At 60.4% G+C, this 42,162-nt stretch carries 49 protein-coding genes; 20 read left to right on the top strand and 29 right to left on the bottom strand.

Going from position 1 to position 42,162, the window contains the following annotated elements; translation table 11 throughout:
• Positions 1-124: 124 nt before the first annotated feature.
• The 5 genes from HX786_RS23005 to HX786_RS22985 form a co-directional block, all read right to left on the bottom strand.
• Positions 125-736 (bottom strand): LysE family transporter, encoded by a 612-nt coding sequence (locus tag HX786_RS23005; protein WP_003212608.1) that lies wholly within the window; start codon positions 734-736, stop codon positions 125-127.
• 74 nt (positions 737-810) lie between these two features.
• Complete coding sequence (locus HX786_RS23000) at positions 811-1,602, bottom strand: AraC family transcriptional regulator (protein ID WP_177035512.1); 792 nt, start codon at positions 1,600-1,602, stop codon at positions 811-813.
• Positions 1,603-1,682: 80 nt separating this feature from the next.
• Positions 1,683-2,153 carry an arsenate reductase ArsC gene (locus tag HX786_RS22995; RefSeq protein WP_087693911.1) on the bottom strand — a complete coding sequence of 157 codons (471 nt, stop codon included), beginning with the start codon at positions 2,151-2,153 and terminating at the stop codon, positions 1,683-1,685.
• Between the two features lie 13 nt (positions 2,154-2,166).
• Positions 2,167-3,450: an arsenic transporter gene (locus HX786_RS22990; RefSeq protein ID WP_178912632.1), complete on the bottom strand. Its 1,284-nt coding sequence runs from the start codon at positions 3,448-3,450 to the stop codon at positions 2,167-2,169.
• 18 nt (positions 3,451-3,468) lie between these two features.
• Positions 3,469-3,825 (bottom strand): metalloregulator ArsR/SmtB family transcription factor, encoded by a 357-nt coding sequence (locus HX786_RS22985; protein WP_003212604.1) that lies wholly within the window; start codon positions 3,823-3,825, stop codon positions 3,469-3,471.
• 177 nt (positions 3,826-4,002) lie between these two features.
• Here HX786_RS22985 and HX786_RS22980 point away from each other — a divergent pair, with 177 nt between their 5' ends.
• The 3 genes from HX786_RS22980 (at position 4,003) to HX786_RS22970 (ending at position 5,294) form a co-directional block, all read left to right on the top strand.
• Complete coding sequence (locus HX786_RS22980; protein ID WP_003212603.1) at positions 4,003-4,218, top strand: hypothetical protein; 216 nt, start codon at positions 4,003-4,005, stop codon at positions 4,216-4,218.
• A gap of 72 nt (positions 4,219-4,290) precedes the next feature.
• The gene (locus tag HX786_RS22975; protein ID WP_087693909.1) at positions 4,291-4,986 is read left to right on the top strand and encodes an AzlC family ABC transporter permease; all 696 of its coding nucleotides are present in this window, start codon (positions 4,291-4,293) and stop codon (positions 4,984-4,986) included.
• On the top strand, positions 4,983-5,294 hold the full coding sequence (locus HX786_RS22970) for an AzlD domain-containing protein (RefSeq protein ID WP_008432487.1): 312 nt from the start codon (positions 4,983-4,985) through the stop codon (positions 5,292-5,294). The genes HX786_RS22975 and HX786_RS22970 overlap by 4 nt, the downstream gene beginning before the upstream one ends.
• A gap of 152 nt (positions 5,295-5,446) precedes the next feature.
• On the opposite strand, the gene HX786_RS22965 is transcribed toward HX786_RS22970, so the two are convergent.
• Positions 5,447-5,707, bottom strand: coding sequence for a hypothetical protein (locus HX786_RS22965; RefSeq protein ID WP_003212600.1), 261 nt, complete (start codon positions 5,705-5,707; stop codon positions 5,447-5,449).
• Between the two features lie 109 nt (positions 5,708-5,816).
• Between HX786_RS22965 and HX786_RS22960 the strand changes: the two genes are divergently transcribed.
• Positions 5,817-6,170 carry a hypothetical protein gene (locus tag HX786_RS22960; RefSeq protein WP_087693907.1) on the top strand — a complete coding sequence of 118 codons (354 nt, stop codon included), beginning with the start codon at positions 5,817-5,819 and terminating at the stop codon, positions 6,168-6,170.
• A gap of 141 nt (positions 6,171-6,311) precedes the next feature.
• Here HX786_RS22960 and HX786_RS22955 read toward each other — a convergent pair whose 3' ends face one another.
• The 7 genes from HX786_RS22955 to HX786_RS22925 form a co-directional block, all read right to left on the bottom strand.
• Positions 6,312-7,016 (bottom strand): YoaK family protein, encoded by a 705-nt coding sequence (locus HX786_RS22955; protein ID WP_003212598.1) that lies wholly within the window; start codon positions 7,014-7,016, stop codon positions 6,312-6,314.
• 77 nt (positions 7,017-7,093) lie between these two features.
• Positions 7,094-8,122 carry a DNA topoisomerase IB gene (locus HX786_RS22950; protein ID WP_003212597.1) on the bottom strand — a complete coding sequence of 343 codons (1,029 nt, stop codon included), beginning with the start codon at positions 8,120-8,122 and terminating at the stop codon, positions 7,094-7,096.
• Positions 8,123-8,213: 91 nt separating this feature from the next.
• Complete coding sequence (gene modC, locus HX786_RS22945) at positions 8,214-9,299, bottom strand: molybdenum ABC transporter ATP-binding protein (RefSeq protein ID WP_178912631.1); 1,086 nt, start codon at positions 9,297-9,299, stop codon at positions 8,214-8,216.
• Positions 9,299-9,979 carry a molybdate ABC transporter permease subunit gene (gene modB, locus HX786_RS22940; protein WP_003212595.1) on the bottom strand — a complete coding sequence of 227 codons (681 nt, stop codon included), beginning with the start codon at positions 9,977-9,979 and terminating at the stop codon, positions 9,299-9,301. The genes modC and modB overlap by 1 nt, the downstream gene beginning before the upstream one ends.
• Positions 9,980-10,747, bottom strand: a complete 768-nt coding sequence (gene modA / locus HX786_RS22935; RefSeq protein WP_256344303.1) for a molybdate ABC transporter substrate-binding protein — start codon at positions 10,745-10,747, stop codon at positions 9,980-9,982. It abuts the gene before it with no gap.
• Positions 10,748-10,866: 119 nt separating this feature from the next.
• Entirely contained in the window at positions 10,867-11,931 is a 1,065-nt protein-coding gene (locus HX786_RS22930) for a nitronate monooxygenase family protein (RefSeq protein WP_177067372.1), read from the bottom strand.
• A gap of 110 nt (positions 11,932-12,041) precedes the next feature.
• Positions 12,042-12,920, bottom strand: a complete 879-nt coding sequence (locus HX786_RS22925) for an alpha/beta fold hydrolase (RefSeq protein WP_008432499.1) — start codon at positions 12,918-12,920, stop codon at positions 12,042-12,044.
• Positions 12,921-13,096: 176 nt separating this feature from the next.
• On the opposite strand from HX786_RS22925, the gene HX786_RS22920 reads away from it, so the two are divergent.
• Entirely contained in the window at positions 13,097-13,681 is a 585-nt protein-coding gene (locus HX786_RS22920; protein WP_178912630.1) for an ABATE domain-containing protein, read from the top strand.
• Between the two features lie 6 nt (positions 13,682-13,687).
• Here the strand turns inward: HX786_RS22920 and ada are convergent, their stop codons facing one another.
• From ada to HX786_RS22895, 5 genes are all read right to left on the bottom strand, one after another.
• Positions 13,688-14,752: a bifunctional DNA-binding transcriptional regulator/O6-methylguanine-DNA methyltransferase Ada gene (gene ada, locus HX786_RS22915; RefSeq protein WP_178912629.1), complete on the bottom strand. Its 1,065-nt coding sequence runs from the start codon at positions 14,750-14,752 to the stop codon at positions 13,688-13,690.
• Between the two features lie 76 nt (positions 14,753-14,828).
• Positions 14,829-15,509, bottom strand: a complete 681-nt coding sequence (gene alkB, locus HX786_RS22910) for a DNA oxidative demethylase AlkB (RefSeq protein WP_177039942.1) — start codon at positions 15,507-15,509, stop codon at positions 14,829-14,831.
• Positions 15,499-16,215 carry a 2OG-Fe(II) oxygenase gene (locus tag HX786_RS22905; protein ID WP_008432503.1) on the bottom strand — a complete coding sequence of 239 codons (717 nt, stop codon included), beginning with the start codon at positions 16,213-16,215 and terminating at the stop codon, positions 15,499-15,501. Before HX786_RS22905 ends, alkB begins: the two co-directional genes overlap by 11 nt.
• Before the next feature lie 82 nt (positions 16,216-16,297).
• Complete coding sequence (locus tag HX786_RS22900) at positions 16,298-16,459, bottom strand: hypothetical protein (protein ID WP_178912619.1); 162 nt, start codon at positions 16,457-16,459, stop codon at positions 16,298-16,300.
• A gap of 11 nt (positions 16,460-16,470) precedes the next feature.
• Positions 16,471-16,773 carry a DUF1883 domain-containing protein gene (locus HX786_RS22895; RefSeq protein ID WP_003212586.1) on the bottom strand — a complete coding sequence of 101 codons (303 nt, stop codon included), beginning with the start codon at positions 16,771-16,773 and terminating at the stop codon, positions 16,471-16,473.
• 212 nt (positions 16,774-16,985) lie between these two features.
• Between HX786_RS22895 and HX786_RS22890 the strand changes: the two genes are divergently transcribed.
• The 4 genes from HX786_RS22890 to HX786_RS22875 all read left to right on the top strand — a co-directional run bounded on the left by HX786_RS22890 (position 16,986) and on the right by HX786_RS22875 (position 19,396).
• On the top strand, positions 16,986-17,336 hold the full coding sequence (locus HX786_RS22890) for a hypothetical protein (RefSeq protein WP_003212585.1): 351 nt from the start codon (positions 16,986-16,988) through the stop codon (positions 17,334-17,336).
• 195 nt (positions 17,337-17,531) lie between these two features.
• The gene (locus HX786_RS22885) at positions 17,532-18,182 is read left to right on the top strand and encodes a c-type cytochrome (protein WP_134326569.1); all 651 of its coding nucleotides are present in this window, start codon (positions 17,532-17,534) and stop codon (positions 18,180-18,182) included.
• A complete protein-coding gene (locus HX786_RS22880; RefSeq protein ID WP_178912628.1) occupies positions 18,179-19,102 on the top strand; it encodes a c-type cytochrome in 924 nt (307 codons plus the stop codon). Before HX786_RS22885 ends, HX786_RS22880 begins: the two co-directional genes overlap by 4 nt.
• A 63-nt stretch (positions 19,103-19,165) precedes the next feature.
• Entirely contained in the window at positions 19,166-19,396 is a 231-nt protein-coding gene (locus HX786_RS22875; protein ID WP_003212582.1) for a hypothetical protein, read from the top strand.
• Here the strand turns inward: HX786_RS22875 and HX786_RS22870 are convergent, their stop codons facing one another.
• Together HX786_RS22870 and HX786_RS22865 are read right to left on the bottom strand one after the other, a co-directional pair.
• Positions 19,397-19,681, bottom strand: a complete 285-nt coding sequence (locus HX786_RS22870) for a hypothetical protein (RefSeq protein WP_003212581.1) — start codon at positions 19,679-19,681, stop codon at positions 19,397-19,399.
• 144 nt (positions 19,682-19,825) lie between these two features.
• Positions 19,826-20,011, bottom strand: coding sequence for a hypothetical protein (locus HX786_RS22865; RefSeq protein ID WP_003212580.1), 186 nt, complete (start codon positions 20,009-20,011; stop codon positions 19,826-19,828).
• A gap of 307 nt (positions 20,012-20,318) precedes the next feature.
• Between HX786_RS22865 and galU the strand changes: the two genes are divergently transcribed.
• Positions 20,319-21,158 carry a UTP--glucose-1-phosphate uridylyltransferase GalU gene (gene galU / locus HX786_RS22860; RefSeq protein ID WP_003212579.1) on the top strand — a complete coding sequence of 280 codons (840 nt, stop codon included), beginning with the start codon at positions 20,319-20,321 and terminating at the stop codon, positions 21,156-21,158.
• Positions 21,159-21,213: 55 nt separating this feature from the next.
• Here the strand turns inward: galU and HX786_RS22855 are convergent, their stop codons facing one another.
• Positions 21,214-21,981, bottom strand: coding sequence for a helix-turn-helix domain-containing protein (locus tag HX786_RS22855; protein WP_177068955.1), 768 nt, complete (start codon positions 21,979-21,981; stop codon positions 21,214-21,216).
• A 133-nt stretch (positions 21,982-22,114) separates the two neighbouring features.
• On the opposite strand from HX786_RS22855, the gene HX786_RS22850 reads away from it, so the two are divergent.
• Positions 22,115-24,253: a TonB-dependent siderophore receptor gene (locus HX786_RS22850; protein WP_178912627.1), complete on the top strand. Its 2,139-nt coding sequence runs from the start codon at positions 22,115-22,117 to the stop codon at positions 24,251-24,253.
• 56 nt (positions 24,254-24,309) lie between these two features.
• On the top strand, positions 24,310-25,668 hold the full coding sequence (gene gorA, locus HX786_RS22845; protein ID WP_102369015.1) for a glutathione-disulfide reductase: 1,359 nt from the start codon (positions 24,310-24,312) through the stop codon (positions 25,666-25,668).
• Here gorA and HX786_RS22840 read toward each other — a convergent pair whose 3' ends face one another.
• On the bottom strand, positions 25,669-26,676 hold the full coding sequence (locus tag HX786_RS22840; RefSeq protein ID WP_178912626.1) for a DNA-binding protein: 1,008 nt from the start codon (positions 26,674-26,676) through the stop codon (positions 25,669-25,671). It lies immediately after the preceding gene.
• Positions 26,677-26,837: 161 nt separating this feature from the next.
• On the opposite strand from HX786_RS22840, the gene HX786_RS22835 reads away from it, so the two are divergent.
• From HX786_RS22835 to ahpF, 3 genes are all read left to right on the top strand, one after another.
• Entirely contained in the window at positions 26,838-27,764 is a 927-nt protein-coding gene (locus HX786_RS22835) for a site-specific integrase (protein WP_177067367.1), read from the top strand.
• Between the two features lie 149 nt (positions 27,765-27,913).
• Positions 27,914-28,477 (top strand): alkyl hydroperoxide reductase subunit C, encoded by a 564-nt coding sequence (gene ahpC / locus HX786_RS22830; RefSeq protein ID WP_003173835.1) that lies wholly within the window; start codon positions 27,914-27,916, stop codon positions 28,475-28,477.
• A 127-nt stretch (positions 28,478-28,604) separates the two neighbouring features.
• Positions 28,605-30,170 (top strand): alkyl hydroperoxide reductase subunit F, encoded by a 1,566-nt coding sequence (ahpF, locus tag HX786_RS22825; protein WP_178912625.1) that lies wholly within the window; start codon positions 28,605-28,607, stop codon positions 30,168-30,170.
• Between the two features lie 63 nt (positions 30,171-30,233).
• Here ahpF and gloA read toward each other — a convergent pair whose 3' ends face one another.
• Entirely contained in the window at positions 30,234-30,755 is a 522-nt protein-coding gene (gene gloA / locus HX786_RS22820; RefSeq protein WP_003212572.1) for a lactoylglutathione lyase, read from the bottom strand.
• A gap of 193 nt (positions 30,756-30,948) precedes the next feature.
• On the opposite strand from gloA, the gene HX786_RS22815 reads away from it, so the two are divergent.
• Positions 30,949-31,485 carry a DUF4946 domain-containing protein gene (locus HX786_RS22815; RefSeq protein ID WP_178912624.1) on the top strand — a complete coding sequence of 179 codons (537 nt, stop codon included), beginning with the start codon at positions 30,949-30,951 and terminating at the stop codon, positions 31,483-31,485.
• Positions 31,486-31,655: 170 nt separating this feature from the next.
• On the opposite strand, the gene HX786_RS22810 is transcribed toward HX786_RS22815, so the two are convergent.
• From HX786_RS22810 to HX786_RS22800, 3 genes are all read right to left on the bottom strand, one after another.
• Positions 31,656-32,021 (bottom strand): histone-like nucleoid-structuring protein, MvaT/MvaU family, encoded by a 366-nt coding sequence (locus HX786_RS22810; RefSeq protein WP_003212570.1) that lies wholly within the window; start codon positions 32,019-32,021, stop codon positions 31,656-31,658.
• Positions 32,022-32,217: 196 nt separating this feature from the next.
• Positions 32,218-33,762, bottom strand: a complete 1,545-nt coding sequence (locus tag HX786_RS22805) for an EAL domain-containing protein (RefSeq protein WP_178912623.1) — start codon at positions 33,760-33,762, stop codon at positions 32,218-32,220.
• A 124-nt stretch (positions 33,763-33,886) separates the two neighbouring features.
• A complete protein-coding gene (locus tag HX786_RS22800; protein WP_178912622.1) occupies positions 33,887-34,759 on the bottom strand; it encodes a LysR family transcriptional regulator in 873 nt (290 codons plus the stop codon).
• 77 nt (positions 34,760-34,836) lie between these two features.
• Here HX786_RS22800 and HX786_RS22795 point away from each other — a divergent pair, with 77 nt between their 5' ends.
• From HX786_RS22795 to HX786_RS22785, 3 genes are all read left to right on the top strand, one after another.
• Positions 34,837-35,760 carry a DMT family transporter gene (locus tag HX786_RS22795; RefSeq protein ID WP_178912621.1) on the top strand — a complete coding sequence of 308 codons (924 nt, stop codon included), beginning with the start codon at positions 34,837-34,839 and terminating at the stop codon, positions 35,758-35,760.
• A gap of 248 nt (positions 35,761-36,008) precedes the next feature.
• The gene (gene hppD, locus HX786_RS22790) at positions 36,009-37,085 is read left to right on the top strand and encodes a 4-hydroxyphenylpyruvate dioxygenase (RefSeq protein ID WP_003212566.1); all 1,077 of its coding nucleotides are present in this window, start codon (positions 36,009-36,011) and stop codon (positions 37,083-37,085) included.
• 158 nt (positions 37,086-37,243) lie between these two features.
• The gene (locus HX786_RS22785) at positions 37,244-38,476 is read left to right on the top strand and encodes a dermonecrotic toxin domain-containing protein (RefSeq protein ID WP_256735317.1); all 1,233 of its coding nucleotides are present in this window, start codon (positions 37,244-37,246) and stop codon (positions 38,474-38,476) included.
• On the opposite strand, the gene rarD is transcribed toward HX786_RS22785, so the two are convergent.
• From rarD to HX786_RS22770, 3 genes are all read right to left on the bottom strand, one after another.
• The gene (rarD, locus tag HX786_RS22780) at positions 38,445-39,326 is read right to left on the bottom strand and encodes an EamA family transporter RarD (RefSeq protein WP_023658818.1); all 882 of its coding nucleotides are present in this window, start codon (positions 39,324-39,326) and stop codon (positions 38,445-38,447) included. The two genes, HX786_RS22785 and rarD, sit on opposite strands and share 32 nt — an antisense overlap.
• A gap of 137 nt (positions 39,327-39,463) precedes the next feature.
• The gene (locus tag HX786_RS22775; RefSeq protein WP_008432538.1) at positions 39,464-40,474 is read right to left on the bottom strand and encodes an aldo/keto reductase; all 1,011 of its coding nucleotides are present in this window, start codon (positions 40,472-40,474) and stop codon (positions 39,464-39,466) included.
• A gap of 76 nt (positions 40,475-40,550) precedes the next feature.
• Positions 40,551-41,453: a LysR family transcriptional regulator gene (locus HX786_RS22770; RefSeq protein WP_008432540.1), complete on the bottom strand. Its 903-nt coding sequence runs from the start codon at positions 41,451-41,453 to the stop codon at positions 40,551-40,553.
• Between the two features lie 100 nt (positions 41,454-41,553).
• Here HX786_RS22770 and HX786_RS22765 point away from each other — a divergent pair.
• The coding region (locus HX786_RS22765; protein ID WP_178912620.1) for an SDR family oxidoreductase at positions 41,554-42,162 on the top strand (609 nt) is incomplete at its 3' end.

The following is a 42,162-nucleotide window of genomic DNA, read 5'->3' as shown; positions in this document are numbered from 1 at the left end:
GAACGCAGGTATTGCGGAGCCCTTTGCCCACTTTGGGCTGGGCCGGCATTCCGGCTTTTCCAAAGTGAGCCGCTGTAAGAGCGGAACCATAGGCCGCCGTTACCCAAATAACGGATATGCCCCCTCAAATCCCCCGCAACGCCAAAATCGCCAAATACAGCAGCACCACCCCACAAGCCCCATAGCTAACCCTCTGCCACATGGGCGAAGCATTCCGCCGCAGCAAATTGACCAACCCCGCAATCAAAAAGCACGACAACACCGAAGCCAGCATAAACCCCGCAAAAAACATCAACGTCTGCCCATGGCTAGGCGCCGCCCCGACTATCCCCGATAACGCACTCCCCAGCGCCCCCCAATAGACAATGTTCTTCGGATTGGCCAGGGAAATCGCCGCCCCCACCACCAGCGCATTCTGCCCGGACCTGGCCGGCGCACTCCCGGCCTCTGGCAAGCGCCAGGCATCCATCAGGCTGCGAATCCCGAGCCAGGCCAGATACAGCCCACAAACGGCCGTCAGCGGCACCCGCACCGACTCATGCTGGATCAACAACGCCATGCCCGTAAGCCCGATCACCGCCCACACGGCATCGCCCACCAGCGAACCGATCTGCACCAACAGCGCAGGGGTAAACCCATGCAGCAGCCCACGGCGCAGCGTCTCCGCCAGCACCGCCCCCGGCGACAGGCAAAACACAAACCCAAACACCAGCGCCGAAAAAAAGATCGTCAACATGCCTGCCTTCCTTCAAGTGATGGCCGGCATTTTAGGGAAGGGTGTGTAAGTCGTCTTGAACCAGATTGCGCTTTTCAGCCCTTGAGCACGCGTTGATAGCGCCCCGGTGTGATCCCGTAGGCCGCCCGGAAATGCCGATTCAGATGGCTCTGGTCAGCAAACCCCAAGGCATGGGCAACCTGCGACGCCGCAACGCCTGAGCGCAACAGCCCCTTGGCGCGCCGGGTACGCAGTTGCATCGCCCACTGGCGTGGACTCAGCCCGGTTTCTTTCTGAAAAGCCCGCAGCAGATGGAATTTCGACAGGCCCAACTCGTCACCAAGGGTCTCGAGTGCCACCGCCTGGTGCAGGTTTTCAGCCAGCAATTCCTGGGCCTTGATCACCAACCCGCGTCCCACCGCAGTGCTGCCAGGCAAGCGGACGCCGCTGCAACCGACGACTTCGCCGAGCAGCACCACCAGGGCTTCCTCACTCAGCTCCCGGGCCAGCGGATCGACACTCAACGCACCTTCAATCGCCCCGGCGAGTTTCATCGCCAACGCCGGCTGGAAGCACAGCGAACGGTCGAACTCCAGGTGCGCCAGACCCAGATCAGCCGCCAATTGCTCGGCAGTCGCATACAAGCTGACAAACCGCCACGGCTGCCCTTCGGCCGCGCCGCCGCCTTGAATCTGCCCCGGGTTGTACAGGGTGATGCTGCCGGGGCCGGCCTCGAAGGTGCGACGATCCAGCCACACCTGTTCCTCGCCGAGCAGGTTGACGCCGATCACGCATTCATCATGGCTGTGGCGGGCAAATGTCAGGCCGGTGCAGGTGGTGCTGCTGACTTCGTAGTTGCCCAGCCAGGCGTGCTGCATGGAACTCATTGAGGGGGCTCGCTGTGACCGTTGCCCGCGAGCATACGCCGGAAAAGGGCTTCAGATCGACTACTCGCCCGGCTCTTCGGTTACGGCGTGGCGATGCGATCAAGCTCGGCCTTGATTTCGATGGGACTGAGGCTGGCGAACGGAATCTCGAAAAAAGCCCGGCAGCGCCGTTCAATGATTTCCAGGGTGGCGCGGAACGCGGCGTCGACCTGGGCTTCATCGCCTTGAACATCCGACGGGTCCTCCAACCCCCAATGTGCCTTCATGGCCGGGCCGAAATACACCGGGCAAGCTTCTCCAGCAGCCTTGTCGCACACGGTGACGACGATGTCTGGCGGGCTGCCTTCAAAGGCGTCGTTGCCCTTGCTGTACAAGCCTTCGGTGCTGATGCCGGCGGCTTTCAGCGTGGTCAGGCTGCGTGGCAGCACCTGGCCCTTGGGGAAACTCCCGGAGCTGATGGCCTGGAAACCGTCCGGCGCCAGATGGTTGAACAAGGCTTCCGAAAGAATGCTGCGGCAGCTGTTGGCGGTGCACATGAACAGGACTTTCATCAAGCGAACTCCGTCAGAAACTCAGGCGCAAGGCCAGGGCGGCGAGGGTGATCAACAGTACCGGCAGGGTCAGCACGATCCCGACCTTGAAGTAGTAACCCCAGGTGATGGTGATGCCTTTGCGTGCCAGGATGTGCAGCCAGAGCAAGGTCGCCAGGCTGCCGATAGGGGTGATTTTGGGGCCTAGGTCGCTGCCGATCACGTTGGCGTAGATCATCGCGTCCTTGACCACGCCCACGGCGTGGCTGGCCTCGATGGAGAGCGCGCCGATCAGCACGGTTGGCAGGTTGTTCATCGCCGAAGACAGCAGCGCGGTGAGTACACCGGTGCCCAAGGCCGCGCCCCATACGCCATAGCTTGCGAAGGTGTCGAGCCAGGTCGCGAGGTAGTCGGTCAGCCCGGCGTTACGCAGGCCGTAGACCACCAGGTACATGCCCAGGGAGAAAATCACGATCTGCCAGGGCGCTTCCTTCAGCACCTTGCGGGTGGAGATTTTGTGGCCCTTGGCGGCGATCACCAGCAGTAATATGGCGCAGGCGGCAGAAATTGCGCTGATGGGAATGCCCAGCGGTTCCAGGGCAAAGCAGCCCACCAGCAGGATGCCCAGCACCCACCAGCCGGCGCGGAAGGTGCCGCGGTCGTGGATCGCGCTGGCAGGGTCGTCGAGGTCGGCCGGGTCGTAGGTTTGCGGAATGTCCCGGCGGAAAAACCACAGCAATACGGCGAGGGTCGCGGCGACGCTCACCAGGTTCACCGGCACCATCACTGCGGCGTATTCGTTGAAGCCGATCTTGAAGTAGTCGGCCGAGACGATGTTCACCAGGTTGGAGACTACCAGCGGCAGGCTCGCGGTGTCGGCGATAAACCCGGCGCCCATGACGAACGCCAGCGTGGCTGCCGGGGAAAAGCGCAACGCCAACAGCATCGACATCACGATGGGCGTGAGGATCAGCGCCGCGCCGTCGTTGGCGAACAAAGCCGATACCAGCGCGCCCAGCAGCACCATGTACGCGAACAGTCGCCGACCGCGCCCACGGCCCCAGCGCGCCACATGCAAGGCAGCCCAGGCGAAGAAGCCCGCCTCATCCAGCAGCAGGCTGATGACGATCAGCGCGACGAAGGTCCCGGTGGCGTTCCAGATGATGTGCCACACCACCGGGATGTCGGCCAGGCTGATAACCCCACAGGCCAGGGCCAGGATCGCGCCCATCGTGGCGCTCCAGCCCACGCCCAGGCCCTTGGGCTGCCAGATGACCAAAATGATGGTGAACAGAAAGATAGCAACGGCTACAAGCATGAAAAGCTCTCCGCAGGATCAGCAGCAGGCGCTGGCCCGTTGTGGTCGGTCACCCATGGTTTCCAGACGCTGGGCGTCTGTTTTTAACCAGGCTTGGTTGGCTTGCAGGGTGGTGTCGAGCACTGCCGTCACCCACTCCGGCAAGGCCGGGTTGAGGCGGTAATAAATCCACTGGCCCTGGCGACGGTCCAGCAGCAACCCGCAACTGCGCAGTTGCGCCAGGTGGCGGGAGATTTTCGGCTGGCTGTCGTCCAGAGCATGGATCAATTCGCACACGCAAAGTTCGCCTTCACGCAGGATCAACAACGTCAGCCTGGCGCGGGTGGCGTCGGCCAGGCATTTGAAGACGTTGGGCGGGGAGAAAAGATCTGACATGGTCAGTGCCTTGATACATATGGAAATACGAATATACGGATTTCCATATGTATTGGTCAAACCTTGTTTCGATTGACCTGCGTCAAGTGCCCGACAATCGATGACAAGTGGTTGAAATTAAACTGAAACACAAATGTCCTAAAGTGCCTGCCCATTGGTGATGAAGGAAGAAAACGTGTGACCCGTGCCACTCGCAACCTGCGCAAGACCCTGGATTCCGTCGCGGACAATAACGAAACCGCGGCCTTTGACCTGATGCGCGCCGTCGAAAAGCTCAGCGATGAAGTGCTGCGCCAGCGCCTGCTCAATACCATCCACCGGCTCAACCAGGACGCCCACGAACTGCGCGAAGCCCGGGACGCGGTGGAGCGGGTGTCGGTCAAACTGGCTTGAGCACGATCGTTCAAGACAATCCCTGATACCGCTGGCATGCTTGTCGACTGACTGTCGATGAGCTTGTTGTGTATGCCTAACGCTCTGCCTCTGAACGCCTTTTCCCGTGGCGCGATTGCGATCATTCCATTGTCCCTGGCGTGTGCGCCGTGGGGATTGCTGGCCGGTTCGACTGCAATTGATGCCCAATTTACCCCGCTGGAAGCCCAGGGACTGTCGACCATCGTGTTTGCCGGTGCCGCACAATTGGTGGCCATCGGCATGGTCAAGAGCGGCGCCAGCCTGATTTCGATCCTGCTGACCACCTTGCTGCTGACCTCCCAGCATTTGCTCTACGGCATGCACATGCGTCCCACGCTGTCGCCGCTCAAGCCAAGGTGGCGCATGAGCCTGGGCTTTTTGCTGACCGACGAATTCTTCGCCCTGGTCAGCCAGTACGACCGCCAGACCTTCAATCGCTGGTACGCCCTGGGCGTCGGCCTGACGTTCTATATCATCTGGAACGTCTTTACCTTCGCCGGCATCGTGCTCGGCAAAAGCATTCCCGGGCTGGATCAACTGGGCCTGGAATTCTCGATTGCCGCGACCTTTATCGCCCTGATCACCCCGGTAGTGCGCGACGTGCCGACCATTGTCTGCGTAGCCGTGTCGTTGCTGTGCTCGGTTTGGCTGAGCTACCTGCACTGGGAATCGGCGGTGGTGGTGTCCGGTGTGTTGGGGATGAGCGCAGGGTATGCCTGCAAGCGGCTGGGAGTAGGGCAACAATGATCTTCGTGATGATTTTTGGCATGGGCCTGATCGTGTTTCTCAACCGCTACCTGTTTCTCGAGCCGCGCCTGCCGGTGCGCCTCAATCGCGGGGCGCGGGAGTTTCTCGGGTTTGCCGTACCGGGGATGCTCACCGCCATCTGCGGCCCGATCATTTTCCTGGCTGATCACAAGCTCAACCTGAGTGTGGGCAACCCCTACCTGCTGGCCGGAATCAGCGCCGTGGCGTTGATGTTCTGGACCCGTAGCGTGCTGATCACCGTGTTGCTGAGCATGGCGCTGTTCTATCTGTTCCGCTGGCTGCTCTGACCAACAAATTCCTGCTACGGGGGGAGCAAAACCAAGGCAAAAAAAAGCCTGCGGGAGGGCAGGCTGGAAGGGAGACTTCTTAAAAATGAGCCTGCCGACTATAGGCGGCGAGGTCTTCCTTCACAGTGAAACAAAGTTCATGAATCTGTCAGCTATTCGATAACCGGGGCGGCGGCTTTCTTGTTGGCTTTCGCCTCGGCCGCCAGGCATTCCAGGGCAAACTGCTCGGTGTAGGTCATCTGGATCGGGGTGCTTTCGCCCTTCACGGTGCGCTCGCCGTCAAGGATGTAGCGGATGCGCTTGTCGGTCACGCCGATGCGTTTGGCGATCCACGAAGGCGTCTGGCCGATGCGGCTGATCAGCTTGTCGGCGTAGTCGGTGGAGGGGTTGTAGCGCTCGGCATTGGGTGTCATGGGGTTTCCGGGTAAAAGCGGGTTCGTAAGTAGGCGGCAGGGTGACGCAATAATCCTTCGGTGTCGCCTGCTAATGGTACAGTCGCGTTTTTTCCAAGGAAGCTTCGGTATGCGGATGGTGGTAATTGGCGCTTTGGTCCTGGCATCGCTGGCCGGTTGCGCGGGCTCGAAGATGAAAGAGGCGCGTACCGGCGCGCCCTACAAAACCCTGGCCTCGGACAAGGCTCCGCTGGTGGTTGCCCAGTGCATCCAGTTCGGCTGGCAGGATGAAGCGGTGTTCGGGGTGGATGCCGGTGGTTTCATGGAGCCTGCACAGGCTGGTGGCTTCACCATCTACACCACGGCAGGTGACTATTTTGTCGACGTGCGCAGTGCCGGCGCCGGCGCCTCCGTCAACTATTACGCGGCCCAGGATGACTATCCGGCCAAGCGCCGCCTGGCGGCGCTGGCGACCTGCCTGTAATCCATTCCGTTAGAAAAGTTCAGAAATGCCCTGCGGACAGTCCCGCAGGCATTGTTTTAGTATTTTCCCGCTCACCCGGCGTGACGGCTCTTTACCGGTACAGGGATGTCGAGGCCGGAGCGTCGGGAGGGCAACTGTTTTCTAGCGGGGCATGTACCCCAGGTGCCAGCGCCGCGGAATCTTCAGCGACACCAGCCCCAACAGCGCCGACAGCACCCCGCTGACCAGCAGCGCACGAATCCCCATGTGGTGCTCCAGCAACGCACCGATCACCGCACCCACAAACATCCCGGCCCACGGGATCAGTTGCACGCGCCAGCCGTTGCGGCGTTCACCGAGCATCCAGCGGCCCAGTCCGCGACCAAAGCGTGACAGCGCCCCGGTGACATAGGTAAGCCCCACGGGCAACCCGTTCACTTCTTCGACGGCGGCATTCAGCATGCCCATGGCGATGATCGCTGCCAGCAACGCCGGCAATTGATCGGCAAACGGCCAGGCCGCAGCCCCGCACAGCAGGGTGGCGATGCACAGCAACAAGGGCAGGGCGTGGCGCCGGCTGACGCGGCTGACCATCACGCCCAGCGCATTCCCGGCGATAAACGTCGCCACCAGCAACGTCAGGCGCCCGGTAAGGCCCAGGTCGCCTTCGCTGATCGCCACGGCGAGGCGCGTGGTGTTGCCGCTCATGAACGACACAAAATCCCCGCTGGCCATGAAACCAATCGCATCGGTCATGCCCGCCAGCACGGAAAGGCTCGCCACCAGCAGCAACCCGACACGCCCGCGCCATTTGTGGCGATGCAGCAAGGCGGCGTTGGTGTAGGGCTTCAGGGATGAAGGCAACATGGGGCCGGGTTCCTCGGTGAGATTATCCGGCCACTACCGTAGGGCGCTTCGTGCTCCGCTGCAATGACTTGGCGCACTTACAGGCGTTCGGCCAGTTGCTCCAGAAACATCGCCAGCCCGACTTCCTCGGCCTTCAAGCCTTTGCGCACTCGGGGCTTGGGCAGTTTCGCCAGTTCGCCCAGGCTGAAATGCTCCAGCACCGCCGGGTGGATGTAGCACTTGCGGCACACCGCCGGGGTGTTGCCCAGTTGCTTGGCAACGTTCTTGACCATCTCCACCACATGTTTCTTGGCGTCGGATTCCGGCTGCCACTCAAGCTCGCGCAGCACTGCCAGCGCCAGGGCGCTGCCGGCCCAGGTGCGGTAGTCCTTGGCGGTAAAATCCGCGCCGGTCAGGGTGTGCAGGTAGGCATTCACATCGGTGGAACTGACGGTATGGCGCTCGCCGTTCTCGTCCAGGTACTGGAACAGGTTCTGCCCCGGCAACTCCAGGCAACGCTTGATCACCGTGGCCAGGCGCCGGTCCTTGACGCTGATCTGGTGCTCGATGCCGCTCTTGCCGCGAAACTGGAACAGGATCTCACTGCCCTTGATATCCACATGGCGGGTGCGCAGGGTGGTCAGGCCGTAGGAGCGGTTGTCGCGGGCATATTGGGTATTGCCGACGCGGATCAGGGTGGCGTCGAGCAGCAGCACCACCGTGGCCAGGACCTTTTCCCGATTGAACCCTGGCGCCTCGATCTGTGCTTCCAACTGTTTGCGCAACTTGGGCAGCGCGCTGCCGAACTGTTGCAGCCGGGAGTATTTGTCGGTGTCGCGCACCTCGCGCCAGCGCGGGTGGTAGCGGTACTGCTTGCGCCCCCGGGCATCCCGCCCGGTGGCCTGCAGATGGCCGCGCGGGTCGGCGCAGATCCACACATCGGTATAGGCCGGCGGCACTGCCAGTGCGTTGATGCGTTTGATTTCGTCGGCATCGGTTATGCGCGTGCCGTCGGCCTTGAAGTACTGGAATTTGCCCCGCAGCTTTTTCCGGGACAGGCCGGGTTGGGTATCGTCGACGTAATGCAGGTCGCGGGGCAGGTCGGCAAGCAACGCAGGATCGGGCATGGCGCAAATTCCTTGGCAGGTATTTCTGATTGACCGCAGGGTTTTGCGGTCGTGCCAACAAGTTTGCTCCCCCGTAGCAGCTGTCGGGCAGTCAGGCCAGTACCGCCACCGCCTTGATTTGCGCCCACAGCGTCTGGCCGGGATGCAGCTGCAACTGGTCCCGCGAGTAACGGGTGATGCGCGCCAGCAGCGGCGTGCCGGCGGCGTCCAGGCTTACCAGCACGTGGGCTGCGTTGTCCGCCGGGATTTCCTGGGTCACCGTCACCGGCAGGCGATTGAGGATGCTGCTGTGTTCCTCGGCCTGCAGGCTCAAGCTGACGTCCCGCGCCTGGATCTTGAAACGCAACTGTTTGCCCAGCGCCAATGGTGCATGGGCCACGCGCATCTGCAATTGGCTCGCGGGCAATTGCAGGGTGAGCAACTGGTAGTGCGCGTCGTAGGCGCAGACCGTTCCGTTGATCACCACGCCGGCGTCGTCGCCCAGCGCCATGGGCAGGTCCAGCCGGGCCAGGGTTTCGCCGATGGGACCGCTGGCCAGGGCCTTGCCGTCGCTGAGCAACACGATGTGATCGGCCAGGCGCGCCACTTCGTCCTGGGCATGGCTGACGTACAGCACCGGAATCTCCAGTTCGTCATGCAGGCGTTCGAGATACGGCAGGATCTCGCTTTTGCGTTTGCTGTCCAGCGCGGCCAACGGTTCATCCATCAGCAACAGGCTCGGGCTGGTGAGCAGGGCGCGGGCGATGCCGATGCGCTGGCGCTCACCGCCGGAAAGGTGCTGCGGATGGCGGTCCAGCAGGTGGCCGATGCCCAATAGTTCGGTGGCGTGGCTCATCTCCACCCGGCGTTGCTGGCGCGGGATGCGCTTGAGGCCGAACTCCAGGTTGGCCAGTACCGACAAATGCGGGAACAGGCTGGCTTCTTGAAACACGTAGCCCAGGGCGCGTTTGTGGGGTGGCACGAACAGTCCTTTGCGGCTGTCTTGCCAGACCTCGTCGTTGATCTGCACGAAACCCTCTTCAGCCCGCTCCAGCCCGGCGATGCAACGCAGGCAGGTGGTCTTGCCGGAGCCGGAATGGCCGTACAGCGCCGTCACCCCGCGACCGGGCAGGTGCAGGTCGACGTCCAGGGCAAACCCGGAATACTTCAGTTGCAGGCGTACCTCGATCATCGACATCAGCTCCAGCCCGCCTTGGTTTTACGGCTGGAGTAGAGCGCCAGCAACACCAGGAAAGAAAACACCACCATGGACCCGGCCAGCCAGTGGGCCTGGGCATATTCCATGGCTTCGACGTGGTCGTAGATCTGCACCGAGACGACCCGGGTCTTGTTGGGAATATTGCCGCCGATCATCAGTACCACGCCGAACTCGCCGACGGTGTGGGCAAAACCGAGAATCGACGCGGTGATAAACCCTGGGCGCGCCAGGGGCAGGATCACCGTGAAAAAGGTGTCCCAGGGATTGGCCCGCAAGGTCGCGGCCACTTCCAGCGGGCGAGTGCCAATGGCGGAGAAGGCGTTTTGCAACGGCTGCACCACAAACGGCATCGAATAGATCACCGAGCCAATCACCAGCCCGGCGAAGCTGAAGGTCAGGGTGCCCAGGCCCAGCCATTGGGTGAACTGGCCGAAGTAGCCGTTGGGGCCCATGGTCAGCAGAAGGTAGAAGCCGATCACCGTGGGTGGCAACACCAACGGCAAGGCCACCACCGCGCCAATGGGGCCGCGCCACCACGAGCGGGTGCGCGACAGCCAGAGGGCTATCGGAGTGCCGATGATCAGCAGGATGACCGTGGTCAGCGATGCCAGTTTCAGGGTCAACCAGATCGCGGAAAAATCGGCACTCGACAGCGGCATTTACAGCTCGTAACCGTAGGACTTGATCACCGCGGCGGCTTTCGGACCTTTCAGGTATTCAACCAGGGCCTTGGCGGCGGCGCTGTCCTTGCCCTTGTTGAGGATTACCGCGTCCTGCTTGATCGGGTCATGCATCGACGACGGTACGATCCAGGCCGAACCGCTGGTGACTTTGCCGTCCTTGTAGATCTGCGACAGCGCTACAAAACCCAGTTCGGCGTTGCCGGTGGAGACGAATTGATAGGCCTGGGTGATGTTCTGGCCTTCAACGAGCTTGTCCTTGACCTTCTCGGTCAGGCCTTCCTTCGCCAGCACCTGGGTGGCGGCCAGGCCATAAGGCGCGGCTTTCGGGTTGGCGATGGACAGGTGCTGGAACTGGTTTTTCTTCAGCACTTCGCCCTTGCCATCGACGTAGCCTTCCTTGGCCGACCATAGCGCCAGGGTGCCGACCGCGTAGGTGAAGCGCGAGCCCTTGACGGTGTCGCCTTCGGCTTCGAGCTTCTGCGGGGTGGTGTCGTCGGCGCTGAGGAACACTTCAAACGGCGCGCCGTTCTTGATCTGGGTGTAGAACTGGCCGGTAGCGCCGTAGGCAGCGACCAGTTTATGGCCGGTGTCTTTTTCAAAGTCGGCGGCAATCGCCTGGATCGGTGCGGTGAAGTTGGCAGCCACGGCCACCTGTACTTCATCGGCATTCGCCGAGGAGAAGCCAAACGCGGCGATCAGGGTAGCGAGGGCCGTGGGGGCCAGGCGTGAGGCGCGAATCATCATCAAGAAGCTCCTTGGGGTTTGCGGCTTGTTATAGGCAGAAGGGGGCTACCGCTATGTATGGGAATATATAGCGGTTGGCCACTGCCGGTACAGCGCAAAGTTGTCCCGGGAGTTCAGGTTCAGCGTCGGCCGAGTTTTTCCAGGGTTTGCGCGGCCAGTTGCAGCGTCAGGTCATAGCTGGAGATGTCTTTGCCGAGGCGCAGCGCCTGGCCCGACCACAAGTTGCTGAAGCCGGCTTCGTCCTTGGCCTTGAGCGGCATCAACGCACCGCCGGACAGCGGGAACGCCGGCGCCGTGGGGTTGATCGCGCCCAACTCACGCATTACGCGGTTGATGATGCCCCGCGCCGGGCGCCCGGTGAACAGGTTGGTCAGCGCGGTTTCACTGGCCTGGGCAGTGCGCAAGGCGTGGTGGTGTGACTTCGAGACGGTGGCCTCGGGGGTAAACAGGTACGCGGTGCCAATCTGCACCGCTGACGCGCCAAGGGCGAAGGCCGCGACAATGCCCCTGGCATCCCCGATGCCGCCGGCCGCAATCACCGGCACGCGCACGGCATCGACAACCTGTGGCACCAGCGCCATGGTGCCGATCTGGCTATTCAGGTCGTCGCTGAGGAACATCCCGCGATGGCCACCGGCTTCGTTGCCCATGGCGATGATTGCATCGCAGCCGTGCTGTTCCAGCCAGATGGCTTCTTCGACGGTGGTAGCCGACGACAGCACTTTCGCCCCGGTGGCCTTGACCCGGTCCAGCAGGGATTTTTCCGGCAGGCCGAAGTGAAAGCTCACCACTTCCGGGCGGAATTCTTCCACCACTTCACAGGCGGCGTTGTTGAACGGTGCGCGGTTGGAGACGGGCGTCGGCGCGTCAAAATCGGCGCCCAGCTCGCGGTAGTAGGTTTCCAGCAGGTTCTTCCACTGAAGGTCGCGGTGAGCATCCGGCGTCGGTGGCTGATGGCAGAAGAAATTTACGTTCAGCGGCCGCGAACTGGCCTGGCGAATCGTGGTGAGTGCTTCGCGCAGTTGCTCGATGCTGAGCGCCGCCGCCGGCATCGAACCGAGGGCGCCGGCCTGATTGGCCGCGATCACCATGGCCGTGCTCGTTGCATTGGCCATGGGCGCCTGAATGATCGGTAACTCGATGCCCAGCAGGTCAAGAATTCGGGTGTCTGGCCAGGTGCTCATGGGACGCTTCTCCAACGGTGGAATGCTGTTCCGTCGTTTTAGCAGGGCCAGGCAGCACCAGGCCAGTCTGTATTATTCACTGGACGAATCCAGTGTTTCATGGGCGGTTATCAGTTGATGGCGTCACCCAGTACTGCATGAATCCGTTGGGCAATATGCGCGGCGTGGGTTTCCAGGGCGAAGTGGCCGGTGTCGAGTAATTCCACCACGGCATTGGGGTTGTCGCCTTTGTAGGCATGGGCGCCCGGCGGGATGAAGAAGGGATCGTTCTGGCCCCAGATCACCAGCGCCGGCACTTGGGTGGCCTTGAAAAACGCCTGGAACGCCGGGTACAGCGTCAGGTTGTTGCGGTAGTCGAGGAACAGGTCCAACTGGATCTCGTCATTGCCGGGACGCTGCATCAGGAGCACGTCGAGCATGTAGGACTCCGGCGCCACCAGCTCCGGTTGCGACACGCCATGCAGGTACTGATAACGCGTGCCTTCCAGGCTGATGACCGCGTTGCGGATCACCTCGCGATTGGCCTGGCTCGGCTCGGCCCAGTAGGCCCGGATCGGATCCCAGGCGTCACCCAAACCTTCCAGGTAGGCATTGCCGTTTTGTGATATCAGCGCGCTGACCCGTTCCGGGTGGGCCACGGCGAGGCGCAGGCCCACCGGTGCGCCATAGTCGAACACATAGAGGGCATAGCGACTGAGGTTCAGGGCCTCGACGAAGTGGCCAACGGTGATCGCCAGGTTATCGAAGCTGTAGTGGTAATTGCGTTCGGCGGGGACTTCGGTGAAGCCGAAGCCTGGCAAGTCCGGGGCGATGATCCGGTAGCGGGTGGCAAGCAGCGGGATCAGGTCACGGTACATATGGGACGAACTGGGAAAGCCATGCAGCAGCAGCAACACCGGCGCGGACGGGTCGCCGGCTTCACGGTAGAAAATGCGCACACCATCGGCATCAACGTGCTGATAGCGAACAACCGGGGCTGAAATCGACATGATAGTAGTCCTCTTTGTAACTGGTTAAATTGATTTGTTGGGTTACTGGTTTTGCAGGCTGCGCTTGAAAATGTAACCTGTCAAATTAATTTAATGGGTTACGGATCGGCGAATTTAGTAACTATTCAAAAGCGAAATCAGCGGTTACGATGGCGCGGACTTGAAGAGGATTTGCCATGCCCGCCATCACCCCATCCCCATTGGAACCCTACGTCCTGGCTGATCATCCCGTGCTGGACATGCTCAATACCCGGGCGAATGTCGACGGTGTGCCCTTTGAATTCTGGCAAGGCGATGCCGATGTCGAGCGCTGGCTGGTGCGGCTTGGCTGGGCCGAGGAGGGCGCAGTACCGGTATTTGAGGAGGGGGCACTGCTGGGCGCGGCGCGGGGATTGCGGGAAGTGATCCGCGTGTTACTGGAGCAGCGCAAGGCCGGCCAGCAGGGCGATCCCGGCGCGCTGAATGCGCTCCTGCGCAAGGCGGTCAGTCACCCGCAACTGGCTTGGCCGGCGCCTGGCGAGTTGCGGCTGGAGCGCCAGCGCAAGGTGCAGACTGCCGAGCAGTTCCTGGCGCCGATTGCCGAAGTCGCCGCGACGTTACTGGTGGAAGGGGATTTCGGCCTGGTCCGCACCTGCGAACATCCCGAGTGCGTGCTGTGGTTCTACGACCGCACCAAGGGCCACAGGCGCCGCTGGTGCAGCATGGCGCTGTGTGGCAATCGGCATAAGGTGGCCGAGTTTCGCAAGCGCAAACTGGTGTAGACGTCCTCAGGATTCTGCCGGGCTTTCGCGCTCCAGCAACTGCCGCTTGCGCTCGACACCCCAGCGGTAGCCCGACAGATTGCCGTCGGCGCGCACCACGCGATGGCAGGGAATCGCCACCGCCAGGCTGTTGGCACCACACGCCTGGGCCACGGCGCGATAGGCGGTCGGCGCGCCGATGCGCTGGGCGATCTCGGCGTAGCTGGCGGTGCACCCCACCGGGATTTCCCGCAAGGCTTGCCACACGCGTTCCTGAAACGCAGTGCCGCGCAAGTCCAGGGGCAAGTCCAGGCCCAGGGCCGGCGCTTCGATAAAGCCCACCACCTGGGCGATCAATTGTTCGAAGTCGTGATCGGCACCCAGCAGATTGGCGCGGGGAAACTGGTCCTGCAGGTCGCGCACCAGTTTGTCCGGGTCATCCCCCAGCAGGATCGCGCACACACCGCGATTGCTCTGGGCCACCAGAATGGCGCCCAATGAGCATTGGCCAACGGCAAAGCGAATATCCGTGTTGGTGCCGCCGGCTTTGTAGTCGCGGGGCTTCATGCCGAGCAATTGGTCGGCAGCCTCATAAAAGCGGCTGTTGGAATTGAAGCCGGCGTCGTACAGCGCATTGGTCACCGAGTGCTGGTCCTTGAGGCCGTCCCGTACCTTGCGCGAGCGATGAGCGCTGCCGTAGCGCTTGGGCGTCAGGCCGGTCACCGCCTTGAACACCCGATGAAAATGGAACGGGCTCAAGCCGGCGAGGGCGGCCAGATCTTCAAGGGGCGGCAGGGTTTCGGCCTGTTCGATGTACCGACAGGCCGCTGCCACCAGTTGCGCATGGCGTGCGGCCACCTGGGTCTGGTCCCCCGACGCGCGCTTGTTGGGCCGGTAGCCCGCCGCTTCAGCCTGTTGCGGGGTGTCGAAGAACTCGACGTTCTCCGGGCGCGGCCGCCGCGCGGAACTGCTGGGGCGGCAGTACACACCGGTGGTTTTCACACCATAGACGAAGGTCAAGTCGGCCTTGGCGTCACGGGCGACAATCGCGGCCCAGCGCGGGTCTTGTTCGGTGGCGTGGCGCGCGGTCATGGTGGTGGCTCCTGGTTGAAGAATGCCAGGTTAGTCCCGTGGGGCATTCCCATCACTCCGATGCTTGCGGTCAAATTCATCCGGCCGTGCGAAACGTCAGGTTGATGCGCTGCGGCCCCATGACCGGATGCGTGCCGGGCTTGATCGGCATCACGCCGTGAAAGCGCAGGCGGTCCACGCCGCCCCATACCACTACGTCGCCATGGAACAGCGAGACTTTTTGCGTCTTGTCGCTGCGCTCATGGCCGCCGAACAGGAAGATCGCCGGTAAACCCAATGACACGGAGACCACCGGGGCCGCATAGCGCCGCTCGTTCTTGTCCTGGTGCAGGGACATTTTCGCGCCTGGCACATAGCGGTTGATCAGACAGGCATCCGGCTCGAAATCGTCGAAACCTGCATCTGCTGCGGCCATCATGGCCAGTTCGCGCAATGCGGCCGGCAGGGCTGGCCAGGGTTGTTGGTTATTCGGGTCAATCGGGGAGTAGCGATAACCGGTGGAGTCGGTCGTCCAGCCCAATTCACCGCAACTGCTTAACGCCGCCGACATGGTAAAACCACCGGGCGTGACCATTTGCCGGAAGGGCGACTGAGCCAATACCTGTCGCAGCTCCGGTAGCAAACGCTCGAGCCAGGGCAGGGCATAGCCCCTGAGGACGTAGGATTGTTCACCGATTTGCTCGCGCCCCGGGGGCTGTTGCAGCGCCTCATCGGCGAATAAATCGGCGGTTGATCCGGGAAGGGTCTTACTGCGCATCGTGAAAAATCACTCCCAAGGTATGCCGGGTACCACTGTGCAGAACACTGACCCCATGGCGCAAGGTCACCCGATGAAACCCCCTCACACTCGGCATGGGTCGCTGATTGACCGCGAAGATTACCGCGTCACCCTGGTTGAGAGGGACAACCTGAGCCCGGGATTGCATTCTTGGCCGCTGCTCCGTCAGCACCAACTCCCCGCCACGAAAGTCCTCTCCCGGCTGCGACAACAGGATGGCTACTTGTAGGGGAAACACATGTTCCCCGTACAGATCCTGATGCAGGCAGTTGTAGTCGCCTGGGCCGTATTGCAGCAATAGCGGGGTAGGGCGTTGCTGCCCGGCAGCGTGGCAGCGGGCAATGAAGTCGGCATGGTGCGCCGGATAGGTGATCGGCAGGTTCATCTGTTCGTTCCAGCGATTGGCCTGGGGCGCCAGGAACCCATACAGCTGTTCACGCAGCGCGCAGATCGGCGCTGGCAGCGGGTAGCGGAAATATTTGTATTCGCCCCGGCCAAAGCCGTGCCTGGCCATCATCACATGGGAGCGAAACAGTTCGGGTCGGGGGTAGTGGCCGCTCAGTTCAGCGCATTCCTGCTGATCCAGCAGGGCCGGAATCAGTGCGTTACCCTGTTCATCGAGGGCTTGCTCGATGGCGGCCCAGTCCAGCTTGGCCAGGCGTTCATGCAGTGGAGTGGAAGGCATCGACAAGTTCCTGTGGCAGCGCATTAGGGCTGCCAGTCTAGAAAGTCGTCAGGGTCAGAACACTCCGATGCTTGCGCTCGAATTACAGCGCCTTGCTCACATTGATGTCGGTAATCTCATCGCTGGCATCGTGGATTTTCGCCAGGGCTTCCTTTGCTTCCACCACGCTGCCTGCTTGCAGTTGGGCGAACTCGAAGCGGCGCTCACCGTTGAGTTTGTACTTGATCACATATTTGGTAGTCACGGGCATTCCTGTCAGCTCAGTTTCGAATTGGTGCGGCGCACAATGCGGATCTTGTGGGACAAGGTCGGCTTTTTGGTCACGCTGATGGCGCGGCGGGTCACGACGTCCAGGGTGATGTTCCAGAACCCGGTGCTGGGCGCAGTGATTTTTGCCGGGAACTTGTCGAACGCGCCGCCGTGGTAAGTATGGCGGCCGCCGTTCTTGAAGCTGCGAAAGTTGGCATCGCTCATCAGGCGGATGTTGCAGGTTTGCGAGCATTCAATGACGACAATATCTCCTTCATTGAGGTGCTCACGCTGGTGGATGAATTTCATAAGGTGTCTCCAGAAGGGCTTTTTCTGAAAAATCAGAACGATACGTAGGTTAAGATGGAGTTTATCAGCCCCAGCACGTTTATTATCGGACCGTCGTCGACGACTTCGACAATTTAAAACAGTTATTTACCGAGTTATCAGGGATAAATCCTACGTGGGCGGGAGAAAAATACCTTCTTCGCTGTCGTAGGGTCTTTATCGGAGGTTTTTATATGAAGTGGAGTGTGTTGGTTCTGGCCCTGGCGTTGGGTGGATGTGCTTCGGTGGCGGATATCAAGCAGACCCCACCAACGCTGGCAGTGATCTCCGGGAAAAAACCACAGGAATACGCGGCGTGCGTTGTCCAGAAATTGTCTAAAACCCGCAGGCCTTCGCAGATCGAGCCTCACAAGGATGGTGTTCAAGTTATCGTACCGCAGAAGTTTTCTGCCGACCCGTCGGCCATTTTTGAAATTGAAGAGCGCTCCAGCGGGAGCAGTATCAAGCTCTACGAGAGCATGTCCAATGTGCCTATTCGTCCAGGTGACGTGAAGGCTGCGGGGGAAGCGTGCATTTCCGGCTGAGTCTTTAGCCGCCCACCTCGAATCCGATCAAGAAGCCCGACCCTGCTGCCGCAGCGTCGGGCTTTTTTGTGCGCGAGGTTCAGTACACCGTCCTTTTGCTCGCGGATGAGTGTTGTCGCGACCGGGCCATTGCCCTACCATTTGTAGGCTTATGCCTAATTCGCCTAAGCATATAACTATAAAAATGGAGTCGTGATGATGTCTCTGGAACGAGTTCTGATGGGTAGCGCGTTGTTGCTGATGTTGGGCAATGCCCACGCGCTGGAGGGGAAAAACGTTTATATGCAGGGCGGCTCGCAGCCGGGAGCTGCGCCGTGCGTGGCCTGCCACGGGGCTGATGGCCTGGGGCTGGCAGCCGCGGGTTTTCCGCGTTTGGCCGGTTTATCGGCGGTGTATTTGCGTAAGCAGCTGCAGGATTTTAAAAGTGGCGCCCGTAACAGCCCGGTGATGCAACCGCTGGCCAACGCCCTCACGGAAGAGGAAGTCAGCGCTGTAACCCGGCAGCTGGCGGCAATGCCTGCGCCCGCACCTGTGCCGGTGCACCGCAGCGAGATGCCTACTGACGCTGCGCAAAAGATTGCCCTGCAAGGTGCGTGGGAGCGCCAGATTCCGGCCTGTGTCAGCTGTCATGGCCCGGCCGGCGTGGGCGTCGGCGACGGGTTTCCACCCCTGGCCGGACAATCTGCGGCCTACCTCGCGGCGCAGTTGAACGCCTGGCGCAGCGGCACGCGCCATAACGATCCGAATGATCTGATGGGCCATATCGCCAAATCCCTCAGCGCTGAAGAAGTGCAGGCCGTGGCCACCTATTTTGCCTCGTTGAGCGGCCAGGAGGCCAAGCCATGAAGCGCTTCTTGTTTGCTCCGCTGCTGGGAAGCCTGATCGGCGTACCCGTCCATGCCGCCCCTATTGCCATGGAAGACCAGTCACAGTTGCAGCCAGCCGGCGCTCATGGGGCTGCCGTGCAGTTCCAGCCGCCCAAAGAAAGCGAGCTGCCGGACAACGCCTACGGCAAGCTGGTGAAACAGGGCTACGCGCTGTTTGTCGACACCAAGCGCCTGGCGCCGCAATTTGTCGGTAATGGCCTCAATTGCAGCAATTGCCACCTGGACCAGGGTCGCCTGGCCAATTCGGCGCCGCTGTGGGGTGCCTACCCGATGTACCCGGCGTATCGAAAAAAGAACGACAAGGTCAACACCTTCGCCGAGCGTTTGCAGGGCTGTTTCCAGTTCAGCATGAATGGCGGCACGCCACCGGCTGCAGACAGCCCGGAGATTACCGCGCTGTCGGTATATGCCTACTGGCTGGCGAGCAAGGCTCCCTTGGGCGTCGAACTGCCGGGCCGTGGCTACCCGGACGTGCCGGCACCCGCCAAGGGTTACGACCTGGCCCAGGGCGCAGAGGTCTACAAGGGCCAGTGCGCGGTGTGCCATGGCGCCGAAGGCCAGGGCCAGAAAGTGGGCGACAACTACGTGATGCCGCCGCTCTGGGGTAAAGACTCCTACAACTGGGGCGCCGGGATGCATCGAATCAATACGGCAGCGTCCTTCATCAAGCACAACATGCCCCTGGGCCAGGGCGGCAGCGTGACCGACCAGCAAGCCTGGGACGTGGCGGCCTACGTCAACCGTCACGAGCGTCCTCAGGACCCGCGCCTCGTGGACGGCTCCGTGGAGAAAACCCGGGTGAAGTTCCACGCCAATGACGGCGTCAATCTTTACGGGCAGACGGTCGATGGCGTACTGATCGGGCAAGGCATCCGTTAAACTGTCGATAACCCATAAAAAATGCCGCTGAATCAGCGGCATTGTCTTTTCGGAAACTCAGTCATGAAACGTGAGCAAGTCAGGGAACAGCATGCAGGGGGGCATATTTCTGCGACCCATGTGATTCAAAATCCCGCGGATACGGGCGAGTGGATCGTGTTCTTCAAGAAGAGCGGCGGTCGCAGTTACTTCCTGGTGGATGACCAGGATGAAGTCGAATCCTTCTCCCGCCTGGACGACTTGATCGAGACCATTCGCGGCCTGGGCATCAAGTTCGCCGAAATTCACATGTAATTATTTGCAGACCACCGTCACGCTGCGGGTCTTGTAGTTGCCGACATCCTTGCCCAGGGTCTTGTCGCTTTCTTTCAGGGCCGGTGTGCCTTCGGTGCCGACAATCCGGTAGCCGGTGCCCGCGCAGGACGCATCAGCCTTTTCATAACAGCTGGCCCAGGAGTTGGCTTCGCCGGAGCAGTCGATGGCCAGTCCTTGTTCGCCGTTCTTCAGGACCGTGTCGGAAGTGGTGGTGCAGCCACCGGTAAGCGCCAGTACCGCAATCAGTGCCAGGATCTTGTTCATGTAGGAGTCGTCATCAGGGTGTTGGAGGGGAGCGCTGACACTGTCGTGGGGCGTTACAGGCGAGATTATAGCGAACCGCCATCAACGTACAGACAAACACAAAAAAGCCCCGTCAAACGAGGCTTGATTGGCGTTACCGCGGTGTTACTTGGTTTTCGGACGCTTGCTCGACGCGTGGCCGGCCTCATCCACAAACACTTCGGCCACGGCACAGGCTTGAGCTTCGGTCGCGAATGCGCCGGCAACGCTGTCGCCATGGAAGTTGATCAAGTGCCAGCCGTCCGCTCGCTTGGTGATCAGGTAGCCGTTCACGCCTTTTGGTTCTGACATCTATCAATCTCGTTGTCTGGTTCAAGGGCGTAATGATAGCGCCAAACGGCGTGGGGCGGCGCAAGTTGTTGCAGGTCAGTGCCGATCGCCATAAAGCATGCTAAAAAGGTTGGAGCCCTTTGAATGACGGGCACAAGCCGACGATTTCTAACAGCGGCGAAGGTACTTGATTGAATGCCGGCGGAACTTACGCCGACATTTTTTCTCTATGTTGACATCGCAACGCCAGCAGGACCCATTGTAAGGTGACTGCGGCCTGATTAGACTGCGCCGAATTTCGTACGCACAGCCCTTTGTAAGGACTCATATGATCAAGAAATGCTTGTTCCCAGCAGCCGGTTACGGCACTCGCTTCCTGCCAGCGACCAAGGCCATGCCCAAAGAAATGCTGCCGGTGGTGAACAAGCCACTGATCCAGTATGGCGTGGAAGAAGCACTGGATGCCGGCCTGAACGAAATCTCGATCGTGACCGGCCGTGGCAAACGCGCCCTGGAAGACCACTTCGACATCAGCTACGAGCTGGAAAACCAGATCAAGGGCACCGACAAGGAAAAATACCTGGTCGGCATCCGTAAGCTGCTCGACGAGTGCTCGTTCTCCTACACCCGCCAGACCCAAATGAAAGGCCTGGGTCACGCGATCCTGACCGGTCGTCCGCTGATCGGTGACGAACCGTTCGCCGTGGTACTGGCCGATGACCTGTGTGTAAACCTGGAAGGCGACGGCGTCCTGACCCAGATGGTCAAGCTGTACCAGAAGTACCGTTGCACCATCGTCGCGGTTCAAGAGGTCGATCCTCAGGAAACCAACAAGTACGGCGTGATTGCCGGCGACGATATCGGTGATGGCCTGATCCGCGTACGCGACATGGTTGAAAAGCCAGCGCCGGAAGATGCTCCGTCGAACCTGGCGATCATCGGCCGCTACATCCTGACCCCTGACATCTTCAAGCTGATCGAAGAAACCGAGCCAGGCAAGGGTGGCGAGATCCAGATCACCGACGCCCTGCTGAAGCAGGCAAAAGACGGTTGCGTGATTGCCTACAAGTTCAAGGGTCGTCGTTTTGACTGCGGTGGCGCCGAAGGCTACATCGAAGCGACCAACTTCTGCTACGAGCACTTCTACAAGACTGGCAAGGCTTACTGATTCATCGTTGCCAGCCCGTTGAAAAAGCCTGCGAGTCGAAAGACCGCAGGTTTTTTTATGCCTTGCCCAAATAGCGGCTGGGGGCTTCGCCCAGTACCCGCTTGAACATTGCACCAAACGCATTGCCGTTGGCATAGCCCATGTCCCGTGCAATAGCCCCCAATGGTCGGCCCTGGGCTAACTGGCAAACGGCTTCGGCAATCCGTAGCTGCTGGCGCCATTGGTTGAAGCTCAGCCCGGTTTCATCCCGAAACCGCCGGCGCAGGGTGCGCACGCTGGCGCCGATGGATTCACTCCAGTCTTCCAGGGTGGCCGGGTTCGCCGGGTCTTCCAGAAGCATTTCACACACACTGAGCAGGCGTTTGTCCCGGGGCAATGGCAGGCTGCAGCCTTCGGTTTGAGTCGCGGATATCAACTGGTGCAGCAGCAATGGCGTGAGCAGGGCAGTGTGGGCGTCGGGTGCGAGCATGCCCAGAATCAGCTCCCGCAGCAGCGGCTCTACCCTGATCAATCGGCAGGATTGCCACGCCGTGGGTAATTGATCGCTTTCCACGTACAGTGCGCGCATCGCAACCTCACCGACCATGTGCAATTCATGGTCGACACCCGGCGCAATCCAAAAGCCGTATGCCGGCGGGACGGTCCAGGCGCCCATGCGGGTCAACACCCGGATCACGCCTTGGGTGGCGTGCACCAGTTGGCCATATTCATGGCTGTGCCAAATCTCCCGTGCGCCATCGACATAGTCATGGGCCCGAACCCGTAATTCCTCGCTGGTGCTGCGAGCGGGCGCCCCAAAGCGTTTACGCCAGATGTTGTCCAATCAAGAATGATTCCTGAGATGTAGGTTGGAACGGTCATTAATTGACCCGTGCGCGTAGAAGAATGACCGGATCTTTAACGCGATTCAATATTAAATAAGAACGATTAACAAAAAGATTTTTCAAGGAATCGTCATGTCCGGTGCGTTGTCTTCTCCTCCGTTTTACCTTTCCAGGCTGGCGCTGGTGGTGTTGGCGCTTGCTCCTGTTGTGTGGGCCGATGACGCGCCCATCGTGTTGAAGGACACCGCGGTGACAGCCGCCGAGGCCGAGCCGGCAGAGGGCGTGGTGCCAGGCTATGTGGCGCGCAACACCACCGTGGGCACCAAAACCGGCGCGCCGATCGTGGAGACGCCGCAATCGATCTCGGTGGTCAGCCGCCAGCAGATGGATGACCAGGCGGCGCAAACCGTCGACCAGGCATTGCGCTACACACCAGGGGTTTACTCCCAGGATAACGACCTGCGGTTTGACCAGTTAAGCATTCGCGGCTTCGATGCCGACTCCTACCTCGACGGGCTCAAGCTCAATCGCACGACCTGGTTCGCTACGCCTCGGGTCGACCCTTGGTTTCTGGAGCGCATCGACGTGCTGCGCGGGCCAGCTTCCGTGCTGTACGGCCAGAGCGGGCCGGGCGGCCTGGTGGACATGCAGAGCAAGCGGCCGACGGATGAGCCACTGCACGTGTTGCAAATGAGCGTGGGCAATGACAACCGCTATCAGGCCGGCTTCGATTTTGGCGGGCGCCTGGACGAGCAGGGCGATGTGACCTATCGGCTGACCGGGCTGGGCCGCATGGCCGATACCCAGACCGATCACATCAAGGACCAGCGCATCGCCATCGCGCCGGCCATCACCTGGAACATCGACGACGACACCAGCCTGACCCTGCTGGCCAACTATCAATACGACCCGGAAGGTGGGCTGTTCAACCCGGTACCCGCGTATGGCACCGCGCTGCACAACCCGAATGGGCGCTTGCGCCCCGATGATTACCTGGGCGACCCGGACCGCGATCGCTTCAAGCGCAATCAGTTTTCCCTGGGCTACGCGTTCAGCCACCGGCTCAACGACACCTGGAGCTTTCGCCAGCACCTGCGCTATATGCATGATGACGTCGACTACTACCAGACTTCCCTCACCGGGCCGCTGGACGCCAACCTTGCCACCGCGCCGCTGTGGGCCAACGTCAATCATGAGCACCTTGGCCAGTTCGCCCTTGATAACCAGTTGCAGTCCGACTTCAGCACCGGCCCGGTCAAGCACACTGTGCTGATGGGGGCGGACTTCCAGCGGCTGTTGCAGACCATCAACCGGGGCGGTCAGTATTTCCCGAGTGCGATCAATATCTACAACCCCGACTTCAGCGCCTTGCCGAGGGTGCCGGTGTCCATCAACCAATACACCACCCAGAGCCAGTTTGGCGTGTACCTGCAGGACCAGCTCAGCTTCGACCATTGGCGCTGGCTGATCGGTGTGCGGCAAGACTGGGCGCGTACCTACGACAATCAGGACAGCGCGTTGACTGGCGCCAACCTGAGCAACACGCGCCAGCACGACGAGAAACTCACCTGGCGTTCGGGCCTGAGCTACGTGTTTGATAACGGCGTTGCGCCGTATGTCAGCTACAGCGAATCGTTCCAGCCGCAACTGGGCACTGACCGGCTGGGCGCGACATTTGTGCCGACCACCGGCAAGCAGTACGAAGCCGGCGTTAAATACCAGCCTGTGGGCTCCCGCAGCCTGTACAGCGCGGCAGTGTTCGACCTGCGTCAGCAAAACGTCCTGACCACCGACGATGTCGACCCTAATTTTGCCACCCAGAAAGGCGAAATCCGCTCCCGCGGCATCGAGCTGGAAGCCCATGCCGAGGTCACCTCGAACCTCAGCCTGATCGGTTTTTACACCTGGATGGACCAGCGCATCCTCAAATCCAATGACGGCGACCAGGGCGAACACCCGACCGGCATCCCGGGCAAGAGTGCCTCGCTGTGGGCGGACTACACCTTCCACGACGGCCCGCTGCAGGGCGTCGGTTTCGCGGCGGGTGCGCGCTACTTCGGGCCGAGCTACGGCAGCGCCGACAACACGCTGGAGGTGTCATCGCGCACGCTGTTTGATGCCGCGGCGCACTATGACGTGCAGAACTGGCGCCTGGCCCTCAACGCCAGCAACCTGTTCAACAAGGAATACCTGGCCTACTGCAGCAACGGTTTCCTTTGCTACTGGGGCGCAACCCGTTCGTTGCAGGCCAGCGCGACGTATCGCTGGTAAGGCGCTGACCTCTGGCGCGGCAGCAGGTATGCTGTTGTCCTGCCGAGGAGAGTGAAATGGCCTACGATTTTGACCTTTATGTAATTGGTGCCGGTTCCGGCGGTGTGCGCGCTGCACGATTCGCTGCGGGTTTTGGCGCCAAAGTGGCGGTGGCTGAAAGCCGCTACCTGGGCGGTACCTGCGTGAATGTGGGCTGCGTACCGAAGAAACTGTTGGTGTACGGCGCGCATTTCGCCGAAGACTTCGAGCAGGCCAGCGGTTTTGGCTGGTCCCTGGGTGAAGCGAACTTCGATTGGGCGACCCTGATCGCCAACAAGGATCGTGAAATCAACCGTCTCAATGGCATCTACCGCAACCTGCTGGTCAACAGCGGCGTGACCCTGCACGAAGGGCATGCGCGGCTGGTGGACCCGCACCAGGTAGAAATCAACGGCGAGCGTTTTACCGCCAAGCACATTCTGGTGGCCACCGGTGGCTGGCCGCAGATCCCGGACATCCCGGGGCGCGAGCACGCCATTGGCTCCAATGAGGCGTTCTTCCTCAAGGAGCTGCCCAAGCGTGTGCTGGTAGTCGGCGGTGGTTATATCGCCGTCGAGTTCGCCGGGATTTTCCATGGCCTGGGCGCACAGACTTCGCTGCTGTATCGCGGCGACCTGTTCCTGCGCGGTTTTGACGGCTCGGTGCGCACGCACTTGAAGGAGGAGCTGACCAAGCGCGGCCTGGACCTGCAGTTCAACGCCGACATCGAGCGTATCGACAAGCAGGCCGATGGCAGCCTCAAGGCCACCTTGAAAGATGGCCGCGTGCTGGAAGCCGATTGCGTGTTCTACGCCACTGGCCGACGCCCGATGCTCGATAACCTGGGGCTGGAAAACACTGGCGTCAAGTTGGACAAGCGCGGCTTTGTCGAAGTGGATGAGCTGTACCAGACCGCCGAACCGTCGATCCTGGCGATTGGTGATGTGATCGGCCGCGTGCAACTGACGCCAGTGGCCCTGGCTGAAGGCATGGCCGTGGCACGTCGCTTGTTCAAGCCTGAGCAATATCGTCCGGTGGACTACGCGATGATCCCGACGGCGGTGTTCAGCCTGCCGAATATCGGCACCGTGGGCCTCAGCGAAGAGCAGGCCCGTGAAGACGGGCACAAGGTGCAGGTGTTCGAAAGCCGCTTCCGGCCGATGAAACTGACCCTGACCGACTGCCAGGAAAAGACCTTGATGAAGCTGGTGGTCGACGCCGAGACCGACAAGGTCCTGGGTTGCCACATGGTCGGCCCCGACGCTGGCGAGATCGTGCAGGGCTTGGCGATCGCGCTCAAGGCGGGCGCGACCAAGCAGCATTTCGATGAAACCATCGGCGTGCACCCAACGGCGGCGGAAGAATTCGTCACCATGCGCACGCCAGTGGCGCAGTAATCAGCCGTCGGTAGTTGCTTCCGGCACCGTCGCAACGACGGCTGCCAGGCGCAGCGCATCAATACTGGCCTGGGCCTTGACCAGGTCCAGTTCCAGGGTTTTGTTGGCCTTCTGATGCTCGGCCAGCGCTTCCTGGCGCGCCTGATTCTCCAGTTGGGCAACCCGCAAGCGTTCCTGCAGTAGGGTGCGCTCGCTGTCGATCACACTCACTTGTTCGCTTAATTGACGCTGCTGTTCACGGTCCTGGCGAGCCTGTTCCTGCAGTGCGCTCAATTCCTTCACGGTCACCCGATGCTCGATCAGCAGGCGCTCATTATCGCGGTGCAACTGAGTGATTTCATCCTGGCGCACCATCGCGCTCTGCTGGGCCTGGCGCAGCTCTGCCTGGACCTGCTGCAACTGGCCTTCATGGCGACGCTGTTCCTGCTCACGCTGGTCCTTGATCGCATTGCGGTAATGCTCCAGGGCGTCCCGGGCATGCAGGTGCTTCTCTTCCAGTGAGCGAATCTGCTCGTCCTTGTCGTTGATCCGCAACTCGTAATCGCTGCACGCCTGGCTCAGCCCGGCGTTGCGGGTTTGCTCGGTTTGCAGGCTGGAGCGAGTGCTTTGCAAGGCCGCGCTTTCATCGGCCAGGGCGGCGGACTGGATATCGAACTGCTGCTTGAGCTGGGAGTGGGCCGCTTCCAGCTCCTCTACCTGGGCGAGCAGGGCGGTTTTCTGTTGCTGGAACTGCGCCAGGGCCAGGTCGATAGGCTCCTGGGCCTTCTCCTTCAGGCGCTGGGCCAGTCGCGCCACCAGTTCACCCAGTTCGTCGTCAATGGGCGCTTCGGTGATGGTCTGGCGGGTTTCGCTTTCGTCCAGCTCCTTCAGATAGCGGTGAATCGTGGTTTTCGAGCCGGTATTGCCCATCTCGATGCGTACTGCATCGATGCTCGGGTTTTCGCCACGGGCAAGGATTGCCAGGCGTGCCGTTTGAACTACTGCTTTATTGATGCCGCCGCGAGCCATGGAGTCTCCGTCGATTTAGTACTGTGGTACGTAGCATGTATATACGTACTATATCACGATTGTTTTAAAGCCGAAATTGATGATTTATCAGATGGGATATTGGCGTATTATCCCGTGTGATACAGGTTTTGAAATGGACAACAGCCAATGGCAGTACGGGCATGAGTGAGCTGGACCGTTATCTGAATGCGGCCACCCGCGATAACACCCGCCGCAGCTATCGAGCGGCAATCGAGCATTTCGAGGTGAATTGGGGTGGATTCCTGCCGGCGACCAGCGACAGCGTGGCGCGCTATCTGGTGGCGCATGCGGGCGTGCTGTCGGTCAACACGTTGAAGCTGCGTTTATCGGCGCTGGCCCAGTGGCACACCAGCCAGGGGTTTCCTGATCCGACCAAGGCGCCAGTGGTGCGCAAAGTCCTGAAAGGCATTCGCGCCCTGCACCCGGCTCAGGAAAAACAGGCGGAGCCATTACAGCTGCAGCACCTGGAGCAGGTCATCCAGTTCCTCGAACAGGAAGGCCACGACGCCCGAGGCGCAGAAGACCATCCCCGATGGCTGCGGGCCAAGCGTGACGCAGCGTTGATCCTGCTGGGTTTCTGGCGTGGCTTTCGCAGTGATGAGTTATGCCGGTTGAATATCGAGCACGTGCAGGCGGTGCCCGGTTCGGGCATCACCCTGTATCTACCGCGCAGCAAAAGCGATCGGGAAAATATCGGCCGCACGTACCAGACGCCGGCGCTGTTGCGGCTGTGCCCGGTGCAGGCCTACGGCGAATGGCTCAGCGCTTCAGCGCTGGTACGCGGCCCGGTGTTTCGTGGCATTGATCGCTGGGGCAACCTGGGCGAGGAGGGCTTGCACGCCAACAGCGTGATCCCGCTATTGCGCCAGGCGCTGGAGCGCGCCGGGATTGCGGCCGATCAGTACACCAGCCACTCCCTGCGCCGGGGCTTCGCTACCTGGGCTCATCGCAGTGGCTGGGACTTGAAGTCGTTGATGACTTACGTCGGCTGGAAAGACATGAAATCGGCCATGCGCTATGTTGAAGCGACGCCCTTTCTCGGCATGACCCGAGCATCCCTCGAGTGATTCAAGGTTTCTTCTATTAATACAGTCTCTTGATAGTGAAAACCAATCGTCAGCATCAGGTTTGCCAATGAGCCATCGGCCGGGAGAGTGGGTAGGATTCACCTCATCAACTTACTAAGCCCTTCTACAAACCTGACGGAGAGTCAACGATGCCTATCATCAACAGCCAAGTAAAACCGTTCAAAGCTACCGCCTACAAAAACGGCAACTTCGTAGACGTGACTGATGCTGACCTGAAAGGCAAATGGTCTGTCGTCTTCTTCTACCCAGCCGACTTCACCTTCGTCTGCCCAACCGAACTGGAAGACCTGGCTGACAACTACGCCGAATTCCAGAAACTGGGCGTCGAAATCTACAGCGTTTCCACCGACACCCACTTTGCCCACGCTGCCTGGCACAACACCTCGCCAGCCATTGGCAAAATCCAGTACACCATGATCGGCGACCCGACCCTGACCATCTCCCGCAACTTCGACGTGCTGATCGAAGAAGCTGGCCTGGCAGACCGTGGCACCTTCGTGATCAACCCTGAAGGCCAGATCAAAATCGTTGAACTGAACGATGGCGGCGTTGGCCGTGACGCTTCCGAGCTGCTGCGCAAAATCAAGGCGGCCCAGTACGTTGCTGCTCACCCGGGCGAAGTCTGCCCAGCCAAGTGGAAAGAAGGCGAGGCCACTCTGGCTCCGTCCCTGGACCTGGTCGGCAAGATCTAAGTCTGTGAAATGCCAAGGGCGGGTTACCGCACCTAAGTAAGCTGCATCCGCCCTCGAAACGCCCGGGCGAGATTCGCTCGGGCGTTTTTTTGTCTGCAATAAACCGAATTAATAGGAAATCGCCCGTATGTTGGACGCCAATCTTAAAGCTCAGTTGAAGTCATACCTGGAACGGGTCACCCAGCCGATCGAGATCGTCGCCTCCCTCGATGACGGTGCGAAATCTCAGGAAATGCTTGCCCTCTTGCAGGATGTAGCCAGCCTTTCGACGCTGATTACCCTGAAAAGCGATGGCAATGATGCGCGCAAGCCATCGTTCTCCATCAACCGCCCGGGTGCCGATATCAGCCTGCGTTTTGCCGGCATCCCAATGGGCCATGAATTCACTTCGCTGGTGTTGGCGCTGCTGCAAGTCGGCGGCCACCCCTCGAAGGCCAGTGTCGAAGTGATTGAACAGATTCGCGCCCTTAAAGGCGAGTTCAGCTTCGAGACTTACTTCTCGCTGTCGTGCCAGAACTGCCCGGACGTGGTCCAGGCGCTGAACCTGATGGCAGTATTGAACCCGAACATCCGCCACGTCGCCATCGACGGTGCGCTGTTCCAGGCAGAAGTCGATGATCGTCAGATCATGGCCGTGCCCAGCGTTTACTTGAATGGTGTGAACTTCGGCCAGGGCCGCATGGGCTTGGAAGAAATCCTCGCCAAGCTCGACACCAGCGGTATCGAAAAAGCCGCCGAGAAAATCAGCGCCAAAGATGCGTTCGACGTACTTGTCGTCGGCGGTGGCCCAGCGGGTTCGGCAGCGGCTATCTACGCTGCACGTAAAGGCATCCGTACCGGTGTTGCAGCCGAGCGCTTCGGCGGGCAGGTGCTGGACACCATGTCGATCGAGAACTTTATCTCGGTGCAGGAAACCGAAGGGCCGAAACTCGCCAGCGCCCTGGAAGCCCACGTGCGTCAGTACGACGTGGACATCATGAACCTGCAGCGTGCTACTGCGCTGATCCCGGCGAAAAACAACGGTGAGCTGCACGAAATCCGTTTCGAAAGCGGTGCGACCCTCAAGTCCAAGACCATGATCCTGGCCACCGGTGCCCGCTGGCGTGAAATGGGTGTACCGGGCGAGCAGGAATACAAGGCCAAAGGCGTGTGCTTCTGCCCGCACTGCGACGGCCCGCTGTTCAAGGGCAAGCGCGTGGCGGTGATCGGCGGCGGTAACTCCGGCGTTGAAGCAGCCATCGACCTGGCCGGTATCGTCAGCCACGTGACCTTGCTTGAGTTTGACAGCAAGTTGCGCGCCGACGCCGTGTTGCAGCGCAAGCTGTACAGCCTGCCGAACGTTGACGTGATTACCAGCGCGCTGACCAGTGAGGTCAAGGGGGATGGCCAGAAAGTTACCGGCCTGGCCTACAAGGATCGCGACAGTGGCGAATTCAAGACTATCGACCTGGAAGGCATCTTTGTACAGATCGGTTTGCTGCCCAACACCGACTGGCTCAAAGGCACTGTGGAGTTGACTCCACGTGGCGAGATCATCGTCGATGCACGTGGTGAGACTTCGCTGCCAGGCGTTTTTGCCGCCGGCGACGTAACGACTGTGCCGTACAAGCAGATCGTGATTGCAGTAGGCGAGGGCGCCAAGGCTTCCCTGAGTGCTTTCGATCACCTGATCCGCACTTCCGCCCCGGCGTAAATTCCGGCCCGGAAATGAAAAACCCCATGAGTGATCATGGGGTTTTTTATTGCCGGCGGAACCTTACAGCGGCGTTGGCTGAATGATTTCAACCCAGTACGCATCCGGGTCTTTCACGAAGGCCAGGCTTTTCATGCGGCCGTCACTCAGGCGCTTCTGGAAGTCGCAGCCCAGTTCTTCAAAGCGCGCGCAGGCAGCAACGATGTCCGGCACCGAGATGCAGATATGGCCAAAGCCACGCGGGTCGGTGTTGCCGTTGTGGTAGGCAAAGTCCGCGTCGTTTTCGGTGCCGTGGTTGTGGGTCAGTTCGAGGATGCCCGGGATCGACTTCATCCACTGGGTGCGGGCGGCAGCGTCGGCCGGGATCTGGGCCTTGTCGACCAGGGCCAGGAAGTACAGGCTGAATTCGGCTTCCGGGAAGTCACGTTTTTCAACCAGGGAAAAACCCAGTACGCGGGTGTAGAAATCCAGCGACTTGGTGATGTCCTTGACCCGCAGCATGGTGTGGTTGAACACGAAGTTCGTGGTGGCGGTGTCAGGCTGGGCGGTGACGCCCGGGAAAGTGTTCAGTTCGTGCAGGCTCATGGGCCCTCCAGAGAAAAATGGGGCAAACGTGGCTCCGGTTGGAGCATCCCTTGGCTTGCGGCTGGCATCCGTGCAGCCGGTCCATGATACGCAGCCCTGCCGGTTGCGCCAAATGAAAAAGGTCACGCAACCCTTGCGGCCAGCGGGTGCAGGGGCCCAAACTTTGTCGCTTGAACCTTGAGTGTTTTTCGTAATGACCGGATTTCGCGCACCGTTGTTGAGTACCCTGGGCCTGTTGCTGGGCAGCACCGCTGCATGGGCGGCTGACCCGGAAATTCATTGGCCCAGCGGCTGGCAGGTAGAGGAAGTGGCGCCCGACGACCAGGCCCCGGCGCAACCGTCGGCGGTGTCCCGCCAGCGGGCCATAAAGAATGATGAGAATGGCGCGACCTTGATGGTCATGGAGTTGACAGGCACGCCAATCGAAGCGGGGCATACGGTCAACCTGCAAGGTGTGCTGCTGGAAATGCGCAAATCCATCCAGAAGGACTTTGCCCAGGGTGGTTATCAAAGTGTGTGCACCAAGATGCACCCCACAACATTGAGCCGGCTTGAGGCATTGGAAACTACCTGTGTAATCACCGAGAACGGTCGGCATGTGCTGTCGCAAACGTTGGTGGCGGCTGTCGATACCGATAAGGCCTATGTTTTTTCATACGCAGGCCAGGCCGACGCTTACGAATCAAGCAAGGATGAAGTCAGTTCGGTGCGTGACAGCCTTAAACTTTGAGCGTTGTAGGCATCGCGACAAATAAGTCGATTTGAACAAAGTGAAATGTTTTTTAAAGTTCGCTTTTGAAAGTGCCAGCGTCCTGATTTGTTTCACTATCGATGCCTGTAAACAAAAAAGCCCTGCATGTGCAGGGCTTTTCTTAGTGCGTTTGTACTAGCCGCAAAGCATTAGCCGCGAAGCCAGGAGTCTACAGTGGCTGCGCCGTACTGTTCTTTCCACGCCTTCAGGCCGCGATGGTTGCCGCCCTTGGTTTCGATCAGTTCACCCGTGTGCGGGTTGTGGTAAACCTTGACGACGCGGGCACGGCGCTGTTTGGGTGCGGCAGCGACGGAAGCGCCGGACTTGCCCGGGTTAGGATCCAGGATGGAGATGATGTCGCGCAGGCTTTTGCCGTAGGTCTTCATCAGCCCTTGCAGCTTTTCTTCGAATTCGATTTCTTTCTTCAAACCAGCATCGTTCTTCAGGGATTCCAGCTGGGCAAGCTGCTCTTGAAGGGCTTTTTCTGCTGCGCGAAATTCGGCGAGTCTGGACAAAATCTATACTCCAATAGTGTATTTGGCTGATATCTACTGCAAACAAAGCGATAAGCCAAGAGCCTTAAGGCGACTCAATGAAAGTGGCCTTCCTGCCAATTCAGCACAGGCAGGAAAAATTGTAGTAGTTAATCAGTCATGAGTAAATCATGTCTTTTGTATAAATAACAATATTTCCGTTGAAGTGGCTGGCTATTCAATGGCTGTTCAGGAATCTAATGAACTCGTCGCAAGGTACAGGCTTGCCAAACAGGTAGCCTTGCAAGAAATCAACGCCTTGGGCCGCCAGATAGTCGCATTGTTCTTGTGTTTCGACGCCTTCGGCAACGATGCCCAGGTCCAGCTTGGCAGACAGTTCAATGATGCTGTCGAGTATATGCCGCGAGAGTGCATCAACACCGATCATTGCCACGAAGCTTTGATCTATCTTCAAGTAATCGACATTGAAGTTGCGCAAATAACCGAGGCTGGAGTGGCCGGTGCCAAAGTCGTCGATCGCGATCATTACCCCCATTTCATGCAGCGCCTGGAACAGCTGGCGGGTGATATCCGTGGGTTCGATCAACTCGCGCTCGGTCAACTCCAGGACCAGGATCACCTTGCCCGGCGGGAAGGCAGCGAGGAACTCCCGGCAGTCCTCCACCAGCCGCAGGTCGTGACAATGGCGAGCGGTAATGTTGATGCCCACGTGAAAATTGTCGGCAAACTGCGCGGTGTGGGGCGCCAACTGTGCGGCGGTCTGGCGCATCAGGGCGCGGGTCATCGGTACGATCAGGCCCGAATGTTCGGCCAGGGGAATGAACAGGTCCGGGCGCACCAGACCTTCCCTGGGATGATTCCAGCGCATCAGCACTTCACAGCCGGCCCACTGCCGGATGTTGTCGCCACGCACCACTGGCTGGTAATAGGGCACAAATTCATTGGCGCCCAGGGCCCGTTGCAGTTCCAGGGTCGGTGCCGATGAGCGCTTTTGCAGCCAGTGGGCGAGGATGCCTGCCAGCACGCCGAAAAACACCACCAGAACGAACAGCGCGGGATACCGCGCCCGCATGTAGCGCCAGGTTTCACCCTCCGGCATTCCGGCTTCCACGCTGTAGGTATACCGCGTGGAGTCGAGATGATGATGCGCGACGGAAAATGTCGGCAGCGCTGTGCTGTGCACCTTGCCATCCGCCGCCAGCCAGTTAGGCCCCACCTGCAACACCAGGTCGGTATATCGGCTGATCAGGCGCAACGCGTTGGTCAAGTGGTAGCCATCGATGGAGGCGAAGGCCCCCCGGTCTCCCTCGGTGAGGCGATACACCAGCAATGCGGTGTCGGGTGTCACCGGGTTGCCTTTCATCAGCCAGAGACGACCGCCGACGTAGTCCTCAGGGTTGACCGGGGACTGGTAGTTGCCACCAAACAACGAGCTGCAATAGATGTTGCGCTGCCAGGACAAGGTGGTGGCGCGCACGAACGGCCGGCGGGTGACCTGTTCCCGCAGCTTCAGTTGAGTCGGGTTATCACATTCATGGCCGGCCAGTGGCAGCAGGTCCTGGGCGGCGAGGGCGGTGTTGTCGAGCATCAGGTCAAACTGGCGCACGGCCTCCTGGGCGGTTTGCGCGGTGCTGTGCTCGAGGGTGCGCCCGGCTTGCCAATACAGGATAAGCACACCCAGCAAAATGGGCAGCGCGCCACTGAGCAGGGTGATCAGATGGCGAGTGGAGGCCTTTCGGGGGCCTTTGACGGTCAGTGGCATTTGCGCAGCCTGTAGCGGGAGAGGGCAATAGGACGCTCAAATGCGGTCGGGACAACCTCGGTGGCCTTCCAACAAAGCGTATCGGTATTGGCCATGATAGATGGCGGCAGGCGTCTGTGCATGTTCAATAAAGCTTCAACCGTGTGGCCAGTTGAATAAATGCCAGGGTTGCCGGGGAGGACTGCCGACGGTCCAGTACCGCCAGCCCCACCTGGCGTTTGACGGCAGGCTTGAGCGGTTTGATCAGGTAATCCGCCTGCGTGGATTCAGGCAGCGACAACTCGGCGACAATGGTCACGCCGTCGCCCCGGCGCACGGTGTCCAGGGTGCTGAGCAGCTGTGAGCAGCGGTAACGCACATCCGGCTGCAACCCTGCACCGACGAACAGCCTTGAGACCAGTTCGGCCGAACCGGCCTGGGTCAGGATAAAAGGTTCACCACACAGCGCTTTCAGGCTGACACTTGGCTGCGCGCCCAAGTGATGCCCCAAGGGCAGCAGCGCGACCAGTTGGTCCTCAATCAACGGGAACGTATCGAAGCGCTCTTCAGGCAGCACCACAAACCCAACGTCGACGCGCCGCTCTTCCAGCCACTGCGTCACCTGGCGATCGGGGCCTTCGTCGACATGCACCTCGATGCCCGGATGCTGCTCGCGAAAATGCTGCAGGATCGCGGGCAACAAGCGAATCGATGAGGTCGGCCCGAACGAGCCGATGCGCAGCGTGCCGCGCTTCATCCCGCGGGCATCGGCGGCTTCCTGTTGCAGCGTGTTGGCCAACCCGAGCATGGCCCGGGCGCGCGACAGCAGTTGTTGGCCGATATCGCTGAGTTCGACCTGGGACTGATGACGTCGGATCAACTCCACACCCAGTTCCTGCTCCAGGGATTTGATCGCATGGGACACCGCCGATTGGCTGATGCCCAGGCGATTGGCGGCGCTGGTGAAACCTTGCAGTTCGGCCACCAGGGAAAAGATTTCCAGTTGGGTAAGGGTCATGAGTATTTACTCATTTTACGATGATCGGGGATTAGCCAAACAATAAGCCAATCCCGTGTCTTGTGAGTAGAAATCTGATGAACCCGAGCCCTGACCGTCTGACATATCTGAAGCTGGCGGCCGTGACCATGATCTGGGGCGGCACCTTCGTTGCCGGGCGCTATCTGGCGGCAGGCCTGGACCCACTGTTGGCGGCGACCGTGCGCTTTGCACTGGCCAGCCTGGCGCTGCTGGCCTTCCTGGGCGTCGCGCGTATTCGCCTGGTGCGTCCGACCACCGCGCAATGGATGCAATTGATGGTGCTGGGCTTTTTCGGGATCTTTTTCTACAACCTGTGTTTTTTCTACGGCCTGCATTACATCAATGCGTCCCGGGCGTCGTTGATCGTGGCGCTGAACCCGGCAGTGATTGGCCTGGCCTCGTGGCTGCTGTTCAAGGAACGCCTGGGCTGCTTCAAGCTGGTGGGGATCGCGCTGTGCCTGGGTGGCGCAGGGCTGGTGATCGTCAGTCGCAACCCGCAGTTGCTGCAGGGCACGGCAGATGCGTGGGTCGGTGACTTGCTGATTTTCGGCTGCGTGGTGGGGTGGGGCGTGTACTCGCTGTTTTCCCGGAGTCTCAACCAGCGCCTGGGGCCGTTGCAAACCGTGACCTGGTCGATCCTGCTGGGCACGCTGATGCTGACGATCACCACGCTGGTGACGGGCCGACTAACGGTGGCCGCATTGGGCCGGATTGATCTGCCCCAACTGATGAGTTTGCTGTACCTGGGCGTGCTGGGCTCGGCACTGGCCTACATCGGCTACTACGATGGCCTGCGCCGCATCGGCGCCACCCGTGCGGGTGTATTTATCGCCCTCAATCCGCTGACGGCAGTGATCTGCGGCGCATTGCTGCTTGGCGAGCAACTGACCGTGCCGATGTTGCTGGGTGGGGCGGTCATTCTGCTGGGCATCTATCTGTGCAACAAACCCCTTGCGCGGGCCAGGGCAATGGGGATTTGATAAGAGTACGGACAAATCTGTTTACGCTGTGTAGAATCGATTTACGCATACAAGAATAAGGACTTGCGCTAACGCAAGCCTCGCCCGTCAGAGACTGATGTACCATGAAGCTACTCGGGTCCCCCCTCATCTTTGGTGACTTCCTCGCCCGCAGCGTGCGGGGTATCTCCTGTGCGCCACCCGCTGACCTCATCCTTGCTCGCAAATAAGCATTTGTTAATTACAAGAATGATGATGAGGCACCGAAAATGGCAGACCTGTACGAAAACCCAATGGGCCTGATGGGCTTTGAGTTCATCGAATTCGCATCGCCAACCCCGGGCACCCTGGAGCCGATCTTCGAGATCATGGGCTTCACCAAGGTCGCGACCCACCGTTCCAAGAACGTACACCTGTACCGGCAGGGCGAGATCAACCTGATCCTCAACAACGAACCCAACAGCATCGCCTCCTACTTTGCGGCCGAGCACGGCCCGTCGGTGTGCGGCATGGCGTTTCGCGTCAAGGACTCGCAACAGGCCTACAACCGGGCCCTGGAACTGGGCGCCCAGCCTATCCATATCGAAACCGGCCCGATGGAGCTGAACCTGCCGGCGATCAAGGGCATTGGCGGCGCGCCGCTGTACCTGATCGACCGCTTTGGTGAAGGCAGCTCGATCTATGACATCGACTTCGTGTACCTCGAAGGTGTCGAGCGCAACCCGGTGGGCGCGGGCCTCAAGGTCATCGACCACTTGACCCACAACGTGTACCGCGGCCGCATGGCCTACTGGGCGAACTTCTACGAGAAGCTGTTCAATTTCCGTGAGGCGCGCTATTTCGACATCAAGGGCGAATACACCGGCCTGACCTCCAAGGCCATGAGCGCCCCGGACGGCATGATCCGCATCCCGCTGAACGAAGAATCGTCCAAGGGTGCCGGGCAGATCGAAGAGTTCCTGATGCAGTTCAACGGCGAGGGCATCCAGCACGTTGCCTTCCTCACCGATGACCTGGTCAAGACCTGGGATGCGTTGAAGAAGATCGGCATGCGCTTCATGACCGCGCCGCCAGACACCTATTATGAGATGCTCGAAGGCCGCCTGCCGAACCACGGCGAGCCGGTGGATCAACTGCAGGCACGGGGCATCCTGCTGGACGGCTCGTCAGTGGCGGGGGACAAGCGCCTGCTGCTGCAGATCTTCTCGGAAACCCTGATGGGCCCGGTGTTCTTCGAGTTCATCCAGCGTAAGGGTGACGACGGCTTTGGTGAAGGCAACTTCAAGGCACTGTTCGAATCCATCGAGCGCGACCAAGTGCGTCGTGGTGTGTTGACCGCTGACTGATCGCCTGGGCGATACACAAAAAAGCCCGACCGGGATTGCACCTGGCCGGGCTTTTTGTTGCCCGGCAGAAACATCGGGACACAGGCGGTTGCCAGCGGCCAGGAACGGAATTCACTGCCAGCGTTACTCAGTGTCATATGCCCAGTTGAGGTTCATGTATGACAGTCATTGCGCACACCGGTAGTCCACCTCCAGGTTTGAATCAGGCAGCAGCCGTCAACGACGAACCGGCCATCAGTCCCTTGGCCCCAACTGCTCCCTCCCCATTAAGTCCTGCCACTGTCGCCCGCGTGACGTTTTCCTCGAACGTGGAATGGAGCAGTGCGCAGGGCGAGCTGACCGCCGCAGGCGTCGAACTGGCCAATGCCGTATTGGCCCCGGGTACCTCATCAACCGTCGGCGCGCAGGTCTGCACGTTCGCGGTGGACGGGATCCAGTCGAGCGACATTCTGGTGGTCAAACGCGTACCCGCCTCTGAAACCGGAACGAATATCCTGTTGTACATTCCTGACGTGGAGGGCAATTCGTTCTTCGAATTCAATAACCTTGAAGAAATGAACGCCTGGCTCAAAGAGGTCGCCATCGACCCTGACAAGTTGGATGTATTTGCCGGGCATTTTTCCCGCAATGCGCCTGCCGATCAGACAAAGCGGGTAAAAGACACGATGACGCGCTTCGCCGCAGGCGATATCAATGCCGTGGTCGGGCCTTTTGGCTACGAAAAGGGCGATATCTTCAATCGCCTGGACAAGCACCCAAGCGTGCCGCCGGTACCGGTCAACGGGCTGACGGGGACCTACCTGAAAGTTGAGACCCGTGATGGCCGGGTGACTTTCGCAGGCACACGTCCGGACGGAGAAACCGTACTCTATCAGTACGATGCCTACGGCAACTTCCATGGAGGAGGTAACAAGGGCAACTTCTACTTTGTGAAAAACGGCCTGAACAATGACCAGCCGCTGTCGCCTGTTTCGCGAGAGCAATACTTGAAAACGGTCGTCAGTGTCAGCCTGGATAATGTGGGTGCCAACGATTTATGGGGGCTGTTCGACGAGTTCATCCGCCAACTGAAGAATCCGGGTTCAGGCATTGGGACGGCCTTGATCGCACTGGGCGTGCCTGAGGATGTGGCGCAGTCCATCGAAAAAATCGTCAAAAACCCCGTCACCGGCACCTTGCTTGAACTCAACCAGGACAACCGGCTCGGTAAGCTGTTTGGCGTTGAAAAGGCGCAAATGGACGCCGCACTGACGCAAATAGGCGACGAAATCCAAGGCAGGATTCCGTATTACGGGGCCATCCGAGGGGGGTTGTCGCAAACGGCTGTAATGCTCGAAATGGCAGCAAAAAAAAGCGCTGTCAGGCCTTCTGCTGACGCACCAAATGCTTGAAGCCTTCAAACACCAGCACCATCACCGCGAGCCAGATCGGAAGATACGTCAGCCATTCCCCCGCCTTGATGCTTTCGCCCAACAACAAGGCCACGCCGAGCAGCAGCACCGGTTCTACATAGCTGAGCAGCCCGAACAGGCTGAAGGCCAACAAGCGGCTGGCGACGACGTAGCACACCAGCGCCGACGCACTGATCAAGCCCAACATCGGGATCAAGGCGTACAAGCCCTTGTGGGCGTCGAGCACGGCAAAACCCTGTTCGCCGCTTTGCACGAACCACAGTGCCACCGGCAACATCAGCGCCATATCGAGCCACAGCCCGCCGAGGTGGTCGGTCTTCAGGCGTTTGCGCAGTACGAAGTAAACCGGGTAGCCGATGATCACTACCAGGGTTGCCCAGGAGAATCCGCCCACCTGATACAACTCGTTCAGCACACCAGCACCGGCGAAGAACACCGCAATCTTTTGCAGGCGTGACAATTGTTCGCCATACACCAGCCGACCGGTCAGCACCATCGTCAATGGCAGCAGGAAATAGCCCAGCGATACATCCAGGCTGCGACCGTTGAGCGGCGCCCACATGAACAGCCACAACTGCACCCCCAGCAGGGCCGAAGACACCACGACCCCGCCGATCAGCGCGGGTTTGGCCGCAACCAGGCGAACCAGTTCCCACACCCGTCGCCACTCGCCGCTGACAATCATGAACACGGTCATGCAGGGCACCGTCAACAACATGCGCCAGCCGAAGATCTCCAGGCCGCTCAAGGGCGTAAGCAGCGACGTGAAGTAATACATCACGGCAAACAACACCGAGGCCAAGACCGATAACACAACACCTTTAGACACACTGTCCTCACGAAAGCCGATTGATACAAAAGAAGGGGGGATTTCAGGGAGGGAATATAGTGCTTTTGAGGTGAGATGTTTGCTCTGTTTTGGAGCGGTTTATGGGAGGATTTCTCAGGTCCCCCCATAAAAGGGACTTATGGCCGGGCAACTCGCCCCGACACAAAGTGGCTCACATCATTGAACCCTGGCGTCGACGCATGCCCTGGAGTGACCAGCGAGTCGATGAATGCTTCGTCCTCCGCCGTGATCTTCACCTCCAGCGCGCCGGTGTAGGCATCCCACTGCGCCTCGGTGCGCGGCCCGACAATCGCCGAACTGACCGCCGAGTTGTTCAGGACCCAGGCAATCGCGAACTCGACAATCCCCACGCCACGGCCCTGGGTGTATTGCTGGATCTGCTGGGCGATGCGCAGGGATTCAACGCGCCATTCGGTTTCCAGGATGCGCTTGTCCTGGCGTCCGGCACGGCTGCCGGCTTCAGGCGTTACGTCCGGCGCATATTTGCCGCTGAGCACGCCACGGGCCAGCGGGCTGTAAGGCACCACGCCCAGGCCATACGCGGCGGCGGCGGTGATCTGCTCCACCTCGGCCTGACGGTTGACGATGTTGTACAGCGGCTGGCTGATGATCGGTTTGTCCACCCCCAGGCGCTCGGCCACGCGGATCACTTCGGCGATCCGCCAGCCGCGGTAGTTGGACAAGCCCCAGTGGCGGATCTTGCCCTCGCGGATCAAGTCGCCAATCGCTGAAATCGTGACTTCCAGTGGCGTGTTGTGGTCTTCGCGGTGCAGGTAATAGATGTCCAGGTAATCGGTGTCGAGGCGCGTCAGGCTGGCTTCCAGCGCATTGAAAATCCGCTTGCGACTCAGGCCGCTGCGGTTCGGCAGGCCATCCGCCGGGCCGATGCCGACCTTCGAGGCCAGCACCCAATCCTGGCGCTGGCGGGCGATGGCTTCGCCGACGATTTCCTCGGAGCGCCCGCCGGTGTAGACGTCGGCGGTGTCGATAAAGTTGATGCCTTGATCCCAGGCCTTGTCGATGATGCGCAGCGAGTCCTCGGTGTTGGTCTGCTCGCCAAACATCATGCTGCCCAGGGTCAGTGCGCTGACCTTCAACCCGGACTGGCCCAGTGTGCGGTAAATCATCGTGAACACCTCAAAAGGGGGAGACAGGCCCTATCCAATACCAGAGAGCAAGGCTCTGGAACAAGCCCCGCGACGGTTATTGCGGTAATAGTTCGGCGCAGCGCAGTTGCAGGAAGCGGTGCAGTACCTTGACCCGCTCCGACACCTGCAACCGATGGGGACACATCAGATTGAACGGGGTCGGTTCGCCTTGCCAATCGGTGAGCAACGGCACCAGGCGCCCGGCCTTGATATCGCGGGCTACATCCAGCCGCGCTTTATAGGCGATGCCGTGACCGGCCAACGCCCAGCGCCGCACGATCTCGCCGTCATCACTCAGGTAGTCGCCGCCGACCTCGACTTCCTGCAACACCTCACCCTGGCGAAAGTACCAGGTGTTGTTCGCCCGACCCTGGCGCATATAGCGCAGCGTGCTGTGTTGTGCCAGGTCCTGGGGGAGGCGTGGCGTACCGTGGCGCGCGAGGTAGTCGGGGCTGGCGCACGCCACCCGCGTGTGGTCGGGCACCACCGGCAACGCGACCAGGCTGGAGTCCCGTGGTACGCCGAAACGCAGGGCGATGTCGACGGTTTCGCGGAACAGGTCGGCATTGCTGTCGTTGAGCAGCAACTGAAGGCGCACGTTCGGGTGTTCGAGCTTGAACTCATCCAGCCAGCCCAGCAGCACATTGCGCCCGAAATCCGAGGGCGCGGCCAATTGCAGTAACCCGCTCAGGCTCTGGCCTTGCTGCTTGACCGCCTGTTCGCCTTCCGACAGCGCCTCCAGAGCCACGCGCACACTGTCGAGGTAGCGCCGGCCTTCTTCGGTCAGGCGCATGCTGCGGGTGGAACGCGCCAGCAGCCGGATGCCCAGGCGGGTTTCCAGGCGCTTGAGGGCAATGCTCGCTGCGGCCGGGGTCAGGCTGAGGCTGCGGGCGGCTGCCGACAGGCTGCCGGTGTCAGCAGTGCGTACGAACACTTCAAGGTCGAGGATTGAGCTCATTTGTAAAAATCCTTTAAAGATCTTGTCGTTTTACCGGGATTTTTCAACGATTGCCAAGCTGGGAAGATGAAAGCTCATTTTCTCAGCCAGGTATTTCCCCATGACATCTCCCCTCAACGGCACAACCATCATCGTCATTGGCGGCAGCAGCGGCATTGGTGCCGCGGTGGCCAAGCAGGCCGTGGCACGCGGTGCCCATGTGGTGCTGGCCGGGCGGCGCTTGTCTTCAACCGTGGAGAACGGGGTGCGCAGCGAGCAGGTGGACGTGACCGACGCAGCCTCATTACAGCGCTTGTTCGAAACCGTGGGGCAGTTTGACCATCTGGTCTACACCGCAGGGCCTGCGGTGCAGGCCAAGGCCCTGATCGAGACCGACCTGAACCTGGCGCAAGACAACTTCAACGTGAAGCTCTGGGGTTCGCTGCGGGCGATCCAGTCGGCGCTGCCATTTCTCGCCGAGCGCGGCAGCATCACCCTGACGTCGGGGCAGTTGGGGCGCAAAACGGTTGCGGGGCAATTCATCAAGACCGGCATCAATGCGGCGACCGAAGCGCTGGGCAAGCAACTGGCCAAGGAACTGGCGCCACGGCGGGTCAATGTGGTCAGCCCGGGCGTGATCGACACCGAGGCGTATGCCGGGTTGTCCGATGAGCAGCGACTGGCAATGTTTGCCAAGGCGGGCGGGGCGTTGCGGGTGGGGCGCGTGGGG

The sequence above is a fragment of the Pseudomonas sp. 21615526 genome (assembly GCF_013386245.1).
Taxonomy (GTDB): Bacteria; Pseudomonadota; Gammaproteobacteria; order Pseudomonadales; family Pseudomonadaceae; genus Aquipseudomonas.
Note: the sequence above shows the minus strand (reverse complement) of the source record. Positions and strands in the feature narration are given on the sequence as shown.

Bases quoted from the DNA above. Each gene is read 5' to 3' on its own strand.
- HX786_RS23005 (WP_003212608.1), bottom strand. From the start codon at position 736: ATGTTGACGATCTTTTTTTCGGCGCTGGTGTTTGGGTTTGTGTTTTGC.
- HX786_RS23000 (WP_177035512.1), bottom strand. From the start codon at position 1,602: ATGAGTTCCATGCAGCACGCCTGGCTGGGCAACTACGAAGTCAGCAGC.
- HX786_RS22995 (WP_087693911.1), bottom strand. From the start codon at position 2,153: ATGAAAGTCCTGTTCATGTGCACCGCCAACAGCTGCCGCAGCATTCTT.
- HX786_RS22990 (WP_178912632.1), bottom strand. From the start codon at position 3,450: ATGCTTGTAGCCGTTGCTATCTTTCTGTTCACCATCATTTTGGTCATC.
- HX786_RS22985 (WP_003212604.1), bottom strand. From the start codon at position 3,825: ATGTCAGATCTTTTCTCCCCGCCCAACGTCTTCAAATGCCTGGCCGAC.
- HX786_RS22975 (WP_087693909.1), top strand. From the start codon at position 4,291: ATGCCTAACGCTCTGCCTCTGAACGCCTTTTCCCGTGGCGCGATTGCG.
- HX786_RS22970 (WP_008432487.1), top strand. From the start codon at position 4,983: ATGATCTTCGTGATGATTTTTGGCATGGGCCTGATCGTGTTTCTCAAC.
- HX786_RS22965 (WP_003212600.1), bottom strand. From the start codon at position 5,707: ATGACACCCAATGCCGAGCGCTACAACCCCTCCACCGACTACGCCGAC.
- HX786_RS22960 (WP_087693907.1), top strand. From the start codon at position 5,817: ATGCGGATGGTGGTAATTGGCGCTTTGGTCCTGGCATCGCTGGCCGGT.
- HX786_RS22955 (WP_003212598.1), bottom strand. From the start codon at position 7,016: ATGTTGCCTTCATCCCTGAAGCCCTACACCAACGCCGCCTTGCTGCAT.
- HX786_RS22950 (WP_003212597.1), bottom strand. From the start codon at position 8,122: ATGCCCGATCCTGCGTTGCTTGCCGACCTGCCCCGCGACCTGCATTAC.
- modC (WP_178912631.1), bottom strand. From the start codon at position 9,299: ATGTCGATGATCGAGGTACGCCTGCAACTGAAGTATTCCGGGTTTGCC.
- modB (WP_003212595.1), bottom strand. From the start codon at position 9,979: ATGCCGCTGTCGAGTGCCGATTTTTCCGCGATCTGGTTGACCCTGAAA.
- modA (WP_256344303.1), bottom strand. From the start codon at position 10,747: ATGATGATTCGCGCCTCACGCCTGGCCCCCACGGCCCTCGCTACCCTG.
- HX786_RS22930 (WP_177067372.1), bottom strand. From the start codon at position 11,931: ATGAGCACCTGGCCAGACACCCGAATTCTTGACCTGCTGGGCATCGAG.
- HX786_RS22925 (WP_008432499.1), bottom strand. From the start codon at position 12,920: ATGTCGATTTCAGCCCCGGTTGTTCGCTATCAGCACGTTGATGCCGAT.
- HX786_RS22920 (WP_178912630.1), top strand. From the start codon at position 13,097: ATGCCCGCCATCACCCCATCCCCATTGGAACCCTACGTCCTGGCTGAT.
- ada (WP_178912629.1), bottom strand. From the start codon at position 14,752: ATGACCGCGCGCCACGCCACCGAACAAGACCCGCGCTGGGCCGCGATT.
- alkB (WP_177039942.1), bottom strand. From the start codon at position 15,509: ATGCGCAGTAAGACCCTTCCCGGATCAACCGCCGATTTATTCGCCGAT.
- HX786_RS22905 (WP_008432503.1), bottom strand. From the start codon at position 16,215: ATGCCTTCCACTCCACTGCATGAACGCCTGGCCAAGCTGGACTGGGCC.
- HX786_RS22895 (WP_003212586.1), bottom strand. From the start codon at position 16,773: ATGAAATTCATCCACCAGCGTGAGCACCTCAATGAAGGAGATATTGTC.
- HX786_RS22890 (WP_003212585.1), top strand. From the start codon at position 16,986: ATGAAGTGGAGTGTGTTGGTTCTGGCCCTGGCGTTGGGTGGATGTGCT.
- HX786_RS22885 (WP_134326569.1), top strand. From the start codon at position 17,532: ATGATGTCTCTGGAACGAGTTCTGATGGGTAGCGCGTTGTTGCTGATG.
- HX786_RS22880 (WP_178912628.1), top strand. From the start codon at position 18,179: ATGAAGCGCTTCTTGTTTGCTCCGCTGCTGGGAAGCCTGATCGGCGTA.
- HX786_RS22875 (WP_003212582.1), top strand. From the start codon at position 19,166: ATGAAACGTGAGCAAGTCAGGGAACAGCATGCAGGGGGGCATATTTCT.
- HX786_RS22870 (WP_003212581.1), bottom strand. From the start codon at position 19,681: ATGAACAAGATCCTGGCACTGATTGCGGTACTGGCGCTTACCGGTGGC.
- HX786_RS22865 (WP_003212580.1), bottom strand. From the start codon at position 20,011: ATGTCAGAACCAAAAGGCGTGAACGGCTACCTGATCACCAAGCGAGCG.
- galU (WP_003212579.1), top strand. From the start codon at position 20,319: ATGATCAAGAAATGCTTGTTCCCAGCAGCCGGTTACGGCACTCGCTTC.
- HX786_RS22850 (WP_178912627.1), top strand. From the start codon at position 22,115: ATGTCCGGTGCGTTGTCTTCTCCTCCGTTTTACCTTTCCAGGCTGGCG.
- gorA (WP_102369015.1), top strand. From the start codon at position 24,310: ATGGCCTACGATTTTGACCTTTATGTAATTGGTGCCGGTTCCGGCGGT.
- HX786_RS22840 (WP_178912626.1), bottom strand. From the start codon at position 26,676: ATGGCTCGCGGCGGCATCAATAAAGCAGTAGTTCAAACGGCACGCCTG.
- HX786_RS22835 (WP_177067367.1), top strand. From the start codon at position 26,838: ATGAGTGAGCTGGACCGTTATCTGAATGCGGCCACCCGCGATAACACC.
- ahpC (WP_003173835.1), top strand. From the start codon at position 27,914: ATGCCTATCATCAACAGCCAAGTAAAACCGTTCAAAGCTACCGCCTAC.
- ahpF (WP_178912625.1), top strand. From the start codon at position 28,605: ATGTTGGACGCCAATCTTAAAGCTCAGTTGAAGTCATACCTGGAACGG.
- gloA (WP_003212572.1), bottom strand. From the start codon at position 30,755: ATGAGCCTGCACGAACTGAACACTTTCCCGGGCGTCACCGCCCAGCCT.
- HX786_RS22815 (WP_178912624.1), top strand. From the start codon at position 30,949: ATGACCGGATTTCGCGCACCGTTGTTGAGTACCCTGGGCCTGTTGCTG.
- HX786_RS22805 (WP_178912623.1), bottom strand. From the start codon at position 33,762: ATGCCACTGACCGTCAAAGGCCCCCGAAAGGCCTCCACTCGCCATCTG.
- HX786_RS22800 (WP_178912622.1), bottom strand. From the start codon at position 34,759: ATGACCCTTACCCAACTGGAAATCTTTTCCCTGGTGGCCGAACTGCAA.
- HX786_RS22795 (WP_178912621.1), top strand. From the start codon at position 34,837: ATGAACCCGAGCCCTGACCGTCTGACATATCTGAAGCTGGCGGCCGTG.
- hppD (WP_003212566.1), top strand. From the start codon at position 36,009: ATGGCAGACCTGTACGAAAACCCAATGGGCCTGATGGGCTTTGAGTTC.
- HX786_RS22785 (WP_256735317.1), top strand. From the start codon at position 37,244: ATGACAGTCATTGCGCACACCGGTAGTCCACCTCCAGGTTTGAATCAG.
- HX786_RS22775 (WP_008432538.1), bottom strand. From the start codon at position 40,474: ATGATTTACCGCACACTGGGCCAGTCCGGGTTGAAGGTCAGCGCACTG.
- HX786_RS22770 (WP_008432540.1), bottom strand. From the start codon at position 41,453: ATGAGCTCAATCCTCGACCTTGAAGTGTTCGTACGCACTGCTGACACC.